Consider the following 57,202-nt stretch of genomic DNA (forward strand, 5'->3'; position numbering starts at 1 on the left):
CAGGTGTGGACGGCATACGCGGGGCTTGGGGATGTCGAGCGCGGCACACCGATCGCGGACGACGCGCGCGTACGGATCGGCAGCAACACCAAGCCGTTCGTGGCCACGGTCATGCTGCAACTGGTGGCCGAGGGCAAGGCCGAGCTGGATGCGCCGGTGCAGCGTTACCTCCCGGGGCTGGTGCACGGACCCGGGATCGACGGCAATCGGATCACGCTGCGAAATCTGTTGCAGCACACCAGCGGGCTGCCGGAGTACGCGGCGGAGTTCGGGTCGACGCCGAAACCGGGACAGGTCGACACGCACGCCGAACACGTGCGGTGGGGGATCGCCGACATCCACGAGGTGGTGCGCAATGTCTTGACCGTGCCCGCGGATTTCGAGCCGGGTGCGCGATGGGCCTACTCCAACACCAACTACGCCATCGTGGGCATGGTGATCGAGAAATTGACCGGCGGCTCGCTGGGCGAGGAGATCGCGCGCCGCGTCATCGAACCGCTCGGGTTGCGCGACACCTACTATCCGGACGCCGCGGAGACCGATATCCGCGGTCCGCATCCGGTGGGCTATGCCGTGTTCGGTGGGGACCGGGTCGACTACACGCGACAGAACGTGTCGGTGGCGGGCGCGGCAGGCGCGATGGTGTCGACCGGTGCGGACCTCAACCGGTTCTTCACCGCGCTGCTGAACGGTGAGCTGGTGCCGCCCGCTCAGCTGGCTGAAATGAAACGAACTGTGCCACTGGAGGTCTCGGGGCCGCCCGCCGGTTACGGACTCGGCCTCATGCAACGCCGGTTGCCTTGCGGCCAGGACAGCTGGGGACACGGCGGCGACATCGACGGGTTCGAAACCCGCGGCGGTGTCACCGAGGACGGGCGGGCGGTGACCGTGAGCATCAACCAGGTGCCCGAAACCGCGCAGCCGACAGCCGATGTCATGAAGGTCGTCGACACGGCACTCTGCGCCACGAGCTGAACCGGCTACGGTTGTCGGCAGAACCGGCGTGCGAAGGTGAGGTCGATCGTGCTCTCTCTGCCGTTGACGGAGTCCGCCCGGCTCGGCCCGTTGGAGCCGTGGCAGGCCGAGGAGTTCGCCGCGCATCTGGATCGGGCGCGCGAGCACATCCGGCCGTGGGTGAGCGCCGCGTTCGTCACCGACGATGTGGATGGTGCCCGGCGCACGCTGCGCCGGTACGCCGACGGGCAAGCCGCGGACGGCCGACGCCTGTACGGGATTCGGCTGCACGACGTGCTGGTGGGCGGGGTGATGTTCGTCGATTTCGACGCTACTGCGGGTTCCTGCGAGATCGGTTGCTGGCTCGAGCCGGCCGGCGAGGGGCACGGTCTGGTCACCGCGGCCTGTCGCGCACTGCTGGACTGGGCCTTCGGCGTGCGCGGTCTGCATCGCGCCGAATGGCATTGCCGCGCGGACAATAAGCGCAGTTCCGCCGTCGCCGCGCGGCTCGGCATGACGCTCGAAGGTGTGCCGCGCGCGGCCTGGCGCTACGGCGGCACCTGGCACGACGAACAGATCTGGGCGATTCTCGCCACTGAATGGACTGCGCTGTCGGCGACTACCCGGGACTGCGGGCGGTAGCGCGGACGGGTTCCACCTCGACGGCCACGACTTCGCCCGCTCCGGCGGTGCCGACGAGCCCGGCGGCGCAGTAGCCGAGGCGGTGGAATCAACACGGAATCCACACAGGATGGACACAACTGCGCAGGTGCGCGCGTCTACTGTGTGGGCGGTGCGATGGAAAGCGATTGCGGCCTGGGGCGCGGTTCTGCCAGGTGCGATCTGGGTGGTCGTGCGGATCGGCGGGTTCGACGCCTGGTATCCGATGGTGCAGCTGATCGCCTTCACACCCTATGTGGCGGCGTTGTCGATGGTGCCGCTGATGTGGACGGTGCTGTTGCGGCAACGGTATCCGGCGTTGATCGCCGCGGTGACGGCGATCGCGCTGGCCGCGTGTGTGGTTCCGCGTTGGCTGGAGGACGGCGATGCGCTGCGCGGCGCGCGTGGCCCGGAACTGCGCGTCATGTCGGTGAACCTGCTGATGGGGCGAGTTGACCCGGCCAGGCTGGCCGACCTGGCCAGGGACGCCGATGTCATTGCGGTGCAGGAGTTGACGCCGGAGTTCGCCACCGCCTTCGCGAAATACTTCCCGCACCGCGTGAGCTATCCCGCTGCGGGCGTCGGCGGTTCGGGCGTCTTCGCTCGAATCCCGTTGCGGGACGCGGGCGTACGGCACAACCCTTGGGGATTCACCCAGGCCATCGCCGAACTCACCGACTACGGCGTGTTCATCGAGTCCGCGCATCCGGCGGCGCCGTCGAGCCGGGCGGCGATCGAACCGTGGCGGGAGAGCTTCCGCCGCCAGCAGCGTGCCACCCCCGACGGTCCGCTGCGCATCCTGGCCGGTGACTTCAACGCCACCCTCGACCATTCGGTGATGCGCGACCTGTTGCATTCCGGCTACCGGGACGCGGCCCTGGTGCGTGGCAAGGGATTGTCGGGCACCTGGGGACCTTACGACGGCGACCGGATTCCCCCGGTGACCTTGGACCGAGTCCTCGCCGACCGCCGAATCGGCGTCCGCGATCTTCGCATCCTGGACCTCCCCGGCTCAGACCACCGCCCGGTCCTCGCTGTCTTGGTGCTGCCTTGACTCCTGTCACTCGACTTGACTTCAACCTTTGTTGATGTTCGAAGCTTGCCGTCATCACCCGAATATCTCGAAAGGAATTGTGATGACGGAGAATCCGCTTCGACTGGCAGTGATCGTGGGTAGTACCCGGGCGGGCCGTTTCGGGCCGACGGTGGCCAACTGGTTCGTCCGGCGCGCCGAAAAGCGGGCCGACGTCGCGGTCGAGTTCATCGATCTGGCGCAGGATCGCCTGCCCGCGCACATGTCGCACGAGCCCGAACCGGAAGGGGTACAGGCACTGCACTCGGTCGGGTCGCGGCTGACCGCGGCGGACGCGTTCGTCATCGTCACGCCGGAGTACAACCACAGTTACCCGGCGGCACTGAAGAACGCGATCGACTGGCACTTCACCCAGTGGCAGGCCAAGCCGGTCGGATTCGTTTCCTACGGTGGCGTTTCCGGCGGCCTGCGCGCCGTGGAACACCTGCGGCACGTTTTCGCCGAACTGCACGCGGTCACGGTGCGGGACACGGTGAGCTTCCACGGTGCGGCCCAACTCTTCGACGAGACAGGCGAACTCACCGAACCCGCGGCGGCCCAACTGGCCGCCGACCAGCTGCTCGACCAGATCGCCTGGTGGGGAACGGCTTTGCGCTCGGCCCGCGCCGAGCGTCCGTACGTCGCCTGATCGTCGGCGACGTACGGCGGCAGGGTCAGTGTTCGGCTAGCCCGGCGGGCAGCGGCCGGCCGCAGGTGCCGGGCGGGGACTGACCCGCCAGGCGCGCGCTGAACCAGTCGAGCACCTTGGGCGCTACGGCCATTTCGTTGTCGTTGTCGTGGCCGACGCCGGGATTCCACTGCGTGGTGACGTCGATGCCCGCCGCGCAGTAGCGCTGCGCGAGCGCGGCGGTGAATTTCGCCGGGACCAGCTCGTCGTCGAGACCGTGCGCCAGATACACCGGAATCCCCGGTGGCATGTCCGGTGCGCGGTTCTCCTCGAAGGCTTTGCGCCAGGCGGGGTCGGCGAGCGGATCGCCCTTGAAGTAGTCACCCATGCCCGGCAGCGCGGTGAGCCGGGGCAGCAGTGCGCTGAAAGGTGTTGCGGCACAACCTGCCGCGGCGATCTCGCGATTGCGCAGCGCGGCTTGCGGCGTCAACAGCGCGTTGGGGTCGAGGTTCGGGTACACCTTCGGGAACTGGGTGGTGAGGAACGGGACGACGGCCCAGCCGTCGACGAGTTGCGGCGGCCGGGCTCGCAGAATGCCCGCGATATCCGAGGCGGCGGCGTTCGCGGCGTCGGCGACCAGGTGCAGTTCGGGCGCATAGCCGGGCGTCAGCGCGGCCGCGGCCAACGAGATGAGACCGCCCTGCGAGACCCCGTAGATGACCATGTCGGTGCCCGCGCCCGTGCCCGGCAGGTTGCGGGCGGCGCGGGCGGCGTTCACGGCGTCGCGTCCCTGGTCGGCGGTGACCAGGTAGTGCTCGCCGTCGCCGGTGCCCGCCGCACCCGCGTAATCGCTGGCGGCGACCACCCAGCCGCGGTCGAGTGCGCCGTCCAGCCACGGCCGCATGGTCGAGGCGAAATCGGCTTGCCTGCTCGGCGCGCAGTCGGCGCCGAGACTGACGGTGCCGTGCGTGTAGTTGAGGATGGGCCGGTTCGCGGCCGGTCCGAGCGGCGCGATGACCACGCCGGAGGAGACCGTCGGCCGTCCCTGACCGTCTTGAGACCAGTACAAAATGCGCCAGCCTTGGCCACGCACACCGGGCAGCGGCAGCGGCGAAGAACGGATCACCGTGCCGGGGGCGGCGGGGGAAAGTCCTTGCGGCACTGCGTAGAACGCGGCCAGCCGGGCCTGCTCGTCCTGGTGCCGCGCGGCCTGGGTGACGATCGTGCCGTACCAGCCGAGCGCGCCCGCGAGCACGATCAACTGCACGCCCACCGACACCGGACGCCACCAGCGCAGCGTGCTCGCCCGCGGTAGGGGAGCGGTCAGGCGCACGCCGCGCACCACCATCGCCGCGCCGGTGACCAGCAGCGCGAGAATCGTCCACGCGGTGAAGTCGAGCCCCGTCCGATAGGGCAGCGTCGCGAGGACCACCCCCGCGAACACCTGCCACCCGGCCAGAGCGGTGGACGAGACGAGCACATCGTCACGCTGTGTGCCGGCGACCAACGCGCAGATCCCGAGCGCGACGAAGAAGGCGCCCGCCCATACGAAAGCCAGTGATACCGGCATCGATAGCGCGGCGGCACCGACGGCGGCGAAACCTGCGGCCACCAGTGCTTCGGCCGCCAGTGCACGGCCGAGGCGGGCGCTGCGGCGGGTCTGCGCGTCGGCCTGCGGATCGGGCTTGCGCACCGGTGTCAGCGTGCCGGTCTCCGGTTCCGCCGGTGCCCGCCGCGCCCACCACCGACGCCACGCCGCGGACCCGCCCAACGCCACGATGGCGGCGGCGACGACCACCCGCCCCGCGGTCAGCGAGACTCCGAAGGGCGAGTACAGCAACGCACCGGCCAGCAGCACGGCCAGCCCGGGCAGCCACCAGGCGATGCCGCGCAGGTCCCATTTGCCACCGCTCACCTGTGGCCTCCGTCCCTCGGTTACGTGGCAAAAAGCTCGTATCCGACAACTCTACGGACGGGGCGGAACCGGTCCATGTGATCTTCGCCGGGTGCCTGCCGTGCAGCTCACGGCTGGTGTGCTCGGTACCGGTGCCACCGCCGCCGGGCCCAGGTCCGGGCGGCGGGGCTGAACGCGAGGACCGGGAGCAGCAGCACGAACCCGACCACTGCCGCCGGAATCATCAGGTAGATCAGCAACTCGCCGAGCACCTGCAGCACGGTGGGAATCGCGAAGGGAACGGCCAGCACCGCCAGGGCGATCGCGAGCGGGTAGGTGCCGCCGGCGGCCGCGGCGATCGCGGCGAACGCGAATCCGGCCGCGAGCACGAGCCCCAGCAAGGCGACGAGATAGTTGTCCCACCACGCGTGTTGTTTCGTAGGAATCGAAGCGCCTCCGTTGTCGTGCCCGACCCAGCCGCAGAGCCTAGCGGCGCACGGTCTCGTCGACGTCTGGTTCCACGGATGACGTTGCAGGGGAGAGGTTCTCGTCCTGGTTCAGCATCGGCGTCGCGGCCGGGGGCGTGGCTTTGCGGGTGCTCAGCCATGCGCCGACGAGCATCGCCGCCGCGCCCACCGCCTGCACCGGTGCGATCGTCTCGCCGAGCAGGACCCACGCGCACGCCAAGCCGAAGGCCGGCACCAGGAACATCGCCGTGGACGCGGTGGCTGGCCCGACCTGACCGACCGCACGGTAGTAGAGCACGTAGGCGAGGGCGGTCGGCAGAATACCGAGATAGGCCTGGTTGAGCCAGAATCCGAGGCTCAGCTCCGACCACGCGACGGCGGGCAGGACGGGCGCGGCCAGCAGGCCGAGCACCGCGGTGCCCGCGGCGGTGGCGTACACGGTGACGGTCGGCGCGGCGTGCCTGGCCAGGATCGGCGCGCCGAGCATGGTGTAGCCGGCCCAGCAGGCGGCCGCCGCGATGAAGGCCAGATCGCCGAGCAGGCGGTGTCCCCCGGTGGACGGAATGCCCACGAAGAACACGATGCCTCCGAGTACCGCGATGGTCAGGCCCAGTGCGCCGGACCGGGACAACCGCGTGCGGCCGAGCGCGCTCAGCACCGCGAAGGTGAGCACCGGGGCCGTCATCGGCACGATCACGCTGCCGTCCGCCGCGGGCGCCAGCGACAAGCCCAGAAAGAAGAAGAGGTTGTAGCCGAAGACACCGATCAGCCCGAGCCCCGCGATGCGGGTGAACTCCGCCGCGGGCAATCGCACCGGACGTAACACGACGATCAGCACCAGGCTGCCGATCAGGAACCGCAAGAACCCGGCCACCTCGTGCGGCACGTCGTGCACCGCCAGTTTCGAAGAAGCGAACGCGCTGCCCCACAGCGCCATGACCAGCACGAGCATCAATCGAATACGCACGGTGCCGATCCTCGTGCGCCGACCGGGTCGCGGTATTGAACGCTGGTGCGGCGACAATGGTGCGGTGGCGGCGGGTGAATGGGTGACGTACCGGCGGATGCCGGATCGTCCGGTCGAGGTGATGCAGGCGCATTTCGAGCGACACGTCTATCACCTGCACAGCCACGAGACGTACTCGTTCGGGCTCACCAGGTTCGGTGCGCAGAGCTTCGATTGCCGGGGCGCGTCCCGGGTCAGCGCGGCGGGCATGGTGATGGCGTTCAACCCCGACGAGCCGCACGACGGGCACAGCACCACCGAGCTGGGTTTCACCTATTCGATCGTGCACATCGGCACCGAGTTGATCACCGATCTGCTGACCGAACAGACCGCGCGGCCGACCGGTCTGCCGCTGTTCGCCGATCCGGTACTGGACGATCCGCTGCTGTCCCAGGCGTTGTCCAGACTGCATGCCAGCCTGTGGCAGCCCGGTAGCGAGCTGGCGGCGGACGAGGCGCTCGGTGCGACGGTCGCCGCGCTGGTGCGTCGCGGCGCGCGACGTCCGCTGGTGCGGTCGGGCACCGGCGGGGGCGGGGTGGGCGTGGACGTCGCCCGCCGGGTCCGGGCCGTGCTCGACGACCGCTACCTCGAGCCGCTGTCCATGGACGATCTCGCCGAGGCGACCGAGTGCAGCCGGTTCGCTCTGTACCGGGCGTTCCGCGCCAATTACGGTCTGGCCCCGAGTGATTACCAGCGGCTGCTCCGGTTGCGTGCCGCGCGCCGGTCGATCGCGGCGGGCCGCCAGGTCGCCGAGGCGGCCGTCGCCGCGGGCTTCGCCGACCAGGCCCATCTCACCCGTTGGTTCCGGCGTTGCTACGGCATCACGCCCGGCGTCTATTCGAGCGCCGCGAGCTGAATCAGACGACGGGTTCGACGGTCGCGCCGGCGAACAGGACGAAATCGGGGGTGTCGGTGAAGTCCGGGGCGGTCTCCTCGCCGACGTAGAGGTCGAGGTGGTGTGGGCCGCCGAAGCCCGGGATGAACTCGTCGCCGACGAACCATTCGGCGGACTGGAATCTGGTGCACGCGTCGGCGGCTTCGGGATCGATGATGCCGCAGTCGGTCAGGCGCAGCCGGGTGCCCGGGTCGAGCCCGTCGGCGGCGGCGCTCTGAAACGGCCGCAGGATCTCGCCCGCGGCGTCGCGCGGCGCGGAGTCGAGCCAGAAACCGGTGTCGTAGGACCAGTTCAGGTACGTGCCCGCGTGCGCGCCGCTGGTGATCCGGCCGGTGCCCTCTTCCCGTACCGCGGCGATGAAATCCGATGGCAGCAGGCCTATTTCGGCATCCGAATCGGTGCAGTCGGCATCCGCGCATCCGCGCACCGGCTCGCGCGGGCCGTCGTGGAAGGACTCGACCGCGGTGTAGTTCACCGTGACCGTCCAATCGGACCACTCGCCCGCGCCGAAGTCGGCCTCGCAGCCCGCCGCGAGCACCGACACGGCGAGCAACCCCACACCCAGCCTCACGCTCCGATCCTACGGCGACCCCGCGGTCAGGCTGCGCCGAGCCGGAATTCGGCCGCGTGGTCGGTGGCCCACTGCCGGAAGGTGCGCGGCGGCGCCCCGGTGATCCGCTCGACGCTGTCGTGCACCACGGAGGTGAACGATTCCAGCGCGGTGGCGCGCAGCGCCATGATCGCGTCCGCCAGTTCGGCGGGCACGCCGTGGTCGAGCAGTGCCTGTCGTGCCTGCTCCGGTGCGATCTCGTGGAATTCGAGCGTCCGGCCGATTATCTCGCCGATGATCGCGGTTTGCTCGCCGGGCGAAAGCGCTTGGGGCCCACTGAGGGTGTAGATCTGCCCCAGGTGCGCGTCGGTGGTCAGAGCGGCCGCGGCGACCGCTGCGATATCGCGCGGATCGATGACGGCGATGCGGCCCTGGCCATAGGGCGCGTGCACGGCGCCGTGCACGCGGATCGTGCCCGCCCAGTGCAGCGCGTTGGACATGAAGCCCAGCGGACGGATGACGGTGCACGCCACGCCCGACGCCCGCACCGCCGCTTCCCCGGCGCGATGCCAGGTCGGGATGGGATCGGTGGCCGTCTCGTCACCGGCACGACCCGACGACAGCTTCACCAGGCAGGTGACCCCCGCGGCGGCCGCCGCCCCGGCGACCGTGGCGTCGTGCTCGGGAATCGCGGGCCCGGTGGACAGCAGGAAGACGCGGTGGACGTCCCGCATGGCGACGGCCACGGCGGCCGAGTCGCTCAACTCGGCGCGGACGACCTCGACGGCGGCGGGCAATCGGGCGGACTCCGGCCGTCTGGTCACCGCCCGCACCCGTTCGCCTGTGGCGAGCAGTTGCTCGATCAGGGCTCGGCCGACCGTTCCCGTGGCACCGGTAACGAGAATCATGATGTCGCTTCCTTTTTCGCGGGGCGGGTGCTCGGATCGAGCACGCTGCGCCGGAGCCAGCATCGGTCGCCGCCGCGATCTGCTCCATTCATCCACCGGTTATCGGTGGAAAAACTCCATGGCGCGTGCTGGTTCGAAAGGAATCGCCGCACGGACGAACTCGTCGGCCCGCAGATCCGCCATCCGGGGCAGCCGTCGGTCAGCGCACTTCGGGTGGCCGGGGCCAGGGGTTGTCCTCGAGGTGTTCGACGGACTGGTTGAAGCGGGCGATGAGTCTGCCCAGCTGTTCGATGTCGGCGCCGGGCCAGTCCGCGACCACCGCCCCGATCCCGTCGTGGCTCTGCCTGCGGTCGGAGGCCAGCGCTTCCAGCCCCTTGGTGCTGGCCCGGATCTTGCGTGCGATCCCGCCCTCTGGGTCCGGCACGCGGTCGACCAGCCCCTGCTTGAGCATCGCGGCGACCTGGCGGTTGATCGTGGAGATGTCGAGTTGGAAGGCCTCGGACAACTCGCGCAGGCTCAGCGGGTCGTCGCATTCCAGCCTGGTCAGGATGAGAAAGGCCGAGCGGTCGAGCTGGAAGCCCGGTCTGCGCAGCAGCGACGCGGGGAAGTGCCGGGCGAGCAGAGTCAGCTCGTAGACCAGGCGGGGGAGCGCGGCGTTGTCGGCCGAACCGGAATCGGACATGGCCACACTATGTCGTGTGCGTCACGCCGATATCAAATTGTGCACCATACACATCGTGTGTAGCGTGCACATTCGTGAGTGTTGCTGCCGACGCGTCTTCGACCGTCTCCGATACCGACGACCGACGGCGTCCGGCGCCGGCCGTGCTGATCGCGACCCTCGGCATGGTCGGTGTCGTCGTCTCGCTCATGCAGACGCTGGTCATCCCGATCATCCCGTCGTTGCCCACGCTGCTGGACACCTCGGCGGCCAACGCATCGTGGGTGGTCACCGCGACCCTGCTGGCCGGCGCGGTGGCGACGCCGATCAGCGGGCGGCTCGGCGACATGTTCGGCAAGCGCCGCGTGCTGTTCGCCAACCTGCTGCTGCTGGTCGCGGGCTCGGTCGTGTGCGCGGCGTTCTCCTCGCTGGTCCCCGAGATCATCGGGCGCTCGCTGCAGGGCGCGGCGGTCGGTGCGATCCCGCTGGGCATCAGCATCATGCGTGACGAACTGCCCGCCGAGAAGGTCGGTTCGGCCATGGCGATCATGAGCGCCACCCTCGGCGTCGGCGGCGCCCTCGGCCTGCCGCTGGCCGCCGCCATCGCGCAGAACGCCGACTGGCACATGCTGTTCTGGACCGCCGCAGGGCTCGGTGTCGTCTGTGCCGCACTGGTTTTCGTCTTCGTGCCGGAATCGCCGGTGCGCACCCCGGCCAAGTTCGACTTCGGTGGCGCGCTCGGTCTGTCGATCGCGTTGCTGGCGTTGCTCATTCCGATCACCAAGGGTGCGGACTGGGGTTGGGCGAGCGCGCCGACGCTGATCCTGTTCGCGGTGTCGGTGGTGGTGTTCATCGGGTGGGGCGCGTTCGAACTCCGCCAGCGTTCGCCGCTGGTCGACCTGCGGGTCTCGGCGCGGCCGCGGGTGCTGTTCACCAACCTGGCCTCGATCGCGGTGGGCTTCGCGCTCTACGGCATGTCCCTGACCTTCCCGCAGTTGCTGATGGCGCCGGAGCAGACCGGCTACGGCTTCGGCCTGACCATGGTGAACGCCGGATTGGCCTTGGCGCCGACCGGTTTCGTGATGATGCTGCTCTCCCCGGTGTCGGCGCGACTGTCGGCGGCCCGCGGCCCGAAGATCACCCTCGCGCTGGGTGCGGCCGTGATCGCGGCGGGTTACCTGTGCGCGGTGGTGCTGATGAACAGCGTCTGGGAGATCATGGTCGCGTCGATGATCGTCGCGGCCGGCGTCGGCCTGGCCTACGCCGCGATGCCCGCGCTGATCATGGGCGCGGTGCCGATCACCGAGACCGCGGCGGCCAACGGCCTGAACTCGCTGATGCGCTCGGTCGGCACGTCCACCTCCTCGGCCGTGATGAGCGTGGTGCTGGCGCATATGACCATGCAGCTCGGCCCGCACGTGCTGCCCTCGCGCGACGGCTTCCACACCACCTTCCTCATCGCGACGGCCGCGGCCATCGTGGCCATCGTGCTCACCGCGCTGATCCCGATGCGCCGGGCGGCCGACGCGGCCACCAAGGTGGGCCACGCCTGAGCTGAACGTCGTCGGGGCCGATTCGAGTTCGCTCGAGTCGGCCCTTTCGTATGTCCGGTTCAGTCCGGCGGTACGGCCGCGGTGTAGCGGCGGGCGAGGGTGCGGATGTGCGCGACCAGCTCCGGCGGGTCCTCGACGCGGAAATCCATCATCAGCATGCTGAGGTAGATGGCGATGGTTTCCAGGGCGTCGGCGCCGGTCAGCAGCACGCAGGTGTTCTCGTCGACGGCCTCGACCACGCCGACCGCGGGATTGATTCTGGCGATGACGGTTTCGGCGGAGGCGAGCACCGTGACCCGGGCCTGCACCTGCCAGCCGGTGGTGGCGATATGCCGCATCACGAACGCGACCAGGTCGTCGTCGGGCAGCGCGCGGGCCGCGAACCGACGGCTGCCGGTGCTCGCGCGCCGCACCCTGGCGACGGGAATCGCACTCCAGGAATGGGTTTCGAGCAAATAGGCGACGAGGTACCAGCGGCGCTGCCAATTGATCAGCCGATAGGGCTCGATCTCCCCGGACTGCTCGTCCTGCTCCACGAAGACGGTGGCGCCGTCGCGGATCGCACTGGCCAGCGTGGTCAGCACCTCGGCCGGAACCGGCGCGTCGGGCTCGCGGGAGCCGGTGGTGGCCGGGCCGATCGCGGTGGCCTCGCGGAGCGCGGACACTTTGCGCTGCAAGCGTTTCGGCAGGATCTGGTCCAGTTTGGCGAGCGCCCGCGTGACGTGGTCGCCGATGTCCGCGATGCCGGTGGCGCCGTCCTCGGCGAGCCCGACCGCCACCGCGACGGCTACTGCCTCGTCGTCGTCGAGCAACAGTGGCGGCATCGTGGTGCCGCGGCCGAGCCGGTAGCCGCCCACCGACCCGCGTTGCGCCTGCACCGGATAGCCCAGCTCGCGCAGGCGCTGGATGTCGTGACGCAGTGTGCGATCGGTGACCGCCAAGCGCTCGGCCAGTTCCCGTCCGGTGTGTGCGCGATCTTGCAGCAGGGCCAGCAAACGCAGTACGCGCACTGTGGTCGGCGTCACATTTTTTCCGTCGTCATATTAGGAACGATATTAGCCTAATGGCCGCATAAGCTCATGTCAGAAGCAAGAACAAGAACTCGAAAGGCTCCGACATGAACGCCACCAACACCGCCGCCGCCACCCTCAGCCCCGTCTGGCGCGCCGTGCTCACCGACTCCTACCGCGCCCTGGCAACCGTCGTCGCCGGCGTCCGCGACGACCAGTGGCAGCTGCCGACCCCGTGCTCGGAATGGAACGTGACCCAGGTGGTGCAGCACGCGGCGGGCGATCAGCTGGCGTTCGCGCAGTTCCTCGGCATCGGCACCGGCCCGGCCTTCAATCCCTTCGAGCCGTCGGGCAGCATCGACGGCCCCGCGCAGGCCCTGGTGGACGACGCCATCGAGCAGACGACCACGGCGTGGGCGACGGTCGCCGACGGCACCGAGACCGTGCCGACCCCGCTGCCGCACGGCGCCCTCGCCACCCCGGTGGCCGCCGTGATGTGCGCGCTGGACGCCGCGGTGCACGCCTGGGATATCGCGATCGCCACGGGCCAGCCGTCCCCGCTCACCGACGAGCTCGCCGGCCGCCTGCTCACGGCCGCCCGCGCCCTGCACCCCGCACCGGGCAGCGGCGAGGAAGCCGAGATCGTCGAGCCGCTGCGGCAGTGGGGCGCGTACGCGGCCGTCGTCGACGGCAAGCCGGACGACACCGAGGTCGCCGAACTGCTCCGCTACCTCGGTCGTGATCCTCGGATCTGAACCCGGACGAGACCTTTGATGTCCCGCACGCGGAATCGGCGACGATTTCGTCTGCGGGACATCAAAGTGTGTGTGGCACAGCCGTTCAGCGAGCAGTGACGAAGCCTTCGGCGACCATCCAGTCGCGGGCGACCTCGGCCGGTTCCCGGCCTTCGACGTCGACCTGCCGGTTCAGCTCGGTGATGGCCTCGTTGGTCAGGCGTTGCGAGATCGGCTCCAGGATGGTGGCGACCTGGGGGTGCGCGTCGGCGAAGGATGCGCGCATCACCACGGCCGCGTTGTACTTCGGGAAGAAGGCTCGATCGTCTTGCAGCAGCACCAGATCCAGTGCCGGGATGCGGCCGTCGGTGGCGGCGACGGAACCGAACCGGCACTGTTTGGCGTCGGCGACGGCCTGGTAGACGATCGGATCCTGGACGATCTGCTTGCGCACCTTGCCGGTGTCGATGGCGTACTTGCGCGCCATGCCGGGGTATCCGTCTTGGCGCACATTGAATTCCGTGCCGACACAGGTCGCCGCGGCCTCGGGATCGGTGCCGACCAATTTCGCGTAGTCCGACAGTGTGCGCACGCCGGTGCGCTGCGCGGTGGCCGAACTCGTCACCAGGGCGTAGGTGTTGTTCATCGGCGCCATCGCCGTCCAGAGCATGCCGTGTGCGTCCAGATCGGCCGCGCGCACGGCTTCGAACTGACCGAGCTCATCCGGGATCGGTTGTTCCTTGCCGAGATAGTTGACCCAGCCGGTGCCGGTGTAGTCGTAGGCCACATCGATCTGACCGTGTAGTTGCGCGTCGCGAAGACTGTTGGAGCCCTGGATGTTCGTCAGGTCGCGGACTTGCGCGCCCGCCGCCGACATCGCGAATTCGATGAGATAGCCGAGGATGTTCTGTTCGGTGAAGTCCTTGGACCCCACGATGATCCGCACGCCGTCGAGTTCTGGTACGGGCTGGATGCTGCCCGGACCGACCCGAAGCGGCACCGCGGCACCGGATTCCAGCCCGCACGCCGCGAGCAGCAGCATCCCGGTCGCGAGCGCCAGACTCAGCCGGCGCCGGTTCACCGCAGCCCCCTCGGCCCGAGGAACTGTTCGGCGAGCGCGCCGAGCCAGTCGACCAGCAGCGCGAGCGCCACCGCGAGCACGGCGCCGACCACCAGCGTGACGTTGTCGCGCAGCTTGTAGCCGGTATCGATCAAAATGCCGAGACCGCCCGCGCTGACCAGGAACGACAGTGTCGCGGTGCCGACGGCGAGCACCAGCGAGGTGCGCAGCCCGGCCAGGATGTAGGGCACCGCGAGCGGAAACTCGATGCGGCGCAACACCGTAACCGCCGACATGCCCTGTCCGCGGCCGGCGTCGATGAGCGTCCGATCCACCTGCTGATAGCCGAGGATCGTGTTGCGCAGCACCGGAAGCAGCGAATAGAACGCGATCGGCGCGACCCCGATCCAGAACCCGGTGGTGCGGGTCGCCAGATAGAACAGCACGATCAAGCCGATCGCGGGCGCGGCCGCGCCGATGTTCGCGATGCCCACGAAAACCGGTGCGATGCGGCGGTATCCGGGTCGGCTGAGCACGGTGCCGAGCGGCACCGCGACGGCCACGACGATCAGCACCACGGTGGCCGTGATCAGGATGTGCTGCCAGGTGACGGTCACGATATTGCCGGTGTTCAGGCTCGCCTGCTGGGTGGCGGTCAGGTCTCTGGCGAAGGCCCACACCAGCACCCCCGCGGTGAGCAGGACGACGAGCACCGGCTGCGCGATCAACCGGATTCGCTCGGCTCGGCGCTGCGCGGCTGGCCCGGCGACAGTCGGTACGGTGTCCGCGGTCGCGGTCATGGTGCGTCACCCGCTGCGGGACCGCCGGTTTCGAGGACGCGACCGGGTGTGCTGCCGGAGCCGTGTTCGGTCCGCATCGCCGAAAGGTGCGCGACCAGAGTGTCGATGGTGATCAGCCCGACGTACTCGCCGCGTTTGCCGGTGACCACCGCGTTCGCCGTCTGGTCGGCGAGTAGCGCTGCCAAGGCGTCCTGCAGGGTGGAGCGCAACGACAGCGGCTCGCCGATCGCGAACCCGATGTCGCGCAACGCGTTCGCGTGCGCCAGGTGATCGGTCGAGACCCAGCGCAGTGGCCGCCGCTGCCGGTCCAGGATCAATGCCCACGGCCAGTCCCGTTCGGCCAGTGCGGTGCGCAGGACATCGACCGGTTCGTCTTCGACGGCGGTCGGGCATTGGGCGAGTTCGGCATCTTGTACCCGCGTGAGCGTCAACTGTTTCAGTGACGCGTCCGCCCCGACGAAGCCGGCGACCGTCTCGTCGGCGGGGTCGGCCAGAATCGCGGCGGGTGTGTCGTACTGCAGGATGCGCGAGCGGCTGCCGAGCACGGCGATGCGGTCGCCGAGCTTGACCGCCTCGGTGAAATCGTGCGTGACGAAGACGATGGTCTTGCCCAATTCGCCTTGCAGGCGCAGCAATTCGTCTTGCAGCAGGCCGCGGGTGATCGGGTCGACCGCGCCGAACGGCTCGTCCATCAGCAGCACGGGCGGGTCGGCCGCGAGCGCGCGGGCCACGCCGACGCGCTGCTGCTGGCCGCCGGAGAGCTGTCGCGGATAGCGGTGCCGGTAGGTGTCGGGGTCGAGACCGACCAGGTCCAGCATTTCGTCGGTGCGGGCCGCGATCCGCTTGCGATCCCAGCCGATCAGTCCGGGCACCGTGGCAACGTTCTTGGCGACCGTCATATGCGGGAACAGCCCCGCCTGCTGAATCGAATAGCCGATGCCGCGGCGCAACTGGTCGGCGTCGATCGAGGCGGCGTCGCGGCCACCGATCGTGATGGTGCCCGAGGTCGGTTCGATCAACCGGTTGATCATCCGCATGGTGGTGGTCTTGCCGCAGCCGGACGGGCCGACCAGCACGACGATCTCACCGGCGGGGATCGTCATGGACACCCGGTCTACGGCCGGATCACGTTGACCCGGATAGTGTTTGGTGACCGTGTCGAGCACGATCTCCTCACCGGACACCGCCGTCGAGGCGACGCCGGAACGGGTTTCGGTGTCAGTCACGGATTCCCCTCGAGGTGGTGAGACGTCCGAGCAGGACGTAGATCCCGTCCAATACCAGTGCGAGCACGACGATCAGGACGGTGCCGACGAGTGCCTGCGGCACCGCGTTCGGGCTGCCGAGCCGGCCGAGGCCGGAGAAGATCAGGTTGCCCAGCCCGGGACCCTTGGCGTAGGCCGCGATGGCCAGGATGCCCATGGACAACTGGGTGCTGACCCGCATACCCGTCAGGATGGCCGGCCAGGCCAGCGGCAGTTCGATGGCGGCGAGCACGCGCAGCCGATTCATCCCGACCCCGCGCGCCGCGTCGGTGACCGCGGGATCCACCGAGGACAGCCCGATGATGGTGTTGCGCAGGATCGGCAGCAGTGCGTAGAGCACCAGCGCGGTGATGGTCGGGCCGACGCCGAGGCCGAGAATCGGAATCAGCAGGCCGAGCAGGGCGAACGAGGGCACGGTGAGAATCGCGCTCGCCAGAGCCGTGGCCAGCGAGGAGCCAAGTGGACTGCGGTGCACCAGGATTCCGATGAGCACCGCGACGATCGTCGCCAGCAGCACCGATTGCAACACCGCCGACACGTGCAGGTAGGAGTCGATGAGCAGCTGATGTCGCCGGTGTACTACGAAGGTCCACAGCGTGTCCAGGGTCGTACCTCCCCGTCGCCCGGTTTTTCGGACCCTATCGCGGATTCCTGCCCGAGGGAGGGAAACGCGGGCGGCGTGGCGGGTGGTGCGGCGGACCGGGCCGCCGCACCACCGGTTCAACGAGACCTCAGACCGCGGATCTGATGTCGGTGTGCACGAAGTCGTTGCCCTTGTAGAGCAGCGGCTCCTTGGTGACGGTGGCGAGTGCGTAGGCGAAGCAGTCGCCGAGGTTGAGCTGGGCGGGATGCCCGCTGCCCTTGCCGAAGTCGCGGTATGCGGCGCGGGCTACCGCAGCCTGTTCCACGGAGACGGGAGCCAGTTCAATATCTCCCTCGTCGATCAGGTCTGCGAATCGGCGACTCAGGATCGGATCGCGGCTGCGATCGACCTTGATCGCCACTTCGAAATGGTTCACCACCGACATCGAGCGGCTTTCCGCCGCGTCGAGCGCGTCGATGAAGTCCCCTCGCTCGGGCTCACTGCCGATGATGGCGAGTAGGGCGGATGCGTCGACGATCATGCGGGCATCCCCTCGTCGTCGTAGAGATCATCGGTGGTGAGAACCGCCCGGGTCTGGGGTGTCATCCGTGCGTCGATATCGGACACGATCTCCCACAGGCGCTGCCTGCGCGTTTTTCGTGCCGCCTCGCGCTCGGCATCAAGCTCTTTCAGCATGCGTTTCAGTGCCTCCTCGATTACGCCGGTCTGCGTCAACCCCGTCCGCTCCGCTGCTTCACGTACCAAGGCGTGCACCTTCTCGTTTTTGATGTTCAGTCCCATTGTCTACCATTCTGTAGCGGGGTAATAGAAAATCTACCCCGGGTACCCGGGTAGGGCCAAATCGTTTTTCGCCGGGAACCCTTCGGCCCGCCCGTTCGTAGAATTCGGCAAGGGGTCACGAACGACGGGACCGCGACGAACCGGGGGAATTGATGTCCGAACAGCAGGTCGGCGCCGTGGTGCGACGCGGGCGCGCGCGGGTCTGGCTGGTGGCCGCGATGCTCGTCGCCGCGCTGGTCGCCGCGGGGGTGGTCGGGGTGCGGTGGTGGCAGGACCGCACGCATCCGCCGGCGATCGCGGGCGAGCGGCTCACCGCGTTCCCCCCGATCGATCGTTCGGCTCTCGATCCGACGCAAGCTCGGGTGATCGCGGTGGCGGAGCGGGAGTTCCGGTCTCCGGGTGCGGGGGAGAAGTATGCCGAGGGGGTGCGGGAACCGTGGTGTGCCGACTTCGTCAGCTGGGTGATGCGCGAGTCCGGCGTACCGCTGGCCAACCCGAATTCGGGCTCGTGGCGAATCCCCGGCGTCTACACCCTGCAGGAGTTCTACACGGGCGCTGACCGTTTCGTCCGTTTCGGCGACTATCGGCCGCGCACCGGTGACGTGATCCTCTACAGCGATGCCAGTCCGTTCAACCAGCACACCAACATCGTGCTGAAAACCGACGCGGACACCGTGACGACGTTGGGGGGCAACGAGTTCGGCGAAATCGGCCTGCATACGTTCCGGCTCGCGGAGGTGCCGGGGATCGTCGGATTCGGGCGGCTGTGAACGCCGCCGCGGCCACTGCGCGGCAACAGGCATTCCAGCAGGTGCGCAATTAGTTCTACGATAGAAGCGGCGGCGCCCGGCAGCGCCGTCGCCGATCCCCGCCCTGTCTCCCCCTCATCGACAGGACGGGGATCTCGGGTTCAGCCGCGCGCAAGTTCCGGGCAATGTCGGTCGCGTACCGTGTCGGATGTCCATCGAGTGGTGAGGTTCCGGAACAACTGATGCAGCCGACCGACGAAACGAGCAGCGATCCCGACTGGATCGACTACGCCGCCTTCGGCGAGCGCTTCGTCACGCACGCGGTGACGAAGGATCGGGTCGAGGCCGCGGTGGCCGGTGTGACCGGGCGCGGCATGACGATCGGGCCGTTCTCCATCGGCCCGGCCGGGCTCGCCGGATTCGTCGCCGAGGGCAAGGTCGGTACACCGGAGGTATTGCACAGCGGCCCCGATGTCACGTTCGAGGTCACCGTGCCGGTGTCGTTGGCGCTGAAGGTGATGCTGGGCGGCAAGAAGCTGCGGCTCGAGGCGCGCGTCGAGGTCGACCTGACCCTGCACGCGCGCACCGCCGATCCGCTGCTGATCGTCATCGATATCCCGCCGATCACCCAGCGTGACATCAGCTTCGTGCTGCGGGCCCAGGCCGAGGATTCGGCGTTGGAAATGCTGCTCGATCCGATCGCGGGCCTCGTGCAGCGGGAGGTCGCGTCCCGGGTGAACGGCATGCTCGCCGATCCGCAGGCCCGTCGCGCGCGCGTGTTCGACGTGGAAGCGCTGGTGAGCGGCACTCGGTCCGAGCATCGGGAGCAGGCCGAATTCGACTGGATCGGCTACGACGAATTCGGGCACCGCTTCTTCTCCCGCATCGTCACCCGCGATCGAGTGCTGCACGTGGTGGAGAAGATGGCGGGACGGCCGATCGAGGTCGGCCCGCTCAAGACCGGCCCGCGCAACGCGGCGACGGTCACCGTGCGCGGCGCCATCCGGGTGCCGCAGCTGGCCGACAAGGCCGATACGCCACGGGCTTTCGACCTGACCCTGCCGATCGGCCTGGACATCACCGTCGACGTGCTCAAGGCCAACCGTTACCGCGCCGACGTCGAGGTGCCGCTGGTGCTGACGGCGCGCGCCGCGGACCCGTTGCTCGTGATCATCGATGTGCCGCCGCCGGATCGGGACGAGATCCGGCTGGAGTTCAAGGCGCACGGGGTGCGCGCGGCCACGCTCGGCGCCCTGGCCGGCATCAAGAAGCAGGTCATCGCGCAGGTCGCCGGCGTCGTTGGTAAGGAGCTGGCAGACAGCTCCGGCCGGACCATCGATGTCGCGGCCCGCATCGACGGCACCGCGTAGCCCCTGCTCGGCCGACTCGAGCATGTGACCAATGTGAACAGCTGTGTCCCGTGGGTCTGGCGGTTCCCATGTGATTGTGGTGAAATGAGTGCACGTTCGAGGCTCCCGGCGCGCAGGCAAAAGGTATGGGGAAGGTGCGCCGGGTCGGCTGCGACGCCTGCGAAGGGCCGATTGAGCACTGCCATCCATGGTCGGGGTTGCGCGAAGGAGTCCTGCGATGCGTTCGATGTCTCTGTCCCGCCGCCGCCTGCTCGGCTATGCCGCCGCCACGGCCGCGCTCGGGGTGACCGCGGCCGCCGCGCCCGCCACGGCCCGGCAGCAGCTCGGCACGTTGATCGACTATTCAGGCGGGGTGCCCTCGGCGCAGGCGATCAAAGAGGCCGGGCATCTCGGCGTGATCCGCTACGTCTCGGACCGCCGCCCCGGCGCGGAATGGATGGTCGGTAAGCCGTTGCTGGCCAACGAGGTCGACCAGCTGCACAACGCCGGGCTGCACATCGTGTCCTGCTACCAGTTCGGCAAGGGACCGACCGCGGACTGGCGCGGTGGCTTCGACGCCGGGATCAAGCACGCACAGCGCGGACTCGAACTGCACCGCGCCGCAGGCGGTCCCGAGGGCGTGCCGATCTACGCATCGATCGACGACAACCCGGATCCGGTCGAATTCACCACGATGATCGCGCCCTACCTGCTCGGCTGGCAGGAGATACTCGGCCGCGAGAACACCGGCATGTACGCCAACGCGCCGACCATCGAACTGGCCAACGCCGCGGGCCTGGCCACCTATTACTGGCAGCACAATTGGGGCACGCCGAAAGGTTTCGTGCACCCCGCCGCCGACCTGCACCAGTTCGAGATCGATAAGCGCTCGCTGGACGGCATCGGCATCGACCTCAACAACATCCTGCACGACGACTTCGGCCAGTGGTGAGCGCCGCGGCCTAGGCGCCGCTCAGGTCTGGCTGTGAGTGACCGGCGCGACGCGCAGGTCCGGTTCGTCGTCGGGGACGACGCGCAGCGCGGGCCGGGTATCGGGCGCTTCGTGGTCGCCGAGCCAGGAGAACAGCGACCAGCGCGAGAGCCCGGAGAACGCCGAGCCGAGGCTGGTGAACGAGAACGAGGACAGCGCCGACCCGAACGAACCCACCGACCCGATCGAGAGCACCGAGCCGACACTGCCGATCGACAGGATCGAGTAGGCCGAGCCGATGGAGAGAATGGAGCCTTCGGACCGGAAGGACAGGATCGATCGATGGGAGCGCCTGCTCCGAATCGAGTGGCCGGGCCGTATCGAGTGTTCGATCGTCGCCATAGTTAGCGGTCTACCACAACCGGCGAGCACGTATAGGTCATCGCGGCGTTTCGCCACCGGGTTGGCACAGGAACGACAAAGGCGGCGACCCGAATGGGTCGCCGCCTTTGTGCTCGGAAAACCTATGCGACGGTGAAGAAGCCCAGGGTCGGCAGGAACGAGCAGGTGCGCGGTTCCGCGTCGGCGGCCTGGGTGGTCAGCGAACCGGAGATCACCGCGACGATCCGGCCCGCGCCGGTGTCGGCGATCGCGGACAGGGTGGCCGGGCCGCCGGGGTTGATCTTGGCCTCATCGGTCAGCGGCAGGATGCCGGACTGGCGGGTGTCCAGGTTCATCCACTGCACCGACATCGGCGGGTTCTGTTCCGGCGTCGGCGATTTGGTGCCGAGCGCGGTGAACACGAAGCCGGCCTGGCCCGCCTTCGGTCCGGGCGGCGGCAGCTGCGCCGGGCCCGCCACGGCGAGTGCGGTACCGACCGAGTCGGCGGTCGGGCCGATGCAGCCCTTGCCGATGGTCGGGTACAGGAACTGGGCGATGACCGGGCCCTCCTGCGGCAGTTCGGGGCCGCCGCCACCGCTGCCGTCCAGGAAGGTGATGATCCGCTCCAGCGTGGACTTGATCTGCGGAGGCAGGCCCAGCGTCGCCAGCAGCCTGCGGGCCTGATCGAGGATGGCCGACTGCGGACCGGCCGCGATATCGGCGGGCCCGGCGATCGAGCCGACGATGGCGGGGGCCAGGGCGGCGAGCGCGTCGACCGGGACGCCCTCGGGGACCATGGGCACGGCGTTGGGAGTCGCCGCAGGCGCGGGCGCGGGCGCGGCGACTGCTGTCGTCGGCGCGGCAAGCGTGGCGCTCACCGCAATGGCGAGCGCGGACAATGCGATCCGCGATCCTCGGGTGCGAAGCACTGGTCTAGCCGTCCTTACCTCGGGTACATCTGGGCCGATGCTGAAAAGCCATCGTTTCGGGGGTCACTCTAGGGACATCACGGCTATGTGTACAGCGGCAGTGCCCTACAGGTCGTGCGGACGATCAGTGATATCAGACGGTAGCGCGTGAAGGATGTTACTGGTGTGAAAGGTGATGTAAATGTTATCAGTGATTCGAGGTCGGAGCAGCACAGATCGACGCTGCGGTTAATCTAATCCGAGCCATCCGTTCTTGTCGCCGAACACCCGCATCGTGCGAGTGTCGGGCCGACGCACCGCACCCGAGTCGAAAGCCTGCGATTTGAACCGTCACCTTCGATGGGCCGTGCTCGCGCTCGGCCTGTCCGTGTTGGCCAGGCTGTGCTGGATGTTGTTCACCGAGAACGGAAGCAACGTCGTCGACCTGCACGTCTACGTGGACGGTTCGGCCGCGCTGTTGACCGATCGGCTCTATGACTTCACCTACGCGGAGAAGACGCCGGACTTCCCGCTGCCGTTCACCTATCCGCCCTTCGCCGCGCTTGTCTTCTTCCCGCTGCACTTTCTGCCCTTCGGTGTCGTCTCGGTCGGCTGGCTGCTGGCCACCGTCGCCGCGCTCTACGGCGTGGTGCGCATCGCGATCGAGCTGATCCTCGGCGCGGATCGCGCTCGCGAGTGGCAGACCGGCGTGGTCGGCTGGACCGCGGTCGGGGTGTGGATGGAGCCGGTGCGGACCACCATCGACTACGGCCAGGTCAACGTGTTCCTGGTGCTCGGCGCGATGCTCGCGGTGCGCAGTTCGCGCTGGTGGATCTCGGGTGGCCTGGTCGGCATCGTCGCCGGGATCAAGCTGACCCCGGCGATCAGCGGCCTCTACTTCGTCGCGCGCAGGCGCTGGGCCACCGTGGTCTGCTCGGCGCTGGTGTTCGGGGCGACGGTCGGGCTCAGTTTCCTGATCGCGCCGCACGAGGCGCGGCGCTATTTCGGCACCCTGCTCGGCGACGCCGATCGGATCGGGCCGGTCGGCTCGGTGTGGAATCAGTCGCTGCGTGGCGCGATGAGCCGAATCCTCGGCTACGACGTGCAATCCGGGCCGTGGTGGCTGGCGGGGGTGCTGATCGTCGCGGTGCTGGCGTTGCTGGCGTGGCGGGCGCTCGCGCCGGACGATCGCATGGGCACGCTGGTGCTCGTGCAGTTCTTCGGTTTGCTCGTCTCGCCGATTTCCTGGTCGCACCACTGGGTCTGGCTGGTGCCGACGGTGCTGTGGCTGCTGTACGGGCCGCTGCGGGAGGTCCGGGGGGCCAAGCTGATCGCGGGCTACTGGCTGGTGACCACGCTCATCGGCGTGCCGTGGGTGCTGTCGTTCTTCCAGGATTCGATCTGGACCATTCCACGCCCGGCCGTGCTCGCCTGGCTCGGCACGGTGAATGTGTTCGGCGCGTTGGTGTTGTTCGTCTGGGTGATCTGGACAGGACGTGGTCGGACGACGCCGGCGGGGCCGACAGTGACGGCGGCCGAAGGCCAGGCGCGCGCCGCGTAGCCACGGCGCGCGCCCGCGGCCTCAGCCGAGTTCGCCCGCCAGCCGATCGATCTCGCGCGCGAGATCGATGTCCAGCACGGTGAGCCCGCCGGAGTCGTGGGTGGACAGCGCGAAGGTCACCTTGCGCCAGCGGATGTCGATATCGGGATGATGGTTGGCCTCCTCGGCCGCCGTCGCGACCTGCCGGACGAGCTCGATGCCCGCGAGGAAGCTGGGCGCTTGCACGGTACGGCTGATGACGTCACCGTCTCTGGACCATTCGGGGAGCCCGGTCAGGGCCTCGGCGAGTTCGGTCTCGGTCAGCAATGGCTTGCTCATAACCCGGTTCTACTCCTGTGCGCGAAGTGATGTCCGTCATTGCGGGACAGACCGGGTGCGACGCGGTGGACGGGGCGACCGAACCGCGGGCGAGGGTCAGGCGGCGCGCGCCACCTTCAGCGCCTTTTTCAGGTCTTTACCGCAGATGCCTGCGGCTTCGCACTTCTTCATCCGCATAATGACCACAGGGCATTTCAGGCAGCGTGTCTTCTTGCGACAGCACTTCTTCTTGGGTTTCAGGCGCGAAACCTGCTTTGCTTTGACCTTGCCCACGCCGGTTAGCATACCCTAAGTCGAGTGCCTGAAACTCTGCGGCGAGCCGGACACAGGTACTGTATAGACGGCCGCAATGCCCGGTGAGTTTCGATTCTCCACCTGTTTGCAGGGGTCGGCCGGTACCTACACCTAACAGCAGGAGGATTCAGCGTGTCGTCTGCGCGCGATTTTCGCAACGTCGCCATCGTGGCCCACGTCGACCACGGTAAGACGACGCTGGTCGACGCGATGCTCCGGCAATCCGGCGCGTTCGCCGAGCGAGCCGAACTCGTCGACCGTGTGATGGACTCCGGTGACCTGGAACGCGAGAAGGGCATCACCATTCTCGCCAAGAACACCGCAGTGCACCGGCACCACCCGGACGGCTCGGTCACCGTGATCAACGTCATCGACACCCCCGGGCACGCCGACTTCGGCGGCGAGGTCGAGCGCGGCCTGTCCATGGTCGACGGTGTCGTGCTGCTGGTCGACGCCTCCGAGGGCCCGCTGCCGCAGACCCGGTTCGTGCTGCGCAAGGCGCTCGCCGCGTCGCTGCCGGTGATCCTGGTCGTCAACAAGACCGACCGTCCGGACGCGCGGATCGAAGAGGTCGTCGAGGAGAGTCACGACCTGCTGCTCGATCTGGCCTCCGATCTGGACGACGCCGCCGCCGAGGCCGCCGAACTGGCCCTGGACCTGCCGGTGCTCTACGCCTCCGGCCGAGAGGGCAAGGCTTCCAAGGAGCGTCCGGAGAACGGCAACGCGCCCGACGCGGAGAACCTCGACGCGCTGTTCGACGTGCTGATGGAGAACATCCCGGCGCCCAAGGGCGACCCGGCCGCGCCGCTGCAGGCGCACGTCACCAACCTGGACGCCTCCGCGTTCCTCGGCCGCCTCGCGCTGGTCCGGATCTACAGCGGCGAGCTGCGCAAGGGACAGAACGTCGCGTGGATGCACGCCGACGGCGTCAAGCAGGTGAAGATCACCGAGCTGTTGCAGACCATCGGCGTCGAGCGCCAGCCCGGCGAACTCGCCGTGGCGGGCGATATCGTCGCCATCGCGGGCATCCCGGAGATCATGATCGGCGATACCCTCGCCGACCTGGAGAACCCCGTCGCGCTGCCGCGGATCACGGTCGACGAGCCCGCCATCTCGGTGACCATCGGCACCAACACCTCGCCGCTGGTCGGCCGGGTGCAGGGGCACAAGCTCACCGCACGCATGGTGAAGTCGCGCCTGGACCAGGAACTGGTCGGCAACGTGTCGCTGCGCGTGCTCGACATCGGCCGCCCGGATGCCTGGGAGGTGCAGGGCCGTGGTGAGCTGGCGCTGGCCATCCTGGTCGAGCAGATGCGCCGCGAAGGCTTCGAGCTGACCGTCGGCAAGCCGCAGGTGGTCACCAAGCAGGTCGACGGCAAGGTGCACGAGCCCTACGAGGAGCTCACCATCGACTGCCCCGACGAGTACCTCGGCGCGATCACCCAGTTGCTCGCCGCCCGCAAGGGCAAGATGGTCCAGATGACCAACCACAGCGCGGGTTGGGTGCGGATGGAATTCATCGTCCCCTCGCGTGGCCTGATCGGTTTCCGCACCGACTTCCTCACCGAGACCCGCGGCACCGGCATCGCCAACGCGGTCTCGCACGGTTACGCGCCTTGGGCGGGAGAGATCCGGGCCCGGCACACCGGCTCGCTGGTCTCCGACCGCGCGGGCACCGTCACCCCGTTCGCGATGATCCAGCTCGCCGACCGCGGCCAGTTCTTCGTCGAGCCGGGCGCGGACACCTACGAGGGCATGGTCGTGGGCATCAACCCGCGCGCCGAAGACCTGGACATCAACGTCACCCGCGAGAAGAAGCTGACCAATATGCGCAGCTCCACCGCCGACGTGATGGAGACCCTGGCCAAGCCGCTGCAGCTCGATCTGGAAGGCGCGATGGAGTTCTGCGCCGGCGACGAGTGCGTCGAGGTCACCCCCGAGGTGGTCCGGGTGCGCAAGGTGGTGCTCGGCGCGAACGAGCGCGCCCGTGACCTGTCGCGCCGGAAGGCGCGGGACCGCGCCGCGCTGTAATCGTTTCCGGGCCAACGCCGATTCCGGCCGCCGCACACCCTGCGGTCGCCGGAATCCCGCGCCGAATACCCGGCCGGACCGTCGACAGTTTTTCCGGCGATGGTCCGGCCGAGTTGAATTCTCCGGGAATTCTGGGCAGCCGATCGGATCAATTGAGTGGGTGTTGTCCCCGGATTCTTTTCGCTGCGCGGATATTCCGCAGCAACCCGCGTCTCCGGGGTGAACGCGCCGGTCGAATGTTGTCGAGATCTATATGCGAGAGATGCCTATTCGAGCGGCGCCGGCGTTCGTGTTCCGGGAATTACCCGACCGCGGTGGTTTTCGTGGCCGCGGGGATGCGCCGCGGCGGCGAGTCCGTCGCGGTGACGGTGGCTTCCTGGCCTGACGCGGGTTGACGACGGGCCGGGCACGTGCGGCTGCCGCCGTCGAACGGATCGTTCGGGCCCGGCCGCGGTAGCGAATATCGGACGGCCCGCACCGAAGTCGCGGCCGAGTAATGCGAATGCCGAATGTTTGCCCCGGTGCGTCGCTCGGGCAATTACCACGAGTGGTCGTAGATCTTATGCGCGCATTGTCGCTATCGGACCGGGTCGGCGTTGCCGGGATTCCGCCGGACCGGTGCGGTAGAGTCCGCAGGCGTGAAAGCGGGCGTAGAAAAAGGTGCGAAGCGGCTCGGCGCGGTAGCGTGCGCAGCGTGAGCCCGCGGCGGCACCGGAGTACGGCGTGGCGTGTGATGCTGCTGGTCATCACGGCGTCGCTGACGGTGTTCGCCGGGTGTACCGCGAACCCGCCGCCGCCGATCGAGAGCACCGACAGCCCCAAGACCACGCCCGCCAAACCGGGCAAGAGCACCGTGGTCGTCGCGATCGACACCATCGGCATCGGTTTCAATCCGCACCTGCGTTCGGATCAGTCGCCCGCCACCGCGGCGCTGGCCTCGATGGTGCTGCCCAGCCCGTTCCGTCCGGTGCCCAGCCCGGTCGCGCTGGGTGTCACCGACTGGGTGCCCGACACCTCGCTCATCGCCACCGCCGATGTCACCGCGCAGGATCCGTTCACCATTACCTACACGCTGCGCAACGAGGCGAACTGGTCCGACGGCGCGCCGATCGCCGCCGAGGATTTCCAATTCCTCTGGCAGCAGATGATTTCCCAGCCCGGCGTGGTGGATTCCGCGGGCTACCGGCTGATCTCGGACATCGACTCGGCCGACGGCGGCAAATCGGTGACCGTGCGGATGCGCGAGCCGTATCCGGCCTGGCGGCAACTGTTCACCAATCTGCTGCCCTCGCATCTGATGAAGGACTCGCCCGGTGGGTTCCAGGACGGCTGGGTCAAGCGCATCCGGGTGTCCGGCGCGCAGTTCCTGATCAAGAACATCGATCCGCAGCGCGAAGAGATTCTGCTGGAACGCAACGCGCGTTTCTGGGGCACCCCGGTGGCGCCGGACGAGATCCTGCTGCGCCGCGGCGGAACCCCCGCGCAGCTGGCGGAATCGTTGCGCACCAACGACGCTCAGATGAGCCTGGTGCACGGGGGTGTCGCGACCCGGGCGCAGCTGGCCGCCATCCCGTCGGTGCGCACCGCGATCATGCCGCAGTCGCGCGTGCTGCAGTTGGCGCTCAACGGACGAACCGGCCCGGTGAGCGATATCCGGGTCCGCCGGGCCGTGCTCGCGCTGCTCGATCCCGCGCTGCTCGCCACGGTCGGCGCGCAGACCGGCGGTTGGGTGGATCCGATTCGCGCGCAGATCCTTTCGCCCTCCGACCCGGGCTATGGTCCGACCGAGCCGCCGCGCCTGCCCGCCGAGGAGGCGTTCGCGCTGCTGGCCGAGGCGGGTTACGGCCGCGCGCCGGAACCGCCACCGGTCAACTCGCCGACCTCGCCGGCGCCGACGCCGCGGCCGATCGCGAAAAACGGTAAGTCGCTGACCATTCGGATCGGAGCGGTGGAGGGCGACCTCACCGCGATCGCGGTGGCCAACACCGCCGCGGACCAATTGCGCAGCGCCGGAATCGATGCCACGGTGCGCGCCATCGCGGCCGACGAACTGTACGGGCGCGAACTGGTGGAGGGCAGCACCGACGCGATCGTCGGCTGGGAGAGCGCGGGCGGCGATCCGGCCACCGTGCTCGCGTCCCGATATGGTTGCCCGCCACCGGAAGCCACCGCGGGCGGCACCACCACCCCGTCGGCCACCGCGCCGGAACGCCGGGCGCCCGCCAACCTTTCCGGTATCTGCGATCCGAGCCTGCAGGGGCCGATCGACGAGGCGCTGCGCGGAATGGATCCGGGCCGGGTGCTCGCCGAGGCCGAACCGAAGTTGTGGGGCCTGGCCACCGTGCTGCCCATCGTCCAGGACAACGTGGTGGCCGCGGCGGGTCCGCGGGTGGACGGCGCCTCGCTCAACGGCAGCATCCAGGTCGGCATCTTCGGCGACGCCGGACAGTGGCGGAAGATCCAGTGATGGGTGGTCTGCTGCTGGTGCACGCGCATCCGGACGACGAGACCATCACCACCGGCGGCACGATCGCGCACTATCGCCGGCGCGGCGTCCCCGTCACCGTCGTGACCTGCACGCTCGGCGAGGAAGGCGAGGTGATCGGGGACGAGTGGGCCCAGCTCACCGCCGAGCACGCCGATCAGCTCGGCGGCTATCGCGTGCTCGAGCTGAGCCGGGCGCTGGCCGCGCTCGATGCCGGGCCGCCGCGGTTTCTCGGCGGTGCGGGCCACTGGCGTGATTCCGGGATGGCGGGCACGCCCGCGGCGCAGAAGCCGCGCGTGTTCGTGCAGTCGGGCGCCGAGGCGGTGGACGCGCTGACCGAGGTACTGCTGGAACTGCGGCCGCAGGTGGTCGTCGGCTACGACCCGAACGGCGGCTACGGCCATCCGGATCACATTCGCGCACACCAGATCACCACCGCCGCGGTGCACGCGGCCGCCGATCGCGGCTGGGACACACCGAAGTTCTACTGGACCGTCACCGACGCCGACATGCTGCGCCAGCACACCGCCGCCCTGGCCAAACGCACCGTGGACGGACTGCCGGGCCGCTTGCCCGCGGGTTGGCGACTGCCCGCCGAGGGGGAGCTGGCCGCGGTGCCGAGCCATACCGTGACGACCACGATCGACGTGTCGGACGCGCTCGCCGCCAAACGCGCCGCGCTGCGGGCCCACGCCACGCAGGTCACGGTGGCGCCCTCGGGCCGGGAGTTCGCGCTGTCGAACAATGTTGCTCAGCCGGTACTGCCGGAAGAGTGCTTTGTCCTGGTGCGCGGTCGGCGCGGACCGATCGGCTCGGACGGGCGCGAACATGATCTCTTCGCCGGGCTGGATCACTGAACTTCCGTCGATGGCGACGCGCTGTCGCCGTATCTCGTGCCGGATTCGACCGGAAAATCCGAATCGTTCCGGAACCGCCGCTGAGCTGCTGCTATCTGTAGCCTGAGGGTTGCTGTTACCTCGATCTTGTACGCCGGGTACCGTTCCCGTGATCTCAATCATCGATGTGGAGGGCGAAGCGGTTCATGACAGCGGTCGGCGACAGGGCGCACCTCAGCATCGAAGACGACGGCTATCACAAGAGTCTCAAGCCGCGGCAATTGCAGATGATCGCGATCGGCGGCGCGATCGGCACCGGTCTGTTCCTCGGCGCGGGCGGCAGGCTGGCCAACGCCGGACCGGGACTCTTCCTCGTCTACGGTGTCTGCGGATTCTTCGCGTTCCTCATCCTGCGCGCGCTCGGCGAACTCGTGCTGCACCGGCCCTCGTCCGGCTCGTTCGTCTCCTACGCGCGCGAGTTCTTCGGCGAGAAGGCCGCATTCGTGGCCGGCTGGATGTACTTCCTCAACTGGTCGATGACCGGCATCGCCGATACCACCGCGATCGCGCAGTACTTCCACTACTGGTCCAGTTTCAGCAGCATTCCGCAGTGGCTGCTCGCGCTCATCGCGCTGGTCGTGGTGCTCAGCATCAACCTGATCTCGGTGAAGTGGTTCGGCGAGATGGAATTCTGGGCCGCGCTGGTGAAGGTGTTCGCGCTGAGCGCGTTCCTGATCGTCGGCACGATCTTCCTGATCGGGCGTTTCACCGTGCAGGGCCACCCCACCGGACCGAGCGTGATCGCCGACAGCGGCGGCCTGTTCCCCACCGGCATCCTGCCGCTGGTGGTCGTGGTCTCCGGCGTCGTATTCGCCTACGCCGCGGTCGAATTGGTCGGCACGGCGGCGGGCGAGACGGAGAACCCGGCCAAGATCATGCCGCGCGCGATCAACTCGGTGATCGCGCGGATCGCGATCTTCTATGTCGGTTCGCTGGTGCTGCTCGGCCTCTTGCTCCCGTACACGGCCTACACCGCGAAGGAGAGCCCGTTCGTCACCTTCTTCACCATGCTCGGCGTGCCGGGCATCGGCAGCGTGATGAACCTCGTGGTGCTCACCGCCGCGTTCTCCAGTCTCAACGCCGGTCTGTACTCGACCGGGCGCATCCTGCGGTCCATGTCGATGAACGGCAGCGCACCCAAGTTCACCGGTGTGATGGGCCGCAACGGCGTGCCCTACGGCGGCATCCTGTTGACCAGCCTCATCGCCCTCGTCGGCATCGCGCTCAACGGTGTGGTGCCGGACCGGGCATTCGAGATCGTGCTGAACATGGCCTCGCTCGGCATCGTCGCCTCCTGGGCCACCATCGTGCTGTGCCAGTTGCAGCTGTGGCGCTGGTCCAAACAGGGCAAGGTGGAACGGCCGTCGTTCCGGATGTTCGGCGCGCCCTACACCGGACTGCTCACGCTGGTGTTCCTGTTCTTCGTGGTGGTGCTGACCGGATTCGACTATCCGGTGGGCACCTGGACCGTGGCCTCACTGGTGATCATCGTCCCGATGCTGATCGTCGGCTGGTTCGTGGCGCGCAAGCGGGTGCTGTCCATCGCACAGGAGCGGATGGGGTACACCGGTGAGTTCCCGGTGGTCGCCAACATCCCGATGGACGGCGAGAAGTGATCATGCCGGTCCCGCCCGCCGGGCCGCCGGAATAGACTCGCTGCCATGTACAACTGGTCGGTCCAGGACGCGATCGTCGCGTTCGTCGAAAGCATGCGGCCGAACTGGCCCGCGCAACACGAGCTGTATCTGTCCGTGCTGCACGGGTTCGTGGAGATGCAGAGTCATCTGCTGACCCTGCTCGGCTTCCCGCCGGTGCCGTGAGGCCCGCCGTCGACGACCACGCTGCCGTGGCATCCGCGACCGAATCCAGCGGCGCCGCCGCGCTACCCCTGGTCCCGATCATCCTCGTCGTGCTGGTGCTGGACGCCTTCATCACGCTCGCGCTGGAGGTGCTGTACCTGCCCGCGTACCTGGGCACGACCGCCTTCCCGGTGACCGGAGTGCTGGCCGGGTTGGTGAACGTCTTGCTCGTGCTCGGCGCGCGGTCGGTCTCCACCCGGACCGCGGCGATGTTCTTGCCGTTGGGCGCTTGGACTTTCGGGTTCCTCGTCTGCGCGAGCACCGGCCCGGGCGGTGACATCATGCTGACCAGCGATTGGCGCACCGTGCTGCTGCTGTGCTGCGGTTTGGTGCCGCCGCTGGTGTTCGTCTATTTCCGCGTCAATTCGGGGCTGTTCGCCAAGCGTTGACCCGGTCAGCCGAGTTGGCCCGGCGTCACGGCCTCGATCAGCGGCCAGGCTTGCTCGATCGGGATATCGATGACGCGATAACGCTTCTTGCCCGCCGCGGTGGCGGCCACCACGGTGGCCACGCCGCTGCGCCGCTGGAAGAAGCTCTGGCGCACGGTCCAGCCGATCACACCCGGCGCCTCCAGACAGTCGCGGTCCCGGTCCAGGGAGCCGGAGCGGGTGATCAACCAGGTTGGGCTGGTTGCGGTTTCGGGCAGCACGGTGTGGCCGAGGCCGCGATAGCGGTCCTGCGCGAGCGGGACGGCGACCAGGGCCGCCAGCACCGGCACCAGCCACCACCACAGCGAGAACTGGGCGCCGGTCAGCGCTACGGCCGCCATGACGAGCGCGAGCACGGCGACGGGCCCGAGCGTGCGGGTGTATCGCCTGCGCCGCGCGACCGGTCCGTGCGCACGCAGCGGCGCACTGCCCGGATCCGGCGTGCCGACGGCCGAGGGGCCGATCGGCTTGTCCGAGAACGTATCCGGGGCGAGCAGGTGCCCGAGGGTGTGTTCGATGGCCGCCCGCGGCGCCTGCGGCAGGATCTTCTGCCGCGGGTTCTCGCCGACCATGATCGCCTCGAGTTCGGCGGCGCCGGACAGGCGCAGCAGCAGCGGCTCGTTCACCGTCGCGCCGCGGAAGCGGGCCAGGTCCAGGGTGATCTGGCGGGTGGTGAACAGGCCGTGCCGCAGCTGCAGGGTGCGCCCGTCGTCGAGCACCTTCAGGCCGAAATAGGTGGTCAGGTACCGGGCGCAGGCCGCGAGGCTGACCACGGCCACCACCAGCACGATCAATACGAACACACCGAGGGCGAGTACCACCGCGCCGCCGTTCTCGACCCGCTGCACCGTGTCCGAACGGACCAGCAGCTGCCCGATGCCGTACTGGAACGCGATGCCGACGATCGGTGCGATGATCGCGAAACCGGTCAACGACAGCGGCGCGTACCGAACCCACTGCGGCTGCCAATGCGCGATCTCCTGCGCGGGCCGTGCCTGCTGCGGGTCGGTGACCGGTCCGTCGGCGGAAAGCTGTTGTCCCGCATCGTGATACGCCTGCTCGCCAGCGGTGCCACCCGCGGCGGTGTGCGCCAGCAGTGCGGTGCGCAGGTCGGGGACCAGGCGAGCGTCGAGCGCGTCGAGTTTGAACTGCTCGCCCGAATCCGCCTGCTGCCCGGTACCGATGGCCAGCACGGCGAGGCCGAGCAGCCGATGCAGCAGGTCGGCCTCGATGTCCACCGACCGGATCCGCGACCGCGGCACCGAGAGCTTCTTGCGCTGGATCAGTCCGGTGCGCAGCTCGACATGGGTCGGCCCGACCCGGTAGGTGGTGGTGAACCAGCGGGTGAGCGCGAACCCGACGATCGCCGCCAGCGGAATGACGCTCCACACATGGTTGCCGCTGCTGGTGCCGAGGATCACCGAGCCGATCAGCACCGGGATGAACTTCACCACCTCGGTGACGGGGTGTACCAGCAACATTCGCTTGTCGAGCCGCGACCACGGCTGATCCGTCTCCGGTGGGACGGCCGCGACGTCGGTCATGTCGCATCGCCACGGTGCTGCGCGGCGATCCGGGTCAGCCGGGTCACCGTCTCCTCGGCGACCGGGAGATCGAGCGCGGAGATCTGTACCGCACCCGCCGACGACGCGGTGGTCACGGTGACCGTCGCCAGGCCGAGCATGCGCTCGAGCGGGCCGCGTTCGGTGTCGACGGTCTGCACCCGGGAAATCGGCGCGACCCGGCTCTCCTGGCTCAACCACCCGACCCGGGTGTACACCGCCTCCTCGGTGACCTCCCAGCGGTGCACCGCGTACCGCCACCACGGCACCACCACGATGTTCAGCACGGCGAGCGCGAGCGTCACCAGGAGCACCACCAGTTGCCAGCCGCGATGGGCGGAGTCGAGCACCGCCCACACCAGTTGCGCCGCGAACGGCACCACCCAGGCGAGCACGGCCTGAACGGTCCACAGCAGTTTCGCCTTGGGACTGGGACGCCAGGCCGGATCGGCCATGATCGTGCGCGGCAACGACATGGTTGCCATGGTTCCATGCCGGACGCCGGATCGCCGTGCTAGCGGGAGCGGAATTGCCGCGTGGCACAGCCGTTGCCGCCCCCGTGACAGGAACTTGTCGGTGACCGGCAGCGGGTCCGGACGCCGGAATACTGTGAGGCGGGGCGGGGTTGTCTTCGCTCAACGGCTTCGGAAGGAGACAGGTCCGGATGGTTAGCGCATGATCGAAACCGTGACTGAGCGTAGCGAAGGAACCATAGGCACCGCACGACCCGCCGCGGTCGCCTCGAGCGTCAGCGAGGCCAAGCCGTGACGGAACTGCCGAACCCGAGCATCCCCATTCCGGCGCCGTCCGCGTCGGCCATGCGGCGCGCGCTGCGCCGGGCGCGTGACGGCGTCACGCTGAATGTGGACGAGGCCGCGGTGCTGCTGCACGCCACCGGCGACGACCTGAAGGATCTGAGCAAGAGCGCGGCCCGGGTGCGTGACGCGGGGCTGGAATCGGCGGGACGGCCGAAGACGATCAGCTACTCGCGCAACGTCTTCATCCCGCTGACCAAGTTGTGCCGGGACAAGTGTCACTACTGCACCTTCGTCACCGTCCCGGGCAAGCTGCGCGCCGAGGGCAAGGGCATGTTCCTCGAGCCCGACGAGGTGCTCGACATCGCGCGCCGCGGCGCCGCGCTCGGCTGCAAGGAAGCGCTGTTCACGCTGGGCGACCGCCCCGAGGACCGCTGGCCGGAGGCCGCGCAGTGGCTCGACGAGCGTGGCTACGACTCGACGCTGGACTATCTGCGCGCCGTCTCGATCATGGTGCTCGAGGAGACCGGTCTGCTGCCGCACCTGAACCCGGGCGTGATGTCGTGGGAGGAGATCTCCCGGCTCAAGCCGGTCGCGCAGTCGATGGGCATGATGCTCGAGACCACCGCGACGCGCCTGTTCAGCGAGAAGGGCAACTGCCACTACGGCAGCCCGGACAAGGATCCGGCGGTCCGGCTGCGCGCCATCACCGACGCCGGTCGGCTCTCGGTGCCCTACACCACGGGCATCCTGGTCGGCATCGGCGAATCGCTGCTGGAGCGGGCCGAGTCGATCATGGCGATCCGCAAGCAGCACAAGGCTTTCGGGCATATCCAGGAAGTCATCATCCAGAACTTCCGGGCCAAGGACGACACCGCGATGCGCGACGTGCCGGACGCGGGCATCGACGAGTTCCTCGCCACCATCGCGGTGACCAGGCTGCTGCTCGGCCCGGATGTGCCGGTGCAGGCGCCGCCGAACCTGGTGTCGCTCGAAGACTGTCTCGCGCTGATCGACGCGGGCATCGATGACTGGGGCGGCGTCTCGCCGGTCACGGTCGATCACGTGAACCCGGAGCGGCCCTGGCCGAACCTGGACACGCTGCGGGAGATCACCGAGGCGGCCGGATACCAGTTGGTCGAGCGAACCTCCGCGCACCCGAAGTATGTGCGCGCGGGCAGCCCGTGGATCGATCCGCGGATCGGCGTGCACGTCGCGGCGCTGAGCGATCCGAAGACGGGCCTGGCGAACCCGGACGCGATGCCGGTCGGCCTGCCCTGGCAGGAGCCGGACCAGTCCTGGGAGTCCGCGGGCCGGGTGGATCTCAACACCTCGATCGATACCGAGGGCCGCAACACCGAGAGCCGCAGCGATTCGGCACTCGGCCAGGACGTGGTCGGTGCGTTCGGCGACTGGGACACCATCCGCGAACAGGCCCGCGACCTGGCCGTCACGGCACCGGAACGGCTCGACTCCGACGTGCTCACCGCGCTGCGCGCCGCCGAGAACGATCCGGCCGGGCTCAGCGACGCCGACTACCTGGCCTTGGCCACGGCCGACGGCGCGAACCTGGAGGCGGTCGCGGCGCTGGCCGACGAGCTGCGCCGGGCCGCGGTCGGCGACGACGTCACCTACGTGGTGAACCGGAACATCAACTTCACCAACATCTGCTACACCGGCTGCCGGTTCTGCGCGTTCGCCCAGCGCAAGGGCGACGCGGACGCGTTCACGCTGAGCATGGACGAGGTCGCGGACCGGGCCTGGGAGGCGCACGTCGACGGTGCCACCGAGGTCTGTATGCAGGGCGGTATCGATCCCGACCTGCCGGTCACCGGCTACGCCGACATCGTGCGCGCGGTGAAGCAGCGGGTGCCCTCGATGCACGTGCACGCCTTCAGTCCGATGGAGATCGTGAACGGCGCGTCGCGCGGCGGGCAGAGCATCCGGGACTGGCTGGTCGCGTTGAAGGAGGCGGGCCTGGACACCATTCCGGGCACGGCCGCCGAGATCCTCGACGACGAGGTGCGCTGGGTGCTCACCAAGGGCAAGCTGCCCACCTCGGCATGGATCGAAGTGATCACCACCGCGCATCAGATCGGGCTGCGGTCCAGTTCGACGATGATGTACGGGCACGTGGACAACCCGAAGCACTGGGTCGGACATCTGCGGGTGCTGCGCGGAATCCAGGACGAGACAGGCGGTTTCACCGAGTTCGTGCTGCTGCCGTTCGTGCATCAGAGCGCCCCGCTGTACCTGGCCGGCGCGGCCAGGCCCGGGCCGACGAACCGGGACAACCGCGCCGCGCACGCGCTGGCCCGGATCATGCTGCACGGCCGGATCGACAATATCCAGACCAGCTGGGTGAAGCTCGGCACCACCGGAACCCGGGTCATGCTCAACAGCGGCGCCAACGACCTCGGCGGCACGCTGATGGAGGAGACGATCTCCCGGATGGCGGGCTCGCAGCACGGTTCGGCCAAGACCGTCGCGGAGCTGGTCGACATCGCCTCGGGGATCGGCCGTCCGGCCCGCGAGCGGACCACCACGTACGGCGTTCCGCAGCACAAGGTTTCGGCGCTGCCGTTGTCGGTTGGCTCGGCGTAGGCTGTTGCTGACGGGGTCCGCCGGCGATAGCCGAGACCCGGTGTGGCGATCGAAGTCGGATTGTGGCCGATCCGCCGTAACCCGGCGGATCGGCCGGATCCGAGGGGGACGGACCCGCTCCCACGTGGGCTGCCGCGGCGGCCCGGTCCGGCAGGTGGATTCGCGCACCAGCAGTGGCGTGCGGAACATCGGAAGTTAGGCAAGGCTGACCCGGAGTAGCGTGGGGGTGTCCGGATAGTGTTTCGCTGGGCGGACTATCCCCGCAAGGTGAGGACAGACTAGGAGAACGGCAGTGCCGTACATCATCGCTGAACCGTGCGTTGACGTGAAGGACAAGGCATGCATCGAGGAATGCCCCGTGGACTGCATCTACGAGGGTGGCCGCATGCTGTACATCCATCCCGACGAATGCGTGGACTGTGGTGCATGTGAACCGGTGTGCCCGGTGGAGGCGATCTTCTACGAAGACGACACCCCGGACCAGTGGAGCGGATACGTGAACGCCAACGTCGACTTCTTCGACGAGCTCGGTTCGCCGGGCGGCGCCACCAAGGTCGGCAAGGTCGATTACGACCCGCCGTTCATCAAGGAACTCCCGCCGATGGCGAGCGAGTAGCTCTGCCGTGAGCACGCGTACCCGGGTCAGCAGCCTGCTTCCCGATTTTCCCTGGGACACCATCGCTTCGGCGAAGGCGAAGGCCGCGGCGCATCCCGGTGGCATCGTCGACCTGTCGGTCGGCACGCCGGTCGACCCGGTCGATCCGCTGATCCGCACCGCGTTGAACGCGGCTTCGGCGGTGCCCGGCTACCCCGCCACGCACGGCACGCCGGAACTGCGCGCGGCCGTGGTGGACGCGCTGAAACGACGGTTCGGGATCACCGGGCTGGACGCTGCCGCCGTACTGCCCGTGATCGGCACCAAGGAACTGATCGCCGGGCTGCCTCGGCTGCTCGGCCTCGGTGCGGCGGACCTGGTCGTCATTCCCGAGGTCGCGTACCCGACCTACGAGGTCGGCGCGCTGCTGGCCGGCGCGCAGATCGTGCGCGCCGACGGGCTCACCCAGCTCGGTCCGCGCACGCCCGCGCTGCTGTACGTGAATTCCCCGGCCAACCCGACGGGCCGCGTGCTCGGCGTCGAACACCTGCGCAAGGTCGTCGAATTCGCCCGCGAGCGCGACGTGATCGTCGCCTCGGACGAGTGCTATCTCGGCCTCACCTGGGAAGGCCGTGCGGTCTCCATCCTCGACCCCGAGGTTTCCGGTGGCGACCACACGAATCTGCTTGCCGTGCATTCGCTGTCGAAGACCTCGAACCTGGCCAGCTACCGGGCCGGTTTCGTCGCGGGCGATCCCGCGCTGGTCGCCGAGCTGCTCGAGGTGCGCAAGCATTCCGGCCTGATGGTGCCGTACCCGATCCAGAGCGCGATGACCGCGGCACTCGGTGACGACACGCACGAGGCGCAGCAGCGGGAGCGTTACCGCGCCCGGCGCGACGTGCTGCGGAAGGCGTTGGAAGCGGCGGGTTTCCGAGTCGACCACTCCGAGGCGGGCCTTTACCTGTGGTCCACTCGGGGCGAAGCCTGCCGGACGACGCTGGACTGGCTGGCCGACCGCGGCATCCTGGCCGCGCCCGGTGATTTCTACGGCCCGGCCGGTGCGGAGCACGTCCGCATCGCGCTCACCGCCACCGACGAGCGCATCGCCGCCGCCGTCGAGCGACTGAGCTAGGCCCTGTCTCTAAGTCCCATCCGGGGCCTCCACGGTCCAGCTCCGGCCGGACTTCGGCGCAGGGCCTAGACGACACGCAGCCGGGTGCGCTGCGCAAGCGCCGTCGGCGAGCCGGGACAGCGCTAGCCTGAACTATGGACGCTGTCACGGTTGTCCCTACTCCTGCCAACGAGCCGGTGCACTCGTACGCACCCGGCAGCCGCGAGCGTGAGCTGCTGGTCGCCAAGCTGGCCGAAATCGCCGCCGACACCGCCGAGGTGCCGCTGGTGATCGGCGGCAAGTACCGGCCCGGCAGCGGCGAGCGACACGAGATCGTCGCGCCGCATCGGCACCGGCATGTGCTGGGGACCTACACCGACACCACACAATCCGAGGCGCAGGGCGCGATCGACGCCGCGACCGCGGCCGCGCCGGACTGGCGGGCACTGCCGTTCGACGAGCGCGCGGCGATCTTCCTGCGCGCCGCCGATCTGCTCGCCGGGCCGTGGCGGGAGACGGTGGCCGCCGCGACCATGCTCGGGCAATCGAAATCCGCGCAGCAGGCCGAGATCGACGCGCCGTGTGAGCTGGTGGACTTCTGGCGTTTCAATGTGGCTTTCGCGCGCCAGATCATGACCCAGCAGCCGGAGTCGAGTCCCGGGGTGTGGAATCGGCTGGACTACCGGCCGCTGGAGGGATTCGTCTACGCGATCACCCCGTTCAATTTCACCGCGATCGCGGGCAACCTGCCCACCGCGCCCGCGCTGATGGGCAACACCGTGGTGTGGAAGCCGTCGCCGACCCAGACGTTGTCGGCCTTCTACACGATGCGGCTGCTGGAAGCGGCGGGCCTGCCGCCCGGGGTGATCAATATGGTGACCGGCGACGGCCGGGATCTGTCCGAGGTGGCGCTGGCCGACCCGCGGCTCGCCGGTATCCACTTCACCGGCTCCACCAAGACCTTTCAGCATCTCTGGCAGCAGGTCGGGGCGAATCTCGGCCGCTACCACGGGTATCCGCGACTGGTCGGGGAGACCGGCGGCAAGGACTTCGTCGTGGCGCACCCCTCGGCGGACCCGCATGCGTTGCGGGCAGCGCTGATTCGCGGCGCCTTCGAATATCAGGGGCAGAAGTGTTCCGCGGCGTCGCGCGCCTATATCCCGCGCACGATCTGGCAGGCGATGGGGGAGGACTTCCTGCACCAGACCGACGAGCTGACCTACGGGGACGTCGCCGATCTGTCCAATTTCGGTGGCGCGCTGATCGATCGGCGCGCGTTCGACAAGAACGTCGCGGCGATCGAGCGAGCCAGGGCGGCGGGGCTGACCATCCCGGTCGGCGGCAGCTGGGACGACAGCGAAGGCTGGTTCGTCCGCCCCACCGTGCTGCTGGCCGACGACCCGCGTGACGAGTCCTTCGCCACGGAGTATTTCGGCCCGATCCTTTCCGTGCATGTCTACGACGACGCCGAACCCGGTGCGTTCGCGGCGATCCTGGCCGAGGCCGAATCGGCCGCGCCCTACGCGCTGACCGGCGCGGTGTTCGCCCAGGACCGCCAGGCGATCGAACAGGCGGGTGCGGCACTGCGTTTCGCGGCGGGCAATTTCTACATCAACGACAAGCCGACGGGTGCGGTGGTGGGGCAGCAGCCTTTCGGCGGTGCGCGAGCCTCGGGCACCGACGACAAGGCGGGCTCGCCGCTGAATCTGCTGCGCTGGGTGGCGCCGCGCACGATCAAGGAGACCTTCGTGCCGCCTACCGGATACCGCTATCCGCATATGGACTCGGACACAGCGTGAATCCCTTGCGGCCCGTCATCCTCGCGGCGGCGGAATCGTCGCGGTTGCGGCGCGCGGTCACCGGGCTGCCGGTGACCGCGGGTATCGTCCGGCGGTTCGTCGCGGGGGAGACCAGGGCCGAGCTCATCGAGGTGGCGCGAGCGCTGCTCGACAGCGGCCGGATGGTCAGTGTGGACTTTCTCGGGGAGAACACCACCGACCGGGCGCAGGCCGATGCCACGGTGGCCGAGTACCTTTCGTTGATCGCGGAGCTGTCCGCGCTGAAACGTCCTGCGCTGCCCGGGATCACCGCACCACCGGTCGAGGTCTCGGTGAAGTTGTCCGCGCTCGGCCAAGCCCTGCCGGGCGACGGTCCCGCAGTGGCCACCGCGAACCTGCGGATCCTGTGTGCCGCGGCCGCGCGGGCCGAGGTCTGGGTGACCGTCGACGCCGAGGACCACACCACCACCGCGGACACCTTGGCCACCGTGTCGCAGTTGCGGGCGGAATTCCCTTGGCTCGGCGCAGTTCTGCAGGCCTATCTGCATCGGGCCGAGGCGGACTGCCGGTCGCTGTCGGGTCCGGATTCGCGTGTTCGCCTGTGCAAGGGCGCCTATCGCGAGCCCGCCGAGGTCGCCTTCCAGCGCGCCCCCGAGGTGACCGACTCCTACCTGCGCTGTCTCGAGGTGCTGATGCGGGGTGCGGGCTACCCGATGGTCGCCACGCACGATCCGGTGCCGATCGTCGCGGCGGAGCAGCTCGTCCGCGAAACCGGGCGCGGCCCAGCTCGTTTCGAGCATCAGATGCTGTACGGAGTACGCGACGTGGAGCAGCGCAGGCTGGCCGCCGCGGGTACGGCCGTTCGGGTGTACGTCCCCTACGGCAGTCAGTGGTACGGCTATCTGACCCGGCGACTGGCCGAGCGCCCAGCCAACCTCACCTTCTTCCTCCGTGCGTTGGTGAGCAGGTCGTGAAAGGGTCGGTGGGCGCGACATTCGTCCCGCCCACCGATCCGCTGGTGTCCCTTTCCGAAGTCCCTACACCAGTGGCTTTCCGAGGCGCATCCGCCTGCGCAGGTCGAACAGGTAGGCGTTCAACGGAAACAGTCGCGCCTGTTTCGGCAACCGGTTGTGTACGAGCGAGATACCCCGCAGCAGTTGGTCGAATCGGCGTTGATCGCGCTCGGTCCACGTCATCCGCATTTCGTCGCGCACGTGCTGTGGCAGCAGACCGGCCACGACGAAGCGCTGCAGCCGCGCGAAGGCGAACTGCACCGGGCGCGGCATCATCCGGAGATCGATGAGGTCGTCGAAGTAGGCGCGCAGCGCGGGTTCGATCCGGTACTGCACCAGATTCTCCGCCCACCACGCGAGGAAGGTCGCGCGGTCCGCAGGCCACATCTCCGGTCGCATCTGCAGCGTCGTGCCGAGCCGGGCGCAGTACTGATAGAGCGCTTCGGCCTCCGAGGGTGCGAGCGGGCCGTGCATCCTGGTGTAGAGGTCGTCGAGGCCCCAATAGATCGTGCCCGCCACCCAGAGCTGCAACTTCGGATCGAAAGCGTTGTACTTCACCGGGCTGCGGTCACTGGAACGAACCGGTCGATGCGAACGGTTGACCGCCTCGCGATAGGCCGCGCGCTCTTCGTCGGAGCCCATCGTCGCGACGGCGATATAGGTGAGCGTGGTGCGCAGCCGCTTGACCGGATGCAGGGTCACTTTGCCGCTGTCCACCGTGCTCTCCAGCACGCCGCGGCCGACCGGGCGCAGGCTCAGCTGCATGATCACGTTGGCGGTGCCGCCGAGAAAGGCCGCGACGCCGTCCAGGTACGGCTGGACCGTTTCGGGCGTGAGTGGTTCGAAGGGGTGGACCTCGTCCGGCTCGGGCTCGGCGGCGCGTAGCGGTGCGGTCATCGTCGACCTCGTCTTTCTGTGTCCGCCGGCGGCGCGCGCCTGCGTACGATGAGAAGATTCGTATGTCACCTTCTCATTGCCTCGGTGGGGTGTCAACGGTTGCGCGCCGCCAATTGCTTCGCTGCGATGCTTTGTGCATCATCGTTTCATCGGCGGGGCTAGGGTGGAGGAATGGCGAAGTTGACCAAACTCCTGCCGCGGATTCGGAGCGCGGGCCCGGAGGACCGCAACCAAACGCGTGTGCTCGACGCGGCGCTGCTGGCCTTCCTGGACTTCGGCATCAAGCGCACCAGCATGGTCGAGGTGGCGCGGCGCTGCGGCCTCTCGCTCGCCACGCTGTACCGGCGCTTCGCCAGCAAGTCGGACCTGATCGAGGCGGTCGGGTTGCGCCAGACCCGGGAGTTCGTCGAGCAGGTCGACGCGGCGTTGCAGCAACAGGTCGATCGGGACGCGTCGGCGCAGGAGCAGATCGTCGAGCTCTTCGCCGCGTTCATCACGGGGCTGCGCGACAACCAGCTCGTGCATCGGCTGCTGGCCACGGAACCCGAACTGGTCCTGCCGTTTCTGACCGTCAAGGGCGCGCCGATCATCGAACTCGGCCGGGATTACCTGGCCGAGTTCATCACTCGGCTACAGCGCGAGGGCAAGCTGCCCGAATACGATCCCGAACCGCTGGCGGAGATGATCGCGCGCACCGCGCTGTCGTTGGCGCTGACACCGCAAACGGTCATTCCGCTGCACGACGACGCGGCGATCCGGCAGTTCGCCCGCGATCACGTGGTGGTGTCGTTCCGCGTACCGTGATCCGTGCGCGTCATCGAACCTGTTGTCGTGCAGGCTGACTCGGCACGAACATGCCGACCGTGGCCAGCGGCATCGCGGCCATGAGATCGAGGGTCTGCTCGGCGGCGGAGCCGTGCGTGTGCGCGACCACCACGAAACCCGTGCCGTACGAAGCGGATGCGACGTCCGGCGGGCCGAGATCGGACCAACCCCACTTGGTGCCCTGGACGAGCGGCCAGCGGGCGGTGCCCCAATCCTGTTCGGTGCCATCGGCCGCCGTGGCGCCGGCCGCCGCCATCCATTCGAAGATCGGCGAGCCGCGGTCGTCGCGCAATTTGGTGATCAGGAATTCGGCGATGTCGGCGGTGCTCGTCGCGGCCATGCCCCACTCGCCGTAGGGGTGCGTATCGGCCAAATGGTATTCGGCCGCAATGGCTTCGATCGCGCGCGGATACTTGGCCTCCGTCGCGTTCGCGGCGCCGTCGTCGGAGTAGCGGATCATCCGCTCGGCCAGTTCCCGGTCGCTCGGTGCGCCGTCGCCGTGCCGCAGGGCATAGTCCGCGAGATACAGCTTGACCAGTGACAGGGCCGCCCGGGACTCGTGTTCGTTCGCGGTGCTCCAGCCGCCGCCCGCCGCGGCGCGGAACGTGACCGCCGTGCGCGGCGGCACCACGTCGGGGCCGAGCGGCGCCGCGCCCGCCTGGGGTGCGTGGAAGGCGCAGCACAGCGCGATGGCGAACACCGTCAGGGTGCCACGGTTCACGAGTCCTCCTTGCCGTGCCCCCTTTGCGCGGTATGCCCGTCCCTGACGAGGTAACACCGCACACGGCGAAAAGCCGGGCACGACATGCCGACGTCGCGAATTTGTGTCCGTCGCCGGCAGGTCACACCAGGCGCAGGCCGAGTCTGCGGCGCAGACGGAAGTCGGCCAGGTAGGCGTTGAGCGGGAACATGCGCACCGGAGCGGGGAGCAGGGTCTCGGCGGTGCCCAGCGTGCGCAGGATGCGTTCGAGTGCCCGGTCCTGCCGGGCGGACCAGGTGAAGCCCATTTGATCGCGCAGGTGTGCGGGCAGCAGGCCGGTGACGAAGAAACGGTGTGCCCGCGCGAAGGGGAGTCGCAGCGGCAGCGGGAGCATCTTCAGATCGATCAGATCGTTGAAGTAGTCGCGGATCGGCGGGTCGATCGTGGTAGCGCTCAGGTGTCGATCCCAATAGGCGGCAAAGGCTTTGCGGTCGGCGGGCCACATGCCCTCGCGCACCTGCAAGGTGGTGCCGAGCCGGGCGCTGTGCCGGTAGAACGCGTCGGCGGTCGCCTCGTCCATCGGGCCGTGCAGGCGCGTGTAGGTGTCCTGCGCGCCCCAGTACAGGCAGGCGGCCACCCACAATTGCAGGTCGGGGTCGAACGCGTTGTAGCGCACCGGACTCGACGCGGTCGAATGCACGGGTCGGTGCGAGCGGTTGACGGCCGCGCGGTAGTCGGCGCGTTCGTCAGGGGAACCCAGCATGGCCACGGCGAGGTAGGTGACCGTGGTGCGCAAGCGCTTGACCGGATGCAGCATCACGTTCCCGCTGTGCACGGTGCTCTCCAGTACGCCGTAGCCGACCGGCGGAGTGCTGAGCTGCATGATGACGTTCGCCGCGCCGGCGAGCAGTCCCACCATGCCGTCGATGAACTGCGTGATGTCGAGTTCGTCCGCGGGTTCGGATTCGTGCGTCGTTGCGCGAAGTGGCCTGGTCATCGTCGACCTCTGTCCTGGTGAGAAGGATGTACATAAACTTTCTCACCGCCTCATGGGCGTGTCAACCGTCACACCCCCGGTCCCGCCCGGTGCTGCTGCGCCGAGGAATGGCGAAGTAGTTTGGGCGAATGCCGTTCGGTCCGCCGTTGTTGCTCAGTTCCCTGCACCCGCTCGCTGTCGCAGGCGGCGCGGATATCCCCGATGCCGTCACCATCGACGGCGTGACGCTGTCGCGCAGTGATCTGCTCGGCGCCGCGACCTCGGTGGCGGAACGCGTGGCCCGGGCCGACCGGGTCGCCGTGCTGGCCGAGCCGACCGTCGGCACCGTGCTGGCCGTGGTCGGCTGCCTGATCGCGGGCGTGACCGTGGTGCCGGTGCCGCCGGACTCGGGTACCGCGGAACTCGCGCACATCCTGGCCGATTCGGGCGCACAGGCCTGGCTCGGCAAAGCCCCTGCGGGCAGCGAACTTCCGGTGGTTCCGGTGCGCGTGCACGCCCGGTCCTGGCATACCTATCCCGAACCCGATGCGGCGTCGACGGCTTTCGTGCTGTACACGTCCGGTACCACCGGCTTGCCGAAGGGGGTGCTGCTGAGTCGCGGTGCCATCGCGGCCGGGCTCGACGCCCTTGCGGAAGCCTGGGCATGGACCGCGAACGACACACTGGTGCACGGGCTTCCGCTGTTCCACGTGCACGGGCTGATCCTCGGTGTGCTCGGACCGCTGCGGGTGGGCAGTCCGCTCGTGCACACCGGCAAGCCGACCCCGCAGGCGTACGCCGCCGCGCACGGCACCTTGTACTTCGGGGTGCCCACCGTGTGGTCCCGGATCGTCGAAGATCCCGCTGCCGCAAAGGAACTGGCCGCCGCCCGGCTGCTCGTGTCGGGCAGTGCGCCGCTGCCCGTTCCGGTGTTCGAGAAGCTGCGCGAACTCACCGGTCACGCACCCGTCGAGCGCTACGGCATGAGCGAAACCATGATCACCCTGTCCACCCGCGCCGACGGTGAGCGCCGCCCCGGCTGGGTCGGTACCGCGGTGCGCGGCGTGCGGACCCGGCTGCGGGACGAGGCGGGCGGCGAGGTGGCGCACGACGGTGAAAGCATCGGCGCACTACAGGTATCCGGCCCGATGCTGTTCGACGGCTACCTGAACCGCCCGGAGGCGACCGCGGAGAGCTGGACCGAGGATGGCTGGTTCAAGACCGGCGACGTCGCCGCCATCGATCCCGACGGGTTCCATCGCATCGTCGGCCGCGAATCGGTGGACCTGATCAAATCCGGTGGATATCGCATCGGCGCAGGCGAAGTGGAGACCGTGCTCCTCGGCCACCCCGCCGTAGCCGAAGCCGCCGTGGTCGGTCTGCCCGACCCCGACCTGGGACAGCGCATCGTCGCCTTCGTCGTATTGCGCGGCGAGGCACCGCCTTCCCTCGAACAGGACCTGATCGCCTACGTCGCCGAACAACTCTCGGCCCACAAGCGGCCCCGCGAGATCCGCGTGGTCGACACGTTGCCCCGCAACGCCATGGGCAAGGTCCAGAAAAAGCGCCTCACCTGAGCCCCGCGGGCGGGCCTGCCGCACAACAGTTCTGGGGCCGCACAACAGTTCTGGGGCTGTGCGGCCGGCGGCGGCCGGGGTGGGGTCAGTCGTTGGCGTGCAGGGCGGCGTTCAGTTCGACGCCGGTGCCCTTGTGCGGCACCACTTCCACGGCGCCGGTGACGGAGTTGCGGCGGAAGAGCAGGTTGTTCTGGCCGCTGAGGGTGCTGGCCTTGACGACGGTTCCGTCCGGGCCCGTGACCTTGGTGCCCGCGGTGACGTAGAGGCCCGCCTCCACGACGCAGTCGTCGCCGAGCGGGATGCCGACACCGGCGTTCGCGCCGAGCAGGGAGCGCTCGCCGATGGAGATGACGGTGGTGCCACCGCCCGACAGGGTGCCCATGATGGACGCGCCGCCGCCGACGTCGGAGCCGACGCCGACCACCACACCGGCGGAGATGCGGCCCTCGACCATGGAGTTGCCCAGGGTGCCCGCGTTGAAGTTGACGAAGCCCTCGTGCATGACGGTGGTGCCGGAGGCGAGGTGCGCGCCGAGCCGGACCCGGTCGGCGTCGCCGATCCGCACCCCGGAGGGCACCACGTAGTCGACCATGCGCGGGAACTTGTCGACGCTGTACACGGTGACCGGGCCGCGCGCGCGCAGCTTGGCGCGGGTGGTCTCGAAACCTTCCACCGCGGCCGGGCCGTGGTTGGTCCACACCACGTTGCTGAGCAGGCCGAACTGGCCGTCCAGGCTCACCTCGTGCGGGCGGACCAGGCGATGCGAGAGCAGGTGCAGGCGCAGGTAGACGTCGTGCGCGTCGACCGGCGCCGCGGACAGGTCGGCGATCGTGGTGCGCACCGCCACCACGTCGACCCCGCGCGCCTCATCGATCCCGAGCAGCGCCGCGTACTCGGCGGGTGCCTCGTCCAGCCGCTTGGTCCCGGTCTCGGCGAACGCGCCGAGCTCCGGACTCGGGTACCAGGTGTCGAGAACGGTCCCGTCCGCGGTCACGTTGGCGATACCGACTGCTGCTGCTCCCTGAGTGCTCACGTTCGTAGAGGTTACCGACCGCTTGTCCCCGACGGTGACCCTCCTCCTGTGCCGCACCCCACGTCTCGCGCCCCGCCGATCAGATCCACCCACCTACCCGCGGCCGTCCCGCCCACGCTGCGCTGACATCAGCGCCACGCGCACGAAATCGTCGACTGAAACGCGCGCGGCGTGCTGAAACGCACGCGGGCTGCTGAGGTGTGCGCGGGGTGCTGAGGTGTGCGCGGGGTGGGCGGGGTGCTGAGATGTGCGCGGCGTGTGCGTGGTGTGTGCGTGGTGCTGAGGTGTGCGTGGCGGCGTGTGCGCACTGCTCGGCGGCGGGGCGGGGGCGCGGTCGTAGGGTGGGGACGTGACCCTTGATCTGCGGGCGGACCCGATCGCGCTGACCAAAGCTCTGGTGGACATTCCGAGTGTCTCGCGGGACGAGGCGGTGATCACCGATCTCGTGGAGCAGGCGTTGCGCGAGCAGACGACGGGCTTCGAGGTGCGCAGGCACGGCAATGTGGTGCTGGCGCGGACGAACCGGGGTCTGCCGACGCGGGTGGTGCTGGCCGGCCATCTGGACACCGTGCCGATCGCCGACAACGTGCCGAGCCATTTCACGGTGAACGACGCGGGCGAGCGGGTGCTGTTCGGCTGCGGTTCGGTGGACATGAAATCCGGGGACGCGGTGTTCCTGCACCTGGCCGCGACGGTCGCCGAGCCGGTGCACGATCTGACGCTGATCTTCTACGACTGTGAGGAGATCGCCTCGGAATTCAACGGACTCGGGCATATCGAGCGCGACCTGCCGGACTGGCTGGCCGGCGATCTGGCCGTGCTCGGCGAACCCTCGGGCGGCTGGATCGAGGCGGGTTGCCAAGGGACGCTGCGGGTCCGGCTGTCCACCGCCGGGGTGCGCGCGCATTCGGCGCGAGCCTGGTTGGGCGACAACGCGATCCATCGCCTCGCGCCGATCCTGCAGCGGCTGGCCGAGTATCGGGCGCGCGAGGTCGACATCGACGGCTGTGGCTATCGCGAAGGTCTGTCCGCGGTGCGCGTGGCGGGCGGTGTGGCGGGCAATGTGGTGCCCGACGCCGCCGAGGTGGAGGTGAACTTCCGTTTCGCGCCGGACCGCACGGTCGAGCAGGCGATCGAGCACGTGCGCGAGGTCTTCGCCGGTCTCGACGTGACCTTCGAGGTGACCGACTCGGCCCCGGGCGCACTGCCCGGCCTGACCGCACCGGCCGCCGCGGACCTGATCGCCTCGGTGTACAAGCACGGCGGCGGTGTCCGCGCCAAGTACGGCTGGACCGATGTCGCTCGCTTCGCGGCGCGCGGTATTCCCGCGGTGAACTTCGGTCCCGGCGATCCGAACCTCGCGCACAAGCGTGACGAGCACGTCCCGGTCGACCAGATCACCGCCGTCACCGCCATGCTGCGCGGCTACCTCACCGGCGTCCACGCCTGACGAGCGGCGACGCCCGAGGTGAACGGCGGCTGACTTCTCGGCTCAGGTCTGTTGCCGCGACAACCTCCCGGTAGTTTGGATCGCATGTCCACCGACGCCGCTGACCGCGAGGTTGCCAACAAGCCGAAGTCGACAGCCAAGTTCCGCGGGCCGGTCATGTTCCGGCGCGACCGGGCGAACGAGGTCGGCACCGCCGATCGCAACCTGCTCGACCGGCGCGGCGACACCGACTGGGTGCATACCGACCCGTGGCGCGTGCTGCGCATCCAAGCCGAGTTCGTCGAGGGTTTCGGCGCGCTCGCCGAGGTGCCGCGTGCGGTCACCGTGTTCGGTTCGGCACGGACCCAACCCGACCACCCCGAATACCAGGCGGGCCTGGCCATCGGCGCCGCGCTGGCCCGGGCCGGTTTCGCGGTGATCACCGGCGGCGGCCCCGGCGCGATGGAGGCGGTCAACCGCGGCGCGTGCGAGGCGGGCGGCTATTCGATCGGTCTCGGCATCGAGCTGCCGTTCGAGCAGAGCCTCAACGAGTGGGTCGATCTCGGCATCAACTTCCGCTACTTCTTCGTTCGCAAGACGATGTTCGTGAAGTACTCGGAGGCCTTCATCTGCCTGCCCGGTGGTTTCGGCACCCTGGACGAACTGTTCGAGGCGCTCACCCTGGTGCAGACCCGCAAGATCACCCGTTTCCCGATCATCCTGTTCGGCAGCAGGTACTGGGCCGGGCTGGTCGACTGGATGCGGGACTCGCTGGGCGGTTCCGGCAAGATCTCCCCCGGGGACCTCGGCCTGATCCATGTCACCGACAGCGTGGAGGAGGTCGTGCAGATCATCCTCGCCAACGCGGAGTCCGGTGGCGCGGAGGATGCGATCGGCACGGAGGACCAGTGGTGAGCGCAGAGCCCTACGCCGTCTGTGTCTACTGTTCCGCGAGCACCGTCAATCCTGTCTATCTTGATCTGGCCGCCGCGGTCGGCGCCGAGATCGCCCGGCGCGGTTGGCGACTGGTGTCCGGCGGCGGCAACGTGTCGATGATGGGCGCGATCGCGACGGCGGCGCGGGCCGGCGGCGCGAACACCATCGGGGTGATCCCGAAGCACCTGGTGCACCGCGAGGTCGCCGATGTCGACGCCGACGAACTGGTCGTCACCGACACCATGCGGCAGCGCAAGCAGATCATGGAGGACCGCGCGGACGCCTTCCTGACCCTGCCCGGCGGCATCGGCACGCTGGAAGAGTTCTTCGAAACCTGGACCGGAGGCTATCTGGGACAGCACAATAAGCCGGTGGTGGTGCTGGACCCGGACGGCTTCTACCGAGGCCTGTTCCAGTGGCTCGACGAACTCTACGACCGTAAGTTCGTGCCCCAGCCCGCGATGGACCGCGTCACCGTGGTCGCCGATATACCTTCCGCCTTCGCGGCTTTGGCGGTGTGAGCACAAGCTTTTGATTTGAGGAGAGCGGGATAGTGAGTTCCGACGGTCGCTCCACGGTGAGCTTTCTAGATCTGGCCAAACACCTTCCCGCGATGGCGCTCGACGCGCCGGGCATGCTGCGCAGCGCGCCGGGCATGCTGGTGGGGCCGGACGCCAAATCCTCGGTGGGCCTGTACTTCCAGCGGGCCGCGCACCGGCATCCGAACCGCGTCTTCCTGCGCTTCGAAGGGGCGGGCTGCACCTACCGCCAAGCCAACGACGAGGTGAACCGGTATGCCGCGGTGCTCACCGCGCGGGGGGTGCGGCGCGGCGACGTGGTCGGTGTGCTGATGACCAACCGGCCGCAGACGCTGTTCGTGGTACTCGCCGCGGCGAAGCTGGGCGCCACCGTCGGCCTGCTCAATCACCACCAGCGCGACCAGGTGCTCGCGCACAGTTTCGGGTTGTTGAACAGCGTGCTCAACGTGGTCGGCGAGGAATGCGCGCAGGCGCTCGACTCGCTGCCGGAACCGCCGTCGAATGTGTTGTACAGCAACGATTTACAGGTGGCGGCGCAGGACGCGCCCGATGCCGATCCGCCGGTGTGCCAGGAGATCACCGCGAAAGAGCGGGCCTTCCTGATCTTCACCTCCGGCACGACCGGCCTGCCCAAGGCCAGCGTGATGACGCACCTGCGCTGGACCAAGAGCATGGTCGGCCTGGGCGGGCTCGGCATTCGCCTGCGCGGCAACGACACCCTGTACTGCTGCCTGCCGCTCTATCACAACAACGCGCTGACCGTCGCGCTGTCCGCAGTGCTGAGCGCGGGCGGCACATTCGCGCTCGGCAGGCAGTTCTCGGTGTCGCGGTTCTGGGACGAGGTGATCCGCGAAGAGGCGACGGCGTTCATCTACATCGGTGAGCTGTGCCGTTACCTGCTCAACCAGGCGCCGAAGGCGACCGACCGCAGACACAAGGTCCGGCTCGCGGTCGGCAACGGGCTGCGCCCGGAACTGTGGGACGAGTTCAAGCGGCGATTCGGGATCACCCGGATCGTCGAGTTCTACGGGGCCAGCGAAGTCAACATCGCGTTCATCAACGCGTTCGGCGTGGACCGCACCGCGGGGTTCGGGCCGCTGCCCTACGCCGTCGTCGACTACGACGACGAGACCGGAAAAGCCAAGCGCGACAAGAACGGTCGCTTACGCCGGGTCGGTACGGGCGGGGTCGGGCTGCTGCTGTCCAAGATCACCGGCCGGTCGCCGTTCGACGGCTACACCGACAAGGCGGCCTCCGAGGCGAAGCTGGTGCGCGACGGCTTCAAGCAAGGGGATCTCTGGTTCGACACCGGCGATCTGGTACGCGATCAGGGTTGGCATCACATCGCTTTCGTGGATCGGCTCGGCGACACCTTCCGGTGGAAGGGGGAGAACGTCGCGACCACCGAGGTCGAGGGCGCGCTGACCAGGTCCGACGCGATCTCGCAGGCCGTTGTCTACGGTGTAGATATCCCGGGCGCCGACGGTAAGGCGGGCATGGCGGCCGTGACCTTGAGTCCCGACGCCGAACTCGACGGCGTAGCGCTCGCGGAACTGGCGTACCGGCAACTGCCCGCCTACGCGGTCCCGCTGTTCCTGCGCGTGGTCCAAGAACTCGAACAGACCTCCACCTTCAAGAGCCGCAAGGTGGAGTTGCGCAAACAGGGCTACACCCCCGACGACGACCACCGGCTCTACGTCCTCGCGGGCCGCGACAAGGGCTACGTCCCCTTCTATCCCGACTACCCGGACGAGGTAGCCGCAGGCCGCGCCCCCAAGAGCTGACCGAGGCCGCTCGGCACAGGGGTCGGTACAGTCGGGGCATGTTCAGCGCCACCGTTTCACCGCTTCCGACCTTGTGCGGCAAGCCGGTGGCGACGGATCGGGCGCTGGTCATGGCGATCGTGAATCGCACGCCGGACTCCTTCTATGACCGGGGCGCCACGTTCACCGACGCCGCCGCGATGGACGCGGTCGTGCGCGCGGTGGACGAGGGCGCCGACCTGGTCGACATCGGCGGGGTGAAAGCCGGGCCGGGGTCGCTGGTCGATGCCGAGGAGGAGGCCCGGCGGGTGCTCCCGTTCGTCGCCGCGATTCGGGCGAAGTTCCCGGAGCTATTGATCAGCATCGACACCTGGCGCGCCGAGGTGGCGCTGGCCGCCGTGCGCGAGGGCGCGGACCTGATCAACGACACCTGGGCGGGCGCCGATCCGGATCTGGTGCCGGTGGCGGCCGAGCACGGCGTCGGCATCGTGTGCAGCCACACCGGCGGTGCGGTGCCGCGCACCCGGCCGCACCGGGTCCGCTACGCCGATATCGTGGCCGAAGTGACCGGCACCCTGGTTCGGGCGGCCGAGCACGCGGCCGCGGCCGGGGTGCGCGCGGATTCGATCCTGATCGATCCGACCCATGATTTCGGCAAGAACACCTATCACGGCCTGGAGTTGTTGCGCGGAGTAGACGTTCTTGTAAATACCGGGTGGCCGGTCCTGATGGCCCTCAGCAACAAGGACTTCATCGGGGAGACTCTAGGTGTCGATCTTTCCGAGCGGTTGGAGGGCACATTGGCGGCAACGGCCTGGTCGGCTGCCGCGGGCGCCCGCGTCTTCCGCGTTCACGAAGTCGCCGCGACCCGGCGGGTAGTGGACATGATCGCCGCCATCCAGGGCATCCGGCCCCCAGCACGCACCCTGCGAGGTTTGGTATGAACTTTCACCACCCCCACAGCCGCGAGTACAGCCCGCCATGGGCCACGACGAACACCTGGGACACCCCGAGCTGGTCGGTAGACGAGCTCGTCGCCGCCAAGGCGGGCCGCACCGTGTCGGTGGTGCTGCCCGCGCTGAACGAGGAGAACACCGTCGCCGACGTGGTGGCCAGCATCCGGCCGCTGCTCGGCACCCTGGTGGACGAGCTGATCGTGCTCGACTCCGGTTCCACCGACGCCACCGCCGAACGGGCCCGCGCCGCGGGCGCCGAAGTGATCACGCGGGAGCAGGCGGTGCCCGAACTCGACCCGGTGCCGGGCAAGGGCGAGGTGCTGTGGCGTTCGCTGGCGGTGACCAGCGGTGACCTCATCGCCTTCGTCGATTCCGATCTCATCGACCCTGATCCGGCGTTCGTGCCCAAGCTGCTCGGCCCGCTGCTCACCGTCGAGGACATGCACCTGGTCAAGGCCTACTACCGCAGGCCGCTGCGGCAGGGCGCCGCGGTGGACGCGCACGGCGGCGGCCGGGTCACCGAGCTCGTCGCCCGGCCGTTGCTCGCCGCGCTGCGGCCCGAACTCTCGCAGGTGTTGCAGCCGCTGGGCGGCGAGTACGCGGGCACCCGCGAACTGCTCACCGCGGTCCCGTTCGCGCCCGGCTACGGCGTGGAGATCGGGCTGCTGCTCGACACCTACGACCAGGTCGGCCTGTCCGCGATCGGTCAGGTCAACCTGGGGGTGCGCACGCACCGCAACCGGCCGCTGGCCGACCTGGGCGTGATGAGCAGGCAGATCCTCGGTACCGTGCTCGGCCGCAGCGGCGTCGTGGACTCCGGTGCGGCGCTGACCCAGTTCCCGCTGGTCGGTGATGCCTTCACCGCGCACAGCACCGAGGTGTCGCTGGCCGACCGTCCGCCGATGAACACGCTGCGCCCCGCCTGGGCCGCAGCCTGAATCTAGCCTGATCCGCGAACCCGGGTGCCCTCGGCCGCCCGGGTTCGCTGCTGTCGGGACCGCGCGAGTTTTCGGCGAATTCACCGGCTGCCGAGCCGATCTGCGGCGCTGCTGTTGTTCGCGAGCAGGTTTGCTGAACAGACGCTACGATGTTTTCCAGGTCTTACGTTCGCATGCTGTATTTCGAGATACGCGTCCGTCGCGCGCTCATGAGCAGGAGATACGTTTATGACTATTGGTGAGCTACCCAAGCAGGACACGCGTCAGCCGGAGTTTGCCGGTCCCGATTACACGTTGGCCACGCTGCGGGTGAACGGTCACGATTTTCCGGTGGCGCTCGAACCCCGGGTCAGCCTGCTCGATGCCCTGCGTGAATATCTGCGCCTCACCGGCACCAAGAAGGGGTGTGATCAGGGCGCCTGCGGCGCGTGCACGGTGTGGGTCGACGGTAAGCGCGAATTGTCCTGCCTCACTCTGGCATTGAGTGTGCAGGGTCGCGAGGTCACGACAATCGAAGGCGTCGCGCAGGGGGAGGAGCTGCATCCGGTGCAGCGGGCTTTCATCAGCTGCGACGGCTTCCAGTGCGGTTACTGCACGCCCGGTCAGATCATGTCGGCGATCAAATGCATCGAAGAGGGCCATACCGGCAGCGACGAAGAGATCGCCGAATGGATGAGCGGCAATATCTGCCGCTGTGCGGCTTACCAGAACATCCGCGACGCGATAAAGACCGCGGAGGCCGAAATGGGGCAGACCCGATGAAGCCCATCGCCTTCGCGCGCGCCGAGACGGTGGACGAGGCGCTCGTCGCCGTCGCCGCCCGCCCGAACACCGTATTCCTCGCCGGCGGTACGACTCTGGTGGATATGCTGCGCATCGGCGCGATGGAGCCGGACAACGTCGTCGACATCAACCGGCTGCCGCTGACCGAGCTGGCGCACACCCCGGACGGCGGGCTGCGCATCGGCGCGATGGTCCGGATGAGTGAGGTCGCGGCCGATCCCGGTGTGCGGGAACGCTTTCCGTTTCTGTCCATTGCACTCTGGAAGGGCGCGTCCGCGCAGATCCGCAACATGGCCTCGATGGGCGGCAACCTGATGCAGAAGGTGCGCTGCCCGCAGTTCCGCGATATCGCCTACGCCTGCAACAAGCGCGCGCCCGGCAGCGGCTGCGGCGCCCTCGAGGGCCTGCACCGCGGCAATGCCGTATTGGGCACCAGCGAGCACTGTTTCGCGATGCACCCCTCCGATATGGCGAACCCGCTCACCGCGCTCGATGCCGTGGTGCAGGTGCAGGGGCCGCGCGGCATCCGCAGCATCCCTTTCGACGACTTCTTCCTGTTGCCCGGCGATACACCGCATCTGGAGCATCCGATCACCAGCGACGAGCTCATCATCCGGATCGACGTGCCGCCCTTGCCGTTCGCGAAGAACTCGCACTACCTGAAGGTGCGCGACCGCGAATCCTATGAGTTCGCCGCCGCTTCCGTGGCCGTGGCGCTCGACCTGGCGGACGGAGTCGTGCGGGATGTCCGGATCGGCCTGGGCGGCGTGGCGACCAAACCATGGCGGGCCAGAATGGCCGAGGATCTGCTCACCGGCAAGCCCGCGACGAAGGAGAATTTCGCCGCGGCGGCGGCCACCGAACTCGCGGCGGCCGACGACAGCCACCCGATGAACCGGTTCAAAATCGAACTGGCGCAACGCACCCTGGTGCGCGCCCTGGAAACCGTCGCGGCGCGGGGAGCGCGGAAATGAGTGCGCCCGCCGCCGAGCAGCTGATCGGTCAGCCGCGCGACCGCATCGACGGGCACGCCAAGGTCACCGGCGCGGCGCGCTACACCGCCGAGATCCCGATGCCGAACGCCGCGTACGGCGTGCTCGTGGGCGCCGAGATCGGTAACGGCACACTGACTTCCCTCGACATCAGCCGCGCACTGCGGGCCGGCGCGGTGGCCGTGTTCACCCACGAGAACCTGCCGCGGGTCACCACGGTGCCGCTGGTGCCATCGCTGTTCGGCCATCCCGCGCCTGGACAGACTTTCTTTCCCATGCAGGACACCACGATCCACTACTTCGGCCAGCCGATCGCCGTGGTGGTGGCGGACACCTTCGAGGTGGCCCAGCAGGCTGCCCGGTTGATCGAGGCGACCTACGACGAGCAGCCCGCACTGGTGCGCCTGGACGACGGGCGCGACGAACAGTATGTGCCGGAGAAGATCTTCGCCGGGTTCGTCCCGGCCACCCAGTCGCGCGGCGACTTCGCGGGTGCGGCCGCGGCGGCCGCGCACACCGTCGACGCCACCTTCCGGTTCGCCGCCAACCACCACAATCCGATCGAATGCTCGGTCACCGCCGCGATGTGGAACGGGGATTCGGTCACCGTCTACGACGCCACCCAGGGCATCGTGGCCAGCCAGCTGACCATCGCGGCACACCTCGGGATCTCGCCGAGCAAGGTGCGGGTGGTGACGGACTACGTCGGCGGCGGCTTCGGTGCGAAAGCGATGATCTGGCCGCACGTCACGCTCGCGCCGCTGATCGCGCGGGAACTGGGCCGGCCGATCCGGGTGATCCTGAACCGGGAGCAGATGTTCTACGGCACCGGGTTACGGGAAGAGCAGGAGCAGCGCGTCACGCTGGTGAGCGACGCCGAGGGGCGGTTCACCGGACTGCGCCACCACAAGCTCTCTCTCACTTCGCATTTCGACGACTGGGCCGAGCCCTCGCTCGAGGTGGCGAGCAAGGCCTACGGTATCCCGCACTGGGAGGGGCAGTATCGGCTGATCAAGGCCAACATCATGACGCCGACCTTCATGCGCGGCCCCGGCGAGGCCTCGGGCATGGTCGCGCTCGAATGCGCGATCGACGAACTCGCCACCCAGCTCGGCGCCGACCCGGTGGAACTGCGCCTGCGCAATCACGCCGCGGTCGATCCGGAAAGCGGAAACCCGTGGAGCTCCGACGGTTACCTCGACTGCCTGCGGCTGGCCGCGGAGCGGTTCGGCTGGGACGGGCGCAAACAGACGCCGGGTTCGCATGTCGAGGGCAACTGGCTCATCGGCTGGGGCGTCGGCACCGCGGGCTACCCGGTGTACGAACCCGGCCAGCCGCAACGCGCGCACGCGCGGTTGCGCTCGGACGGGTCGCTCGTGGTGCAGGCGGGCACCCAGGAATTCGGCACCGGTGTCGCCACGGCGATGACCCAGGTCGCCGGGGACGCGATGGGAATGCCGTTCGACCGCATCCGATTCGAGATCGGCAACACCGACTATCCGAACGTGGCAGCGACCGTCGGGTCGATCGGTGCGAGCGCGGTGAGTTCCGCGGTGCACAACACCTGCACCGATCTGCTCCGGCAGCTCATCGAGGTCGCGGTCGCCGATATCGATTCCCCGCTGCGTGGTCGCACGCCCGACGAGATCGAGGGCGTCGACGGGAAGCTGCGACTGCGCGACGATCCGTCGGTCAGCGATTCGTACGCCGACGTCCTTGACCGCAACCAACTTTCGGATATCGAGACGA

56 protein-coding genes (1 of these 56 cut by a window edge) are annotated in these 57,202 nt (G+C 68.6%); 33 read left to right on the forward strand and 23 right to left on the reverse strand.

The window, feature by feature from the left end; translation table 11 throughout:
* The 4 genes from NBRGI_RS37370 to NBRGI_RS37385 form a co-directional block, all read left to right on the forward strand.
* Positions 1-975: serine hydrolase domain-containing protein (locus NBRGI_RS37370; protein ID WP_036562300.1), on the forward strand; the 975-nt coding region annotated here is incomplete at its 5' end.
* Positions 976-1,023: 48 nt separating this feature from the next.
* On the forward strand, positions 1,024-1,596 hold the full coding sequence (locus NBRGI_RS37375; protein WP_029902093.1) for a GNAT family N-acetyltransferase: 573 nt from the start codon (positions 1,024-1,026) through the stop codon (positions 1,594-1,596).
* A 151-nt stretch (positions 1,597-1,747) separates the two neighbouring features.
* Complete coding sequence (locus NBRGI_RS37380) at positions 1,748-2,668, forward strand: endonuclease/exonuclease/phosphatase family protein (RefSeq protein WP_235211240.1); 921 nt, start codon at positions 1,748-1,750, stop codon at positions 2,666-2,668.
* A gap of 82 nt (positions 2,669-2,750) precedes the next feature.
* Positions 2,751-3,335 (forward strand): NADPH-dependent FMN reductase, encoded by a 585-nt coding sequence (locus tag NBRGI_RS37385; RefSeq protein WP_029902097.1) that lies wholly within the window; start codon positions 2,751-2,753, stop codon positions 3,333-3,335.
* A 25-nt stretch (positions 3,336-3,360) separates the two neighbouring features.
* Here the strand turns inward: NBRGI_RS37385 and NBRGI_RS37390 are convergent, their stop codons facing one another.
* The 3 genes from NBRGI_RS37390 to NBRGI_RS37400 all read right to left on the reverse strand — a co-directional run bounded on the left by NBRGI_RS37390 (position 3,361) and on the right by NBRGI_RS37400 (position 6,642).
* Positions 3,361-5,229: a lipase family protein gene (locus tag NBRGI_RS37390; protein WP_029902100.1), complete on the reverse strand. Its 1,869-nt coding sequence runs from the start codon at positions 5,227-5,229 to the stop codon at positions 3,361-3,363.
* Between the two features lie 107 nt (positions 5,230-5,336).
* Positions 5,337-5,609, reverse strand: a complete 273-nt coding sequence (locus tag NBRGI_RS37395; protein ID WP_029902102.1) for a hypothetical protein — start codon at positions 5,607-5,609, stop codon at positions 5,337-5,339.
* Positions 5,610-5,694: 85 nt separating this feature from the next.
* Positions 5,695-6,642 (reverse strand): DMT family transporter, encoded by a 948-nt coding sequence (locus tag NBRGI_RS37400; protein WP_148311109.1) that lies wholly within the window; start codon positions 6,640-6,642, stop codon positions 5,695-5,697.
* Positions 6,643-6,706: 64 nt separating this feature from the next.
* Between NBRGI_RS37400 and NBRGI_RS37405 the strand changes: the two genes are divergently transcribed.
* A complete protein-coding gene (locus NBRGI_RS37405; protein WP_029902106.1) occupies positions 6,707-7,537 on the forward strand; it encodes an AraC family transcriptional regulator in 831 nt (276 codons plus the stop codon).
* Position 7,538: 1 nt separating this feature from the next.
* Here the strand turns inward: NBRGI_RS37405 and NBRGI_RS37410 are convergent, their stop codons facing one another.
* The 3 genes from NBRGI_RS37410 to NBRGI_RS37425 form a co-directional block, all read right to left on the reverse strand.
* Positions 7,539-8,147, reverse strand: a complete 609-nt coding sequence (locus NBRGI_RS37410; RefSeq protein ID WP_235211241.1) for a hypothetical protein — start codon at positions 8,145-8,147, stop codon at positions 7,539-7,541.
* A gap of 26 nt (positions 8,148-8,173) precedes the next feature.
* Positions 8,174-9,034 carry an NAD(P)H-binding protein gene (locus tag NBRGI_RS37415; RefSeq protein ID WP_029902110.1) on the reverse strand — a complete coding sequence of 287 codons (861 nt, stop codon included), beginning with the start codon at positions 9,032-9,034 and terminating at the stop codon, positions 8,174-8,176.
* A 199-nt stretch (positions 9,035-9,233) separates the two neighbouring features.
* Positions 9,234-9,716: a MarR family winged helix-turn-helix transcriptional regulator gene (locus NBRGI_RS37425; RefSeq protein WP_029902112.1), complete on the reverse strand. Its 483-nt coding sequence runs from the start codon at positions 9,714-9,716 to the stop codon at positions 9,234-9,236.
* 74 nt (positions 9,717-9,790) lie between these two features.
* Between NBRGI_RS37425 and NBRGI_RS37430 the strand changes: the two genes are divergently transcribed.
* Positions 9,791-11,248: an MFS transporter gene (locus tag NBRGI_RS37430; protein WP_200882277.1), complete on the forward strand. Its 1,458-nt coding sequence runs from the start codon at positions 9,791-9,793 to the stop codon at positions 11,246-11,248.
* A 59-nt stretch (positions 11,249-11,307) separates the two neighbouring features.
* Here NBRGI_RS37430 and NBRGI_RS37435 read toward each other — a convergent pair whose 3' ends face one another.
* Complete coding sequence (locus tag NBRGI_RS37435; protein WP_029902116.1) at positions 11,308-12,273, reverse strand: helix-turn-helix transcriptional regulator; 966 nt, start codon at positions 12,271-12,273, stop codon at positions 11,308-11,310.
* Positions 12,274-12,365: 92 nt separating this feature from the next.
* Between NBRGI_RS37435 and NBRGI_RS37440 the strand changes: the two genes are divergently transcribed.
* Complete coding sequence (locus NBRGI_RS37440) at positions 12,366-13,013, forward strand: TIGR03086 family metal-binding protein (RefSeq protein WP_029902118.1); 648 nt, start codon at positions 12,366-12,368, stop codon at positions 13,011-13,013.
* Positions 13,014-13,098: 85 nt separating this feature from the next.
* Here NBRGI_RS37440 and NBRGI_RS37445 read toward each other — a convergent pair whose 3' ends face one another.
* From NBRGI_RS37445 to NBRGI_RS37470, 6 genes are all read right to left on the reverse strand, one after another.
* A complete protein-coding gene (locus NBRGI_RS37445; RefSeq protein WP_051728340.1) occupies positions 13,099-14,034 on the reverse strand; it encodes a glycine betaine ABC transporter substrate-binding protein in 936 nt (311 codons plus the stop codon).
* Positions 14,035-14,069: 35 nt separating this feature from the next.
* The gene (locus NBRGI_RS37450; protein WP_029902122.1) at positions 14,070-14,852 is read right to left on the reverse strand and encodes an ABC transporter permease; all 783 of its coding nucleotides are present in this window, start codon (positions 14,850-14,852) and stop codon (positions 14,070-14,072) included.
* Positions 14,849-16,078: an ABC transporter ATP-binding protein gene (locus NBRGI_RS37455; RefSeq protein ID WP_029902124.1), complete on the reverse strand. Its 1,230-nt coding sequence runs from the start codon at positions 16,076-16,078 to the stop codon at positions 14,849-14,851. The genes NBRGI_RS37450 and NBRGI_RS37455 overlap by 4 nt, the downstream gene beginning before the upstream one ends.
* A complete protein-coding gene (locus NBRGI_RS37460) occupies positions 16,071-16,721 on the reverse strand; it encodes an ABC transporter permease (protein ID WP_029902126.1) in 651 nt (216 codons plus the stop codon). Before NBRGI_RS37460 ends, NBRGI_RS37455 begins: the two co-directional genes overlap by 8 nt.
* A 127-nt stretch (positions 16,722-16,848) precedes the next feature.
* Positions 16,849-17,241 (reverse strand): type II toxin-antitoxin system VapC family toxin, encoded by a 393-nt coding sequence (locus NBRGI_RS37465; RefSeq protein WP_029902128.1) that lies wholly within the window; start codon positions 17,239-17,241, stop codon positions 16,849-16,851.
* Positions 17,238-17,501 (reverse strand): type II toxin-antitoxin system VapB family antitoxin, encoded by a 264-nt coding sequence (locus NBRGI_RS37470; protein WP_029902130.1) that lies wholly within the window; start codon positions 17,499-17,501, stop codon positions 17,238-17,240. The genes NBRGI_RS37465 and NBRGI_RS37470 overlap by 4 nt, the downstream gene beginning before the upstream one ends.
* Positions 17,502-17,653: 152 nt before the next feature.
* On the opposite strand from NBRGI_RS37470, the gene NBRGI_RS37475 reads away from it, so the two are divergent.
* The 3 genes from NBRGI_RS37475 (at position 17,654) to NBRGI_RS37485 (ending at position 20,551) form a co-directional block, all read left to right on the forward strand.
* The gene (locus tag NBRGI_RS37475; RefSeq protein ID WP_029902132.1) at positions 17,654-18,271 is read left to right on the forward strand and encodes a CHAP domain-containing protein; all 618 of its coding nucleotides are present in this window, start codon (positions 17,654-17,656) and stop codon (positions 18,269-18,271) included.
* 221 nt (positions 18,272-18,492) lie between these two features.
* Positions 18,493-19,620, forward strand: a complete 1,128-nt coding sequence (locus NBRGI_RS37480) for a hypothetical protein (protein WP_029902134.1) — start codon at positions 18,493-18,495, stop codon at positions 19,618-19,620.
* Positions 19,621-19,837: 217 nt separating this feature from the next.
* Entirely contained in the window at positions 19,838-20,551 is a 714-nt protein-coding gene (locus tag NBRGI_RS37485) for a DUF1906 domain-containing protein (RefSeq protein ID WP_029902137.1), read from the forward strand.
* A 21-nt stretch (positions 20,552-20,572) separates the two neighbouring features.
* Here NBRGI_RS37485 and NBRGI_RS37490 read toward each other — a convergent pair whose 3' ends face one another.
* Both NBRGI_RS37490 and NBRGI_RS37495 read right to left on the reverse strand, forming a co-directional pair.
* The gene (locus tag NBRGI_RS37490) at positions 20,573-20,932 is read right to left on the reverse strand and encodes a hypothetical protein (RefSeq protein ID WP_014987991.1); all 360 of its coding nucleotides are present in this window, start codon (positions 20,930-20,932) and stop codon (positions 20,573-20,575) included.
* 122 nt (positions 20,933-21,054) lie between these two features.
* Complete coding sequence (locus NBRGI_RS37495; protein WP_029902139.1) at positions 21,055-21,840, reverse strand: Rv1157c family protein; 786 nt, start codon at positions 21,838-21,840, stop codon at positions 21,055-21,057.
* A 280-nt stretch (positions 21,841-22,120) separates the two neighbouring features.
* On the opposite strand from NBRGI_RS37495, the gene NBRGI_RS37500 reads away from it, so the two are divergent.
* Positions 22,121-23,380 carry a mannosyltransferase gene (locus NBRGI_RS37500; RefSeq protein WP_081878396.1) on the forward strand — a complete coding sequence of 420 codons (1,260 nt, stop codon included), beginning with the start codon at positions 22,121-22,123 and terminating at the stop codon, positions 23,378-23,380.
* A 21-nt stretch (positions 23,381-23,401) separates the two neighbouring features.
* Here NBRGI_RS37500 and NBRGI_RS37505 read toward each other — a convergent pair whose 3' ends face one another.
* Together NBRGI_RS37505 and NBRGI_RS48570 are read right to left on the reverse strand one after the other, a co-directional pair.
* Entirely contained in the window at positions 23,402-23,698 is a 297-nt protein-coding gene (locus NBRGI_RS37505) for a 4a-hydroxytetrahydrobiopterin dehydratase (RefSeq protein ID WP_029902143.1), read from the reverse strand.
* 96 nt (positions 23,699-23,794) lie between these two features.
* On the reverse strand, positions 23,795-23,971 hold the full coding sequence (locus NBRGI_RS48570; protein WP_086006248.1) for a hypothetical protein: 177 nt from the start codon (positions 23,969-23,971) through the stop codon (positions 23,795-23,797).
* A 153-nt stretch (positions 23,972-24,124) separates the two neighbouring features.
* Here NBRGI_RS48570 and typA point away from each other — a divergent pair, with 153 nt between their 5' ends.
* The 6 genes from typA (at position 24,125) to NBRGI_RS37540 (ending at position 31,652) form a co-directional block, all read left to right on the forward strand.
* Positions 24,125-26,023 carry a translational GTPase TypA gene (gene typA, locus NBRGI_RS37510; RefSeq protein ID WP_029902144.1) on the forward strand — a complete coding sequence of 633 codons (1,899 nt, stop codon included), beginning with the start codon at positions 24,125-24,127 and terminating at the stop codon, positions 26,021-26,023.
* Between the two features lie 733 nt (positions 26,024-26,756).
* Positions 26,757-28,490 (forward strand): ABC transporter family substrate-binding protein, encoded by a 1,734-nt coding sequence (locus tag NBRGI_RS37520; protein WP_029902146.1) that lies wholly within the window; start codon positions 26,757-26,759, stop codon positions 28,488-28,490.
* Positions 28,490-29,365: an N-acetyl-1-D-myo-inositol-2-amino-2-deoxy-alpha-D-glucopyranoside deacetylase gene (mshB, locus tag NBRGI_RS37525; protein WP_029902148.1), complete on the forward strand. Its 876-nt coding sequence runs from the start codon at positions 28,490-28,492 to the stop codon at positions 29,363-29,365. The genes NBRGI_RS37520 and mshB overlap by 1 nt, the downstream gene beginning before the upstream one ends.
* Before the next feature lie 185 nt (positions 29,366-29,550).
* Positions 29,551-31,020: an amino acid permease gene (locus tag NBRGI_RS37530; RefSeq protein WP_029902150.1), complete on the forward strand. Its 1,470-nt coding sequence runs from the start codon at positions 29,551-29,553 to the stop codon at positions 31,018-31,020.
* Between the two features lie 45 nt (positions 31,021-31,065).
* Positions 31,066-31,224: a hypothetical protein gene (locus NBRGI_RS48575; RefSeq protein WP_162836692.1), complete on the forward strand. Its 159-nt coding sequence runs from the start codon at positions 31,066-31,068 to the stop codon at positions 31,222-31,224.
* A gap of 26 nt (positions 31,225-31,250) precedes the next feature.
* Complete coding sequence (locus NBRGI_RS37540; protein ID WP_036562305.1) at positions 31,251-31,652, forward strand: hypothetical protein; 402 nt, start codon at positions 31,251-31,253, stop codon at positions 31,650-31,652.
* 5 nt (positions 31,653-31,657) lie between these two features.
* Here NBRGI_RS37540 and NBRGI_RS37545 read toward each other — a convergent pair whose 3' ends face one another.
* Both NBRGI_RS37545 and NBRGI_RS37550 read right to left on the reverse strand, forming a co-directional pair.
* Positions 31,658-33,235, reverse strand: a complete 1,578-nt coding sequence (locus tag NBRGI_RS37545) for a PH domain-containing protein (protein ID WP_029902154.1) — start codon at positions 33,233-33,235, stop codon at positions 31,658-31,660.
* Positions 33,232-33,729, reverse strand: coding sequence for a PH domain-containing protein (locus tag NBRGI_RS37550; RefSeq protein ID WP_029902156.1), 498 nt, complete (start codon positions 33,727-33,729; stop codon positions 33,232-33,234). The genes NBRGI_RS37545 and NBRGI_RS37550 overlap by 4 nt, the downstream gene beginning before the upstream one ends.
* A gap of 288 nt (positions 33,730-34,017) precedes the next feature.
* On the opposite strand from NBRGI_RS37550, the gene NBRGI_RS37555 reads away from it, so the two are divergent.
* From NBRGI_RS37555 to NBRGI_RS37575, 5 genes are all read left to right on the forward strand, one after another.
* The gene (locus NBRGI_RS37555) at positions 34,018-36,612 is read left to right on the forward strand and encodes a bifunctional FO biosynthesis protein CofGH (protein WP_029902158.1); all 2,595 of its coding nucleotides are present in this window, start codon (positions 34,018-34,020) and stop codon (positions 36,610-36,612) included.
* A 292-nt stretch (positions 36,613-36,904) separates the two neighbouring features.
* Entirely contained in the window at positions 36,905-37,228 is a 324-nt protein-coding gene (fdxA, locus tag NBRGI_RS37560; RefSeq protein WP_014987978.1) for a ferredoxin, read from the forward strand.
* Positions 37,229-37,235: 7 nt separating this feature from the next.
* Positions 37,236-38,339, forward strand: coding sequence for a succinyldiaminopimelate transaminase (gene dapC, locus NBRGI_RS37565; protein WP_029902160.1), 1,104 nt, complete (start codon positions 37,236-37,238; stop codon positions 38,337-38,339).
* A gap of 134 nt (positions 38,340-38,473) precedes the next feature.
* A complete protein-coding gene (pruA, locus tag NBRGI_RS37570; protein ID WP_029902162.1) occupies positions 38,474-40,117 on the forward strand; it encodes an L-glutamate gamma-semialdehyde dehydrogenase in 1,644 nt (547 codons plus the stop codon).
* Positions 40,114-41,070 carry a proline dehydrogenase family protein gene (locus tag NBRGI_RS37575; protein ID WP_029902163.1) on the forward strand — a complete coding sequence of 319 codons (957 nt, stop codon included), beginning with the start codon at positions 40,114-40,116 and terminating at the stop codon, positions 41,068-41,070. The genes pruA and NBRGI_RS37575 overlap by 4 nt, the downstream gene beginning before the upstream one ends.
* 63 nt (positions 41,071-41,133) lie before the next feature.
* Here NBRGI_RS37575 and NBRGI_RS37580 read toward each other — a convergent pair whose 3' ends face one another.
* Complete coding sequence (locus NBRGI_RS37580; protein WP_029902165.1) at positions 41,134-42,006, reverse strand: oxygenase MpaB family protein; 873 nt, start codon at positions 42,004-42,006, stop codon at positions 41,134-41,136.
* 171 nt (positions 42,007-42,177) lie between these two features.
* Between NBRGI_RS37580 and NBRGI_RS37585 the strand changes: the two genes are divergently transcribed.
* Positions 42,178-42,810: a TetR/AcrR family transcriptional regulator gene (locus NBRGI_RS37585; RefSeq protein WP_014987973.1), complete on the forward strand. Its 633-nt coding sequence runs from the start codon at positions 42,178-42,180 to the stop codon at positions 42,808-42,810.
* Between the two features lie 10 nt (positions 42,811-42,820).
* Here NBRGI_RS37585 and NBRGI_RS37590 read toward each other — a convergent pair whose 3' ends face one another.
* Together NBRGI_RS37590 and NBRGI_RS37595 are read right to left on the reverse strand one after the other, a co-directional pair.
* Positions 42,821-43,552 carry a hypothetical protein gene (locus NBRGI_RS37590; RefSeq protein WP_029902167.1) on the reverse strand — a complete coding sequence of 244 codons (732 nt, stop codon included), beginning with the start codon at positions 43,550-43,552 and terminating at the stop codon, positions 42,821-42,823.
* A gap of 121 nt (positions 43,553-43,673) precedes the next feature.
* Entirely contained in the window at positions 43,674-44,528 is an 855-nt protein-coding gene (locus NBRGI_RS37595) for an oxygenase MpaB family protein (protein ID WP_029902170.1), read from the reverse strand.
* Positions 44,529-44,656: 128 nt separating this feature from the next.
* Here NBRGI_RS37595 and NBRGI_RS37600 point away from each other — a divergent pair, with 128 nt between their 5' ends.
* The gene (locus tag NBRGI_RS37600; protein ID WP_029902171.1) at positions 44,657-46,084 is read left to right on the forward strand and encodes an acyl-CoA synthetase; all 1,428 of its coding nucleotides are present in this window, start codon (positions 44,657-44,659) and stop codon (positions 46,082-46,084) included.
* Positions 46,085-46,169: 85 nt separating this feature from the next.
* Here the strand turns inward: NBRGI_RS37600 and dapD are convergent, their stop codons facing one another.
* Positions 46,170-47,117, reverse strand: a complete 948-nt coding sequence (gene dapD / locus NBRGI_RS37605) for a 2,3,4,5-tetrahydropyridine-2,6-dicarboxylate N-succinyltransferase (RefSeq protein ID WP_029902173.1) — start codon at positions 47,115-47,117, stop codon at positions 46,170-46,172.
* Between the two features lie 349 nt (positions 47,118-47,466).
* Between dapD and dapE the strand changes: the two genes are divergently transcribed.
* From dapE to NBRGI_RS37650, 9 genes are all read left to right on the forward strand, one after another.
* Entirely contained in the window at positions 47,467-48,567 is a 1,101-nt protein-coding gene (dapE, locus tag NBRGI_RS37610) for a succinyl-diaminopimelate desuccinylase (RefSeq protein WP_029902175.1), read from the forward strand.
* A gap of 84 nt (positions 48,568-48,651) precedes the next feature.
* Positions 48,652-49,461 carry a TIGR00730 family Rossman fold protein gene (locus tag NBRGI_RS37615; protein WP_014987967.1) on the forward strand — a complete coding sequence of 270 codons (810 nt, stop codon included), beginning with the start codon at positions 48,652-48,654 and terminating at the stop codon, positions 49,459-49,461.
* On the forward strand, positions 49,455-50,003 hold the full coding sequence (locus NBRGI_RS37620) for a TIGR00730 family Rossman fold protein (RefSeq protein ID WP_029902178.1): 549 nt from the start codon (positions 49,455-49,457) through the stop codon (positions 50,001-50,003). Before NBRGI_RS37615 ends, NBRGI_RS37620 begins: the two co-directional genes overlap by 7 nt.
* Positions 50,004-50,035: 32 nt before the next feature.
* Entirely contained in the window at positions 50,036-51,805 is a 1,770-nt protein-coding gene (locus NBRGI_RS37625; protein ID WP_029902179.1) for a long-chain-acyl-CoA synthetase, read from the forward strand.
* A 38-nt stretch (positions 51,806-51,843) separates the two neighbouring features.
* The gene (gene folP / locus NBRGI_RS37630) at positions 51,844-52,728 is read left to right on the forward strand and encodes a dihydropteroate synthase (RefSeq protein ID WP_029902181.1); all 885 of its coding nucleotides are present in this window, start codon (positions 51,844-51,846) and stop codon (positions 52,726-52,728) included.
* On the forward strand, positions 52,725-53,678 hold the full coding sequence (locus NBRGI_RS37635) for a glucosyl-3-phosphoglycerate synthase (RefSeq protein ID WP_029902184.1): 954 nt from the start codon (positions 52,725-52,727) through the stop codon (positions 53,676-53,678). Before folP ends, NBRGI_RS37635 begins: the two co-directional genes overlap by 4 nt.
* 294 nt (positions 53,679-53,972) lie before the next feature.
* Complete coding sequence (locus NBRGI_RS37640) at positions 53,973-54,440, forward strand: (2Fe-2S)-binding protein (RefSeq protein ID WP_029902186.1); 468 nt, start codon at positions 53,973-53,975, stop codon at positions 54,438-54,440.
* On the forward strand, positions 54,437-55,435 hold the full coding sequence (locus NBRGI_RS37645) for an FAD binding domain-containing protein (RefSeq protein ID WP_029902189.1): 999 nt from the start codon (positions 54,437-54,439) through the stop codon (positions 55,433-55,435). Before NBRGI_RS37640 ends, NBRGI_RS37645 begins: the two co-directional genes overlap by 4 nt.
* Positions 55,432-57,202 carry the 5' portion of a xanthine dehydrogenase family protein molybdopterin-binding subunit gene (locus NBRGI_RS37650; RefSeq protein ID WP_029902191.1) on the forward strand. 473 nt of this gene lie beyond the right edge of the window, so the window shows 1,771 of its 2,244 coding nt (coding positions 1-1,771); the start codon lies at positions 55,432-55,434; its stop codon lies off the right edge, out of view. Before NBRGI_RS37645 ends, NBRGI_RS37650 begins: the two co-directional genes overlap by 4 nt.

Source organism: Nocardia brasiliensis IFM 10847, from assembly GCF_000710915.1.
Classification (GTDB): domain Bacteria; phylum Actinomycetota; class Actinomycetes; order Mycobacteriales; family Mycobacteriaceae; genus Nocardia; species Nocardia brasiliensis_A.

Excerpts from the sequence above, each read along its gene's own strand:
- NBRGI_RS37385 (WP_029902097.1), top strand. The coding sequence starts at position 2,751 with ATGACGGAGAATCCGCTTCGACTGGCAGTGATCGTGGGTAGTACCCGG.
- NBRGI_RS37415 (WP_029902110.1), bottom strand. The coding sequence starts at position 9,034 with ATGATTCTCGTTACCGGTGCCACGGGAACGGTCGGCCGAGCCCTGATC.
- NBRGI_RS37425 (WP_029902112.1), bottom strand. The coding sequence starts at position 9,716 with ATGTCCGATTCCGGTTCGGCCGACAACGCCGCGCTCCCCCGCCTGGTC.
- NBRGI_RS37440 (WP_029902118.1), top strand. The coding sequence starts at position 12,366 with ATGAACGCCACCAACACCGCCGCCGCCACCCTCAGCCCCGTCTGGCGC.
- NBRGI_RS37445 (WP_051728340.1), bottom strand. The coding sequence starts at position 14,034 with ATGCTGCTGCTCGCGGCGTGCGGGCTGGAATCCGGTGCCGCGGTGCCG.
- NBRGI_RS37450 (WP_029902122.1), bottom strand. The coding sequence starts at position 14,852 with ATGACCGCGACCGCGGACACCGTACCGACTGTCGCCGGGCCAGCCGCG.
- NBRGI_RS37465 (WP_029902128.1), bottom strand. The coding sequence starts at position 17,241 with ATGATCGTCGACGCATCCGCCCTACTCGCCATCATCGGCAGTGAGCCC.
- NBRGI_RS37470 (WP_029902130.1), bottom strand. The coding sequence starts at position 17,501 with ATGGGACTGAACATCAAAAACGAGAAGGTGCACGCCTTGGTACGTGAA.
- NBRGI_RS37475 (WP_029902132.1), top strand. The coding sequence starts at position 17,654 with ATGTCCGAACAGCAGGTCGGCGCCGTGGTGCGACGCGGGCGCGCGCGG.
- NBRGI_RS37480 (WP_029902134.1), top strand. The coding sequence starts at position 18,493 with ATGCAGCCGACCGACGAAACGAGCAGCGATCCCGACTGGATCGACTAC.
- NBRGI_RS37485 (WP_029902137.1), top strand. The coding sequence starts at position 19,838 with ATGCGTTCGATGTCTCTGTCCCGCCGCCGCCTGCTCGGCTATGCCGCC.
- NBRGI_RS37490 (WP_014987991.1), bottom strand. The coding sequence starts at position 20,932 with ATGGCGACGATCGAACACTCGATACGGCCCGGCCACTCGATTCGGAGC.
- NBRGI_RS37505 (WP_029902143.1), bottom strand. The coding sequence starts at position 23,698 with ATGAGCAAGCCATTGCTGACCGAGACCGAACTCGCCGAGGCCCTGACC.
- NBRGI_RS37520 (WP_029902146.1), top strand. The coding sequence starts at position 26,757 with ATGCTGCTGGTCATCACGGCGTCGCTGACGGTGTTCGCCGGGTGTACC.
- mshB (WP_029902148.1), top strand. The coding sequence starts at position 28,490 with ATGGGTGGTCTGCTGCTGGTGCACGCGCATCCGGACGACGAGACCATC.
- NBRGI_RS37530 (WP_029902150.1), top strand. The coding sequence starts at position 29,551 with ATGACAGCGGTCGGCGACAGGGCGCACCTCAGCATCGAAGACGACGGC.
- NBRGI_RS48575 (WP_162836692.1), top strand. The coding sequence starts at position 31,066 with ATGTACAACTGGTCGGTCCAGGACGCGATCGTCGCGTTCGTCGAAAGC.
- NBRGI_RS37545 (WP_029902154.1), bottom strand. The coding sequence starts at position 33,235 with ATGACCGACGTCGCGGCCGTCCCACCGGAGACGGATCAGCCGTGGTCG.
- NBRGI_RS37550 (WP_029902156.1), bottom strand. The coding sequence starts at position 33,729 with ATGTCGTTGCCGCGCACGATCATGGCCGATCCGGCCTGGCGTCCCAGT.
- pruA (WP_029902162.1), top strand. The coding sequence starts at position 38,474 with ATGGACGCTGTCACGGTTGTCCCTACTCCTGCCAACGAGCCGGTGCAC.
- NBRGI_RS37580 (WP_029902165.1), bottom strand. The coding sequence starts at position 42,006 with ATGACCGCACCGCTACGCGCCGCCGAGCCCGAGCCGGACGAGGTCCAC.
- NBRGI_RS37585 (WP_014987973.1), top strand. The coding sequence starts at position 42,178 with ATGGCGAAGTTGACCAAACTCCTGCCGCGGATTCGGAGCGCGGGCCCG.
- NBRGI_RS37595 (WP_029902170.1), bottom strand. The coding sequence starts at position 44,528 with ATGACCAGGCCACTTCGCGCAACGACGCACGAATCCGAACCCGCGGAC.
- NBRGI_RS37600 (WP_029902171.1), top strand. The coding sequence starts at position 44,657 with ATGCCGTTCGGTCCGCCGTTGTTGCTCAGTTCCCTGCACCCGCTCGCT.
- NBRGI_RS37615 (WP_014987967.1), top strand. The coding sequence starts at position 48,652 with ATGTCCACCGACGCCGCTGACCGCGAGGTTGCCAACAAGCCGAAGTCG.
- folP (WP_029902181.1), top strand. The coding sequence starts at position 51,844 with ATGTTCAGCGCCACCGTTTCACCGCTTCCGACCTTGTGCGGCAAGCCG.
- NBRGI_RS37635 (WP_029902184.1), top strand. The coding sequence starts at position 52,725 with ATGAACTTTCACCACCCCCACAGCCGCGAGTACAGCCCGCCATGGGCC.
- NBRGI_RS37645 (WP_029902189.1), top strand. The coding sequence starts at position 54,437 with ATGAAGCCCATCGCCTTCGCGCGCGCCGAGACGGTGGACGAGGCGCTC.